This is a genomic window from Polaromonas sp. CF318 (assembly GCF_000282655.1).
Taxonomy (GTDB): domain Bacteria; phylum Pseudomonadota; class Gammaproteobacteria; order Burkholderiales; family Burkholderiaceae_C; genus Polaromonas.
Genome location: NZ_AKIV01000138.1, coordinates 1 through 54,122 on the forward strand (window position 1 = coordinate 1; position 54,122 = coordinate 54,122).

At 65.3% G+C, this 54,122-nt stretch carries 54 protein-coding genes and 1 pseudogene (1 of these 55 running past the window's edge); 24 read left to right on the forward strand and 31 right to left on the reverse strand.

Features of this window, described 5'->3' with window-relative positions; translation table 11 throughout:
• On the reverse strand, positions 1–537 hold a 537-nt coding region (locus tag PMI15_RS20910; RefSeq protein WP_007873934.1), incomplete at its 3' end, for an FAD-binding oxidoreductase.
• 74 nt (positions 538–611) lie between these two features.
• Positions 612–1,310, reverse strand: a complete 699-nt coding sequence (locus PMI15_RS20915) for a GntR family transcriptional regulator (RefSeq protein ID WP_007873935.1) — start codon at positions 1,308–1,310, stop codon at positions 612–614.
• A gap of 115 nt (positions 1,311–1,425) precedes the next feature.
• Between PMI15_RS20915 and PMI15_RS20920 the strand changes: the two genes are divergently transcribed.
• The 3 genes from PMI15_RS20920 (at position 1,426) to PMI15_RS20930 (ending at position 4,914) form a co-directional block, all read left to right on the forward strand.
• Positions 1,426–2,646 carry an alanine--glyoxylate aminotransferase family protein gene (locus PMI15_RS20920; RefSeq protein ID WP_007873936.1) on the forward strand — a complete coding sequence of 407 codons (1,221 nt, stop codon included), beginning with the start codon at positions 1,426–1,428 and terminating at the stop codon, positions 2,644–2,646.
• Positions 2,647–2,723: 77 nt separating this feature from the next.
• The gene (locus PMI15_RS20925; RefSeq protein ID WP_007873937.1) at positions 2,724–3,701 is read left to right on the forward strand and encodes a tripartite tricarboxylate transporter substrate binding protein; all 978 of its coding nucleotides are present in this window, start codon (positions 2,724–2,726) and stop codon (positions 3,699–3,701) included.
• A gap of 91 nt (positions 3,702–3,792) precedes the next feature.
• Positions 3,793–4,914, forward strand: coding sequence for an ABC transporter substrate-binding protein (locus PMI15_RS20930; protein WP_007873938.1), 1,122 nt, complete (start codon positions 3,793–3,795; stop codon positions 4,912–4,914).
• 9 nt (positions 4,915–4,923) lie between these two features.
• On the opposite strand, the gene nth is transcribed toward PMI15_RS20930, so the two are convergent.
• Together nth and PMI15_RS20940 are read right to left on the reverse strand one after the other, a co-directional pair.
• Positions 4,924–5,568, reverse strand: a complete 645-nt coding sequence (nth, locus tag PMI15_RS20935; RefSeq protein WP_036840491.1) for an endonuclease III — start codon at positions 5,566–5,568, stop codon at positions 4,924–4,926.
• 48 nt (positions 5,569–5,616) lie between these two features.
• Positions 5,617–6,636 (reverse strand): BLUF domain-containing protein, encoded by a 1,020-nt coding sequence (locus PMI15_RS20940; RefSeq protein ID WP_007873940.1) that lies wholly within the window; start codon positions 6,634–6,636, stop codon positions 5,617–5,619.
• Positions 6,637–6,871: 235 nt separating this feature from the next.
• Here PMI15_RS20940 and PMI15_RS20945 point away from each other — a divergent pair, with 235 nt between their 5' ends.
• Positions 6,872–8,527 (forward strand): alkaline phosphatase family protein, encoded by a 1,656-nt coding sequence (locus PMI15_RS20945; protein ID WP_007873941.1) that lies wholly within the window; start codon positions 6,872–6,874, stop codon positions 8,525–8,527.
• A gap of 26 nt (positions 8,528–8,553) precedes the next feature.
• Here the strand turns inward: PMI15_RS20945 and PMI15_RS20950 are convergent, their stop codons facing one another.
• Positions 8,554–9,504 (reverse strand): LysR family transcriptional regulator, encoded by a 951-nt coding sequence (locus tag PMI15_RS20950; protein WP_007873942.1) that lies wholly within the window; start codon positions 9,502–9,504, stop codon positions 8,554–8,556.
• Positions 9,505–9,702: 198 nt separating this feature from the next.
• Here PMI15_RS20950 and PMI15_RS20955 point away from each other — a divergent pair, with 198 nt between their 5' ends.
• Both PMI15_RS20955 and PMI15_RS20960 read left to right on the forward strand, forming a co-directional pair.
• Positions 9,703–11,112, forward strand: coding sequence for a M20 family metallopeptidase (locus tag PMI15_RS20955; protein ID WP_007873943.1), 1,410 nt, complete (start codon positions 9,703–9,705; stop codon positions 11,110–11,112).
• A gap of 39 nt (positions 11,113–11,151) precedes the next feature.
• On the forward strand, positions 11,152–12,144 hold the full coding sequence (locus PMI15_RS20960; RefSeq protein WP_007873944.1) for a tripartite tricarboxylate transporter substrate binding protein: 993 nt from the start codon (positions 11,152–11,154) through the stop codon (positions 12,142–12,144).
• A 4-nt stretch (positions 12,145–12,148) separates the two neighbouring features.
• Here the strand turns inward: PMI15_RS20960 and PMI15_RS20965 are convergent, their stop codons facing one another.
• The 7 genes from PMI15_RS20965 to PMI15_RS24140 form a co-directional block, all read right to left on the reverse strand.
• Complete coding sequence (locus PMI15_RS20965; protein ID WP_007873945.1) at positions 12,149–13,540, reverse strand: serine hydrolase; 1,392 nt, start codon at positions 13,538–13,540, stop codon at positions 12,149–12,151.
• Positions 13,541–13,604: 64 nt separating this feature from the next.
• Positions 13,605–14,585 (reverse strand): GyrI-like domain-containing protein, encoded by a 981-nt coding sequence (locus tag PMI15_RS20970; RefSeq protein WP_007873946.1) that lies wholly within the window; start codon positions 14,583–14,585, stop codon positions 13,605–13,607.
• Positions 14,582–15,901 carry a type II toxin-antitoxin system HipA family toxin gene (locus PMI15_RS20975; RefSeq protein ID WP_007873947.1) on the reverse strand — a complete coding sequence of 440 codons (1,320 nt, stop codon included), beginning with the start codon at positions 15,899–15,901 and terminating at the stop codon, positions 14,582–14,584. The genes PMI15_RS20970 and PMI15_RS20975 overlap by 4 nt, the downstream gene beginning before the upstream one ends.
• 51 nt (positions 15,902–15,952) lie before the next feature.
• The gene (locus PMI15_RS20980) at positions 15,953–16,243 is read right to left on the reverse strand and encodes a helix-turn-helix domain-containing protein (RefSeq protein WP_007873948.1); all 291 of its coding nucleotides are present in this window, start codon (positions 16,241–16,243) and stop codon (positions 15,953–15,955) included.
• 141 nt (positions 16,244–16,384) lie between these two features.
• A complete protein-coding gene (locus PMI15_RS20985) occupies positions 16,385–16,795 on the reverse strand; it encodes a PaaI family thioesterase (RefSeq protein ID WP_007873949.1) in 411 nt (136 codons plus the stop codon).
• Positions 16,785–17,312: a hypothetical protein gene (locus tag PMI15_RS20990; RefSeq protein ID WP_007873950.1), complete on the reverse strand. Its 528-nt coding sequence runs from the start codon at positions 17,310–17,312 to the stop codon at positions 16,785–16,787. The genes PMI15_RS20985 and PMI15_RS20990 overlap by 11 nt, the downstream gene beginning before the upstream one ends.
• Positions 17,313–17,357: 45 nt before the next feature.
• Positions 17,358–17,969: a TetR/AcrR family transcriptional regulator gene (locus tag PMI15_RS24140; RefSeq protein WP_007873951.1), complete on the reverse strand. Its 612-nt coding sequence runs from the start codon at positions 17,967–17,969 to the stop codon at positions 17,358–17,360.
• Positions 17,970–18,089: 120 nt separating this feature from the next.
• Here PMI15_RS24140 and PMI15_RS21000 point away from each other — a divergent pair, with 120 nt between their 5' ends.
• Together PMI15_RS21000 and PMI15_RS21005 are read left to right on the forward strand one after the other, a co-directional pair.
• A complete protein-coding gene (locus tag PMI15_RS21000; RefSeq protein WP_036840511.1) occupies positions 18,090–19,280 on the forward strand; it encodes a PLP-dependent aminotransferase family protein in 1,191 nt (396 codons plus the stop codon).
• A gap of 23 nt (positions 19,281–19,303) precedes the next feature.
• Positions 19,304–20,623: a S41 family peptidase gene (locus PMI15_RS21005; protein ID WP_157214701.1), complete on the forward strand. Its 1,320-nt coding sequence runs from the start codon at positions 19,304–19,306 to the stop codon at positions 20,621–20,623.
• A 30-nt stretch (positions 20,624–20,653) separates the two neighbouring features.
• On the opposite strand, the gene PMI15_RS21010 is transcribed toward PMI15_RS21005, so the two are convergent.
• Both PMI15_RS21010 and PMI15_RS21015 read right to left on the reverse strand, forming a co-directional pair.
• Positions 20,654–21,109 carry an SRPBCC family protein gene (locus PMI15_RS21010; RefSeq protein ID WP_007873954.1) on the reverse strand — a complete coding sequence of 152 codons (456 nt, stop codon included), beginning with the start codon at positions 21,107–21,109 and terminating at the stop codon, positions 20,654–20,656.
• 130 nt (positions 21,110–21,239) lie between these two features.
• Positions 21,240–21,785 (reverse strand): GNAT family N-acetyltransferase, encoded by a 546-nt coding sequence (locus PMI15_RS21015; RefSeq protein WP_007873955.1) that lies wholly within the window; start codon positions 21,783–21,785, stop codon positions 21,240–21,242.
• 154 nt (positions 21,786–21,939) lie between these two features.
• Here PMI15_RS21015 and PMI15_RS21020 point away from each other — a divergent pair, with 154 nt between their 5' ends.
• Positions 21,940–23,184: an MFS transporter gene (locus PMI15_RS21020; protein WP_157214702.1), complete on the forward strand. Its 1,245-nt coding sequence runs from the start codon at positions 21,940–21,942 to the stop codon at positions 23,182–23,184.
• 122 nt (positions 23,185–23,306) lie between these two features.
• Here the strand turns inward: PMI15_RS21020 and PMI15_RS24495 are convergent, their stop codons facing one another.
• From PMI15_RS24495 to PMI15_RS21030, 6 genes and pseudogenes are all read right to left on the reverse strand, one after another.
• Positions 23,307–24,290: an HNH endonuclease signature motif containing protein gene (locus PMI15_RS24495; protein ID WP_007873957.1), complete on the reverse strand. Its 984-nt coding sequence runs from the start codon at positions 24,288–24,290 to the stop codon at positions 23,307–23,309.
• A 120-nt stretch (positions 24,291–24,410) separates the two neighbouring features.
• Entirely contained in the window at positions 24,411–25,157 is a 747-nt protein-coding gene (locus PMI15_RS24950; protein ID WP_007873958.1) for a hypothetical protein, read from the reverse strand.
• A gap of 89 nt (positions 25,158–25,246) precedes the next feature.
• Positions 25,247–25,882 (reverse strand): hypothetical protein, encoded by a 636-nt coding sequence (locus PMI15_RS24955; RefSeq protein ID WP_007873959.1) that lies wholly within the window; start codon positions 25,880–25,882, stop codon positions 25,247–25,249.
• A 242-nt stretch (positions 25,883–26,124) separates the two neighbouring features.
• Positions 26,125–27,126 carry a hypothetical protein gene (locus PMI15_RS21025; RefSeq protein ID WP_007873961.1) on the reverse strand — a complete coding sequence of 334 codons (1,002 nt, stop codon included), beginning with the start codon at positions 27,124–27,126 and terminating at the stop codon, positions 26,125–26,127.
• Between the two features lie 111 nt (positions 27,127–27,237).
• Positions 27,238–27,381 (reverse strand): annotated as a pseudogene (locus tag PMI15_RS25390) (lyase); the annotation flags it as partial.
• Between the two features lie 14 nt (positions 27,382–27,395).
• Positions 27,396–28,160 (reverse strand): SDR family NAD(P)-dependent oxidoreductase, encoded by a 765-nt coding sequence (locus tag PMI15_RS21030; protein WP_007873962.1) that lies wholly within the window; start codon positions 28,158–28,160, stop codon positions 27,396–27,398.
• 156 nt (positions 28,161–28,316) lie between these two features.
• Here PMI15_RS21030 and PMI15_RS21035 point away from each other — a divergent pair, with 156 nt between their 5' ends.
• Positions 28,317–29,213, forward strand: coding sequence for an AraC family transcriptional regulator (locus PMI15_RS21035; protein WP_007873963.1), 897 nt, complete (start codon positions 28,317–28,319; stop codon positions 29,211–29,213).
• 58 nt (positions 29,214–29,271) lie between these two features.
• On the opposite strand, the gene PMI15_RS21040 is transcribed toward PMI15_RS21035, so the two are convergent.
• Both PMI15_RS21040 and PMI15_RS21045 read right to left on the reverse strand, forming a co-directional pair.
• On the reverse strand, positions 29,272–30,309 hold the full coding sequence (locus PMI15_RS21040; protein ID WP_007873964.1) for a hypothetical protein: 1,038 nt from the start codon (positions 30,307–30,309) through the stop codon (positions 29,272–29,274).
• 120 nt (positions 30,310–30,429) lie between these two features.
• A complete protein-coding gene (locus PMI15_RS21045; protein ID WP_007873965.1) occupies positions 30,430–30,642 on the reverse strand; it encodes a DUF3606 domain-containing protein in 213 nt (70 codons plus the stop codon).
• Between the two features lie 221 nt (positions 30,643–30,863).
• Here PMI15_RS21045 and PMI15_RS21050 point away from each other — a divergent pair, with 221 nt between their 5' ends.
• Positions 30,864–33,320, forward strand: a complete 2,457-nt coding sequence (locus PMI15_RS21050) for a penicillin-binding protein 1A (RefSeq protein WP_007873966.1) — start codon at positions 30,864–30,866, stop codon at positions 33,318–33,320.
• A 55-nt stretch (positions 33,321–33,375) separates the two neighbouring features.
• On the opposite strand, the gene PMI15_RS21055 is transcribed toward PMI15_RS21050, so the two are convergent.
• The gene (locus tag PMI15_RS21055; protein ID WP_007873967.1) at positions 33,376–34,506 is read right to left on the reverse strand and encodes an ROK family protein; all 1,131 of its coding nucleotides are present in this window, start codon (positions 34,504–34,506) and stop codon (positions 33,376–33,378) included.
• Positions 34,507–34,692: 186 nt separating this feature from the next.
• Entirely contained in the window at positions 34,693–34,911 is a 219-nt protein-coding gene (locus tag PMI15_RS21060; protein WP_007873968.1) for a CsbD family protein, read from the reverse strand.
• Positions 34,912–35,188: 277 nt separating this feature from the next.
• Here PMI15_RS21060 and PMI15_RS21065 point away from each other — a divergent pair, with 277 nt between their 5' ends.
• From PMI15_RS21065 to PMI15_RS21075, 3 genes are all read left to right on the forward strand, one after another.
• Positions 35,189–35,620, forward strand: coding sequence for a surface-adhesin E family protein (locus PMI15_RS21065; RefSeq protein WP_007873969.1), 432 nt, complete (start codon positions 35,189–35,191; stop codon positions 35,618–35,620).
• A gap of 100 nt (positions 35,621–35,720) precedes the next feature.
• Positions 35,721–36,362 (forward strand): FHA domain-containing protein, encoded by a 642-nt coding sequence (locus PMI15_RS21070; RefSeq protein ID WP_007873970.1) that lies wholly within the window; start codon positions 35,721–35,723, stop codon positions 36,360–36,362.
• A 121-nt stretch (positions 36,363–36,483) separates the two neighbouring features.
• The gene (locus PMI15_RS21075) at positions 36,484–37,629 is read left to right on the forward strand and encodes a hypothetical protein (protein WP_007873971.1); all 1,146 of its coding nucleotides are present in this window, start codon (positions 36,484–36,486) and stop codon (positions 37,627–37,629) included.
• On the opposite strand, the gene PMI15_RS21080 is transcribed toward PMI15_RS21075, so the two are convergent.
• Entirely contained in the window at positions 37,622–38,461 is an 840-nt protein-coding gene (locus PMI15_RS21080; RefSeq protein ID WP_007873972.1) for a DUF2726 domain-containing protein, read from the reverse strand. The two genes, PMI15_RS21075 and PMI15_RS21080, sit on opposite strands and share 8 nt — an antisense overlap.
• Positions 38,462–38,570: 109 nt before the next feature.
• Between PMI15_RS21080 and PMI15_RS21085 the strand changes: the two genes are divergently transcribed.
• The 3 genes from PMI15_RS21085 (at position 38,571) to PMI15_RS21095 (ending at position 39,729) form a co-directional block, all read left to right on the forward strand.
• On the forward strand, positions 38,571–38,927 hold the full coding sequence (locus tag PMI15_RS21085) for a translation initiation factor Sui1 (RefSeq protein WP_036840478.1): 357 nt from the start codon (positions 38,571–38,573) through the stop codon (positions 38,925–38,927).
• Between the two features lie 34 nt (positions 38,928–38,961).
• Positions 38,962–39,171: a DUF3820 family protein gene (locus PMI15_RS21090; protein WP_007873974.1), complete on the forward strand. Its 210-nt coding sequence runs from the start codon at positions 38,962–38,964 to the stop codon at positions 39,169–39,171.
• A gap of 144 nt (positions 39,172–39,315) precedes the next feature.
• Entirely contained in the window at positions 39,316–39,729 is a 414-nt protein-coding gene (locus PMI15_RS21095; RefSeq protein WP_007873975.1) for a hypothetical protein, read from the forward strand.
• Between the two features lie 18 nt (positions 39,730–39,747).
• On the opposite strand, the gene PMI15_RS21100 is transcribed toward PMI15_RS21095, so the two are convergent.
• A complete protein-coding gene (locus PMI15_RS21100) occupies positions 39,748–41,805 on the reverse strand; it encodes an NADPH-dependent 2,4-dienoyl-CoA reductase (RefSeq protein WP_036840521.1) in 2,058 nt (685 codons plus the stop codon).
• Positions 41,806–42,218: 413 nt separating this feature from the next.
• Here PMI15_RS21100 and PMI15_RS21105 point away from each other — a divergent pair, with 413 nt between their 5' ends.
• A complete protein-coding gene (locus PMI15_RS21105) occupies positions 42,219–42,464 on the forward strand; it encodes a hypothetical protein (protein WP_007873977.1) in 246 nt (81 codons plus the stop codon).
• A gap of 10 nt (positions 42,465–42,474) precedes the next feature.
• Positions 42,475–43,287: an exodeoxyribonuclease III gene (xth, locus tag PMI15_RS21110; protein WP_007873978.1), complete on the forward strand. Its 813-nt coding sequence runs from the start codon at positions 42,475–42,477 to the stop codon at positions 43,285–43,287.
• On the opposite strand, the gene PMI15_RS21115 is transcribed toward xth, so the two are convergent.
• Positions 43,284–44,336, reverse strand: a complete 1,053-nt coding sequence (locus PMI15_RS21115) for a quinone-dependent dihydroorotate dehydrogenase (protein ID WP_007873979.1) — start codon at positions 44,334–44,336, stop codon at positions 43,284–43,286. The genes xth and PMI15_RS21115 overlap by 4 nt on opposite strands.
• 109 nt (positions 44,337–44,445) lie before the next feature.
• On the opposite strand from PMI15_RS21115, the gene rpiA reads away from it, so the two are divergent.
• Positions 44,446–45,117 (forward strand): ribose-5-phosphate isomerase RpiA, encoded by a 672-nt coding sequence (rpiA, locus tag PMI15_RS21120; RefSeq protein ID WP_007873980.1) that lies wholly within the window; start codon positions 44,446–44,448, stop codon positions 45,115–45,117.
• 72 nt (positions 45,118–45,189) lie between these two features.
• On the opposite strand, the gene PMI15_RS21125 is transcribed toward rpiA, so the two are convergent.
• From PMI15_RS21125 to PMI15_RS21135, 3 genes are all read right to left on the reverse strand, one after another.
• Positions 45,190–45,858 carry a glutaredoxin family protein gene (locus PMI15_RS21125; RefSeq protein WP_007873981.1) on the reverse strand — a complete coding sequence of 223 codons (669 nt, stop codon included), beginning with the start codon at positions 45,856–45,858 and terminating at the stop codon, positions 45,190–45,192.
• Between the two features lie 112 nt (positions 45,859–45,970).
• The gene (locus PMI15_RS21130) at positions 45,971–48,031 is read right to left on the reverse strand and encodes a M3 family metallopeptidase (protein ID WP_007873982.1); all 2,061 of its coding nucleotides are present in this window, start codon (positions 48,029–48,031) and stop codon (positions 45,971–45,973) included.
• A gap of 118 nt (positions 48,032–48,149) precedes the next feature.
• Entirely contained in the window at positions 48,150–48,626 is a 477-nt protein-coding gene (locus PMI15_RS21135; protein WP_007873983.1) for a YhbY family RNA-binding protein, read from the reverse strand.
• 42 nt (positions 48,627–48,668) lie between these two features.
• Between PMI15_RS21135 and PMI15_RS21140 the strand changes: the two genes are divergently transcribed.
• The 4 genes from PMI15_RS21140 to glmM all read left to right on the forward strand — a co-directional run bounded on the left by PMI15_RS21140 (position 48,669) and on the right by glmM (position 53,829).
• Positions 48,669–49,424: an RlmE family RNA methyltransferase gene (locus tag PMI15_RS21140; RefSeq protein ID WP_007873984.1), complete on the forward strand. Its 756-nt coding sequence runs from the start codon at positions 48,669–48,671 to the stop codon at positions 49,422–49,424.
• Between the two features lie 122 nt (positions 49,425–49,546).
• Positions 49,547–51,469, forward strand: coding sequence for an ATP-dependent zinc metalloprotease FtsH (gene ftsH / locus PMI15_RS21145; protein WP_007873985.1), 1,923 nt, complete (start codon positions 49,547–49,549; stop codon positions 51,467–51,469).
• 84 nt (positions 51,470–51,553) lie between these two features.
• A complete protein-coding gene (gene folP, locus PMI15_RS21150; protein ID WP_007873986.1) occupies positions 51,554–52,411 on the forward strand; it encodes a dihydropteroate synthase in 858 nt (285 codons plus the stop codon).
• A gap of 86 nt (positions 52,412–52,497) precedes the next feature.
• Complete coding sequence (gene glmM, locus PMI15_RS21155) at positions 52,498–53,829, forward strand: phosphoglucosamine mutase (RefSeq protein ID WP_007873987.1); 1,332 nt, start codon at positions 52,498–52,500, stop codon at positions 53,827–53,829.
• Between the two features lie 22 nt (positions 53,830–53,851).
• Here glmM and PMI15_RS21160 read toward each other — a convergent pair whose 3' ends face one another.
• Positions 53,852–54,122 carry the 3' portion of a DUF6151 family protein gene (locus PMI15_RS21160; protein ID WP_007873988.1) on the reverse strand. It continues 326 nt past the right edge of the window, so 271 of the gene's 597 nt are visible here — the last part of the coding sequence; its start codon lies beyond the right edge, outside the window — the gene reads right to left on this strand; its stop codon occupies positions 53,852–53,854.

Sequence of the window (54,122 nt, forward strand, 5' to 3'; positions counted from 1 at the left end):
GGCGATGCTGCGGCTGCCGCAGGAGTTGTTGCCGGCCATGCCGCCCAGCGTGGCCTGCGCGCTGGTGGACACATCCACCGGGTACCACAGGCCATGCTGCTTGAGCGAGGCGTTCAGGTGATCCAGCACAATGCCGGGCTGGACTTGCGCCGTGCGCTCGCCCGGGTCCACGGCCAGGATGTTGCGCAGGTGCTTGGCATGGTCTATCACCAGGCCCGCGCCCACCGTCTGCCCGCACTGGCTGGTGCCGCCGCCGCGCGGGACGATGGGCACCTGCAGGTCGCGGCAGATGTCCAGCGCGGTTTTCACGTCGGCATCGGTGCGCGGCACGAACACGCCCACGGGCGTGACCTGGTAGATGGACGCGTCGGTGGCATAGCGTCCGCGATCCGCCGGCGAAAACAGCACCTCACCCCGGGTTTCGGCGGCCAGGCGCGCGGCCAGGCGGCCGGCGACTTCATTGCTCACACGGGCGACGTCGTCATAGGCCTGGTCCGCGGCCTCGCGGCTGATCTTGAGGGGGAGGGGAGCGTTCATCGCGGCTTCTCGCCTTTATGTGGGGGCTGTCTGTTGTCGGGGTTCGAGCCGGGCCGGGCTGCGGCCCGCAAGGCTCAGGCCTTGGCGCCGCTCTTGCTGTTCGTGGCATGGATGGCGCGCAGCTGCTGCACCACCACGTCGCGTTTGCTGATCAGGTGGCGCAGCAATACGTTGCGCATGGCCGCGCCGTCGCGCTTTTGCAGGGCTTCGATCATCAGTTCGTGTTCCTTCACGGCCGCTTTCCATTTGTCCTCGTCCTGGTTGGAGCGAAAGCGCAGTGCCTGCAGCCGCGCATTGACCTGCGCATAGGTACTGGCCAGCACCGGGTTCTTGGCCGCCGCGTTGATGGCGCTGTGGATGGCGGCATTGAGCCTGTAGTAGTTGGGCAGGTCGCGGCGCGTGTAGGCGGCCAGCATTTCGAAATGCATGGCCTTGATTTCCGCCAGCTCGGCCTCGGTGATGCGTTCGGCGGCCAGCTCGCCCGACTGCGCTTCCAACCCCGCCATCACCTCGAAGGTGTTGAGCACGTCGGCTTCGGTCAGTTCCACCGCGATCGCGCCGCGGTTCGGCAGCAGTTCCACCAGTCCTTCGGCGGCCAGCATCTTGATGGCCTCGCGCAGCGGCGTGCGCGAAACGTTGAGCACCTCGCTGAGCTCGCGCTCATTGAGCTTGGCGCCGGGCTGGATGCGGTTTTCCACCAGCATCTGGCGCAGTCGGTGCGCCACCTGTTCATGCAGGGCGGCGCGCGGGATAGGAATGATTTCAGCAGCCATGGGTAAATTTTGTATGCAAAATTTACCCCTGTCAAATCGATATTTAATCCTTTGGTGTATTGACAAATGAATTTTGTATGCAAAAAATAGGGACTTACTTCAGGAGCAGACCGCCATGTTGACGCTTGACTTTCATCCCACGGGACGTCATTTTTTGCAGATTCCCGGCCCTTCGCCGGTGCCGGACCGCATCCTGCGGGCCATGAGCCTGCCCACCATAGACCACCGCGGTCCCGAGTTCGCCGCGCTGGGCCTGAAAGTCCTGGCCGACATTAAAAAGATCTTCCAGACCAAACAACCCGTCATCATTTACCCGGCTTCGGGCACCGGCGCCTGGGAGGCGGCTCTCTCCAACACCCTGAATCCCGGCGACCACGTGCTGATGTACGAAACCGGCCATTTCGCCGCGCTGTGGCAAAAACTCGCCGCGCGCCTGGGCCTGAAGACCGAGGTCATCAGCTATCCCGGTGCCGAGGTCTGGCGCCACGGCGTGCAGGCCGCCCTGATTGAAGAGCGCCTGAAGGCCGACACCCAGCACAGCATCAAGGCCGTCTGCGTGGTGCACAACGAAACTTCCACCGGCGTCACCAGCAACATCGCCGCCGTGCGCAAGGCCATGGACGCGGCCAGACACCCCGCGCTGCTGCTGGTCGACACCATCTCCGGCCTGGCCTCGGCCGACTACCGCCACGACGAGTGGGGCGTGGACGTCACCATCAGCGGCTCGCAAAAAGGCCTGATGCTGCCGCCCGGCATCAGCTTCAACGCCGTCTCCGCCAAGGCCCTCGAAGCCAGCAAGAAGGCCACGCTGCCCAAGGCCTTCTGGGCCTGGGACGAGATCATCGAGATGAACAAGACAGGCTACTGGCCGTCCACCCCCAACACCAACCTGCTGTACGCCCTCAGCGAAGCCTGCGACATGCTGCTCGAGCACGGCCTGGAAGCCGTGTTCGCGCGCCACCAGCGCTGGGCCGTGGGCGTGCGCGCGGCGGTCAAGGCCTGGGGCCTGCAGATCCAGTGCGCCGACCCGGCCGTGTATTCGCCGGTGCTGACCGGCGTGATGACACCCGAAGGCGTGGACGCCGACGCGGTGCGCAAAATCATTTACGAGCGCTTTGACTGTTCGCTGGGCACCGGCCTGGGCAAGGTCAAGGGCCGCATGTTCCGCATAGGCCACCTGGGCGACTGCAACGACCTCACGCTGATGGCCGCGCTGGCCGGCTGCGAGATGGGCTTGAAACTTGCCGGTGTCAAGCTCGCGGGTTCGGGCGTGCAGGCCGCCATGGACCATTTCTCCAGCCACGCGGCCGTGGTGCCGCAGCGCAAGGCGGCCTGAGAGCTGTCGCCGCTATCACCTTATCCGCCTTCAAACTGTCACTTCGCTTCGTTCTACTACTGAATCAGAGGGAAACCATGCAACGCAGAACTTTTATCAGCGCGACAGCGGCCACGGCCGCCCTGGTGGCGTCACCCATGCTCAAGGCGCAAACCCTGCCGTCCGGCCCGGTCCGCATCATCGTGGGTTTTCCGCCCGGCGGCGGCACCGACGCGCTGGCGCGCGTGGTCGGGCAAAAGCTCTCCACCATGTGGAACACCTCGGTGGTGATTGAAAACAAGGGCGGCGCCGCCGGCGTCATCGCGGCCGACTACGTGGCCAAGCAGCCAGCCGACGGCAACACCCTGCTCATGGCCCACATCAACAGCCATGCGCTCGCGCCGGCGCTGGGTCTCAAGCTGGGCTACAACCCCGAGCGCGACTACGTGCCCATCAGCATGGTCGGCGTCACGCCCAATATGCTGATCTGCAACGCCGACCAGCCCGCCAAGACCGTCAAGGACCTGGTCGCGCTGTGCAAGGCCAAGCCGGGCCAGATCAGCTTCGCTTCGGCCGGCGGCGGTTCGGCCCAGCACTTCGCGCTGGAGATGTTCAAGCTGCAGGCGAAGATTTTCGCGCTGCACATTCCCTACCGCGGCTCGGGCCCGGCCCTGGTCGACCTGATAGGCGGGCAGGTGAACTATTGCTTCGAGACCATGACCTCGGCCACGCCGCATGTCAAAAGCGGCAAGGCCATCGCGCTGGCGCAAACGCGGCTCAAGCGTGCCAAGGGCCATCCCAACGTGCCCACCATGGCCGAGTCCGGCTTTCCCGGCTTCGAGGCCACCGTGTGGTACGGCCTCATGGGCCCGTCCAAAATGCCGCACGCCATGGTGCAACGCATGAATGAAGACGTCAACAAGGTGCTGGCCATGCCCGACGTGCAGGAAAAGATGGACCAGTACGGCGCCGAAGATGGCGGCGGCAGCATCGAGAAGTTCGCCACCTTTATCAAGGCCGAGCAAAAGAAATGGGTGCAGGTGGCCGAGCAGGCCAAGGTCAAGGTCGATGCCTGAGACCAGACTACGCACCTGGGTAAACCGGCCTCGGCCGGTTTTTTATTGATAACAAACACGTTTTTCATCAGCAAGAGCTAGGGATCGTTTCATGACAGTTGTGAATTTTTCAAGGGCCGGCCGCGCGCTGGCCGGTTTTTTCCTGTGCGCCGCCAGCGTGGGCGCCTCGGCCGACATCATCCTGGGCCATTCGGGCGACCTTTCGGGCACCAGCGCCGCGCTCACCACCGACTATGTGCGCGGCATGAATGCCTACTTTGACGACATCAACAAAAAAGGCGGCGTACGCGGCGAGAAGATCAAGCTCGTGAGCCTGGACGACGGCTTTAACCCCGACAAGACCGCCGAGAACACCAAGGCGCTGATCGAGCAGAACGCCGTGGCCCTGGTGGGTTTCCGCGGTACGGCCAATATGCTCAAGATCGTGCCCATCGTGCAGGGTGCCGGCATTGCCCAGATCGGCAACACCAGCGGCGCCAAGTCGCTGCGCGACCCTTACGTGCCCAATGTGTTCCATGTGCGCGCCAGCACCACCGACGAGATCGAGGCCGCCGTCAACCACGCCTGGACCATAGGCATCAACAAGATCGCCGTCGCCTACCAGGACGACGCTTTCGGCAAGGAAGGCCTGGACGCGCTCATTGCCGCCATGCAAAAGCGCGGCGCGGCGCCCGCCGCAGTGGCCCCGGTGCCGCGCGGCACGGTGGACGTGGCCAAGGCGGTGGACGTGATCACCGCCGCCCAGCCGCAGGCCGTGATGCTGATCGCCCAGGCCAAGCCCAATGCCGCCTTCATCAGGGCCTACAAGGCCAAAGGCGCGAGCGCGCAGTTCATGGTGCTCAGCGTGTCATCGGGCCTGCACGCCGAACTGAAAGAGCCGGCCGCCGGCACCATCGTCTCGCAGGTCGTGCCTTACCCCTTCACCGAACTCGGCAACGCCGCCGTGAAGGAATACCAGACCGTGATCCTGGGCACCGCCGACAAGAAGTTCAGCTACAACAGCATGGAAGGTTTCCTCAACGCCAAGCTGGTGGTGCGCGCGCTGCAGAAAATCCCGGCGCCCATCACACGCGCCAAACTCATCAGCACGCTGGAGACCTTCACCAATGAAGACCTGGGCGGTTTCGCGCTGACCTACAGCAAGCAGAGCAACCTGGGCTCGCGCTTCGTCAACCTGACGATGATCCGCGCGGACGGAACCTTCGCGCGTTAAGGGCTTTCCTTACGCGGCAGGGGGCGGGGTCTTGGGCTCAAAATCGCACCAGGGCGCCACCGCGCACTGCCAGCACAGCGGCTTGCGCGCGATGCACACATAGCGCCCGTGCAGAATCAGCCAGTGGTGCGCATCCACCAGATAGTCGGTGGGCACGCGCTTGAGCAGGTTCATCTCGACTTCCAGCGGGTTTTTGCCGGGCGCCAGGCCCGTGCGGTTGCTCACGCGAAAGATGTGCGTGTCCACCGCCATCACCGCCTCGCCGAAAGCCGAGTTCAGCACCACATTGGCCGTCTTGCGGCCCACGCCGGGCAGGGCCTCGAGCGCTTCGCGCGTGCGGGGCACCTCGCCGCCGTGCTGCTTGACCAATATCTCGCAGGTCGCCAGCAGGTTTTTGGCCTTGGTGCGGTACAGGCCTATGGTGCGTATGTAGGACTCCAGGCCTTCCAACCCTAAGTCGAGGATGGCCTGCGGCGTGTTGGCCACCGGGTAGAGCTTGCGCGTGGCCTTGTTCACGCTGACATCGGTCGCCTGCGCGCTCAGCAGCACGGCGGCCAGCAGCTCGAACACGCTGGTGTATTCGAGCTCGGTCACCGGCATGGGGTTGGCCGCCTTGAGCGTGGCGAAGAAGGGGGCGATGGCTTCTTTTTTCATGCCCCGCAGTGTATCGGGGCGCATTGGCCGTTGGCCGGGCGAGGGTTCTCAGGCTGCCAGGCGCGGCACGTCCCATACCGAGCTGGGCGGCTCCCCGGCGCGCTGGAGCTGCTGCTGCACGGCCTGCCAGATGAAGGGGCACTCGTCGGGCCTGGCGATGCCGCCCGCGATATAGGCCAGGTGCGCTTCAGCGGCCATGGCCTGCATGCGCTGGTGGGTTTCGGCATTGGGCGCGATGCCCAGCAAGGCCGGCGTCGCCGGCAGGTTTTCGCAGGCGGCCATCATGCGGCCCATCAGCGCATCGTCGAATCTGGGCGCGCCGGAAAACAGCATCACAAAATACGGCCAGTCGGGCAGGAAGGCGCGGCGCAGGCCGTGAGTCAGGCCATTGCGCGCCACGGCGATCATGCGGCAGGGATGGCCGCCTTCCATGAATTCCACGTACTCGCTGCTGCCGTCCATGTCCTGCTCGCCCGCGAAGCGCCGCTTGGCCACCGTCCCGCCGGTGCGCTGCGCCAGCCAGCCGACCATGGCGAAGGCCTCGTTGCCGCCGGCCGAGCAGATGCCGACACGGTGGAAGGCCTCGGGGTCGGCCAGGCCCTGGGCCTGCGGCAGCTGCATGGGCGCCGACAGGCGCCGCAGTACGGAGGAGGGCGCGTACTGCACGCCTTTTTCGAACTGCTCGCGCAGCGCCATCACGCGGCGGCCGAACTGCACGGCCGACTCGGTGGCCTGCGACATCACCATGGACCAGGGCGTGGGCAGTATGCGACGGCCCCGGCTGGTGTGCAGGGTGTGCAGCGAATGATGGCGCGGGTCGCCGGCCATGCGCAGCAGCAGGTTGCGTATTTCCGGGGACGGGCCTTCCGCCCAGTGGACGAACCAGCCGCTCTGGTAGTGCAGGATGGCGTGGATGCCGTCCGCGGCGTTGTGGGGCAGGGAGTGCGCGCGTATGTCCTCCATCTGCGCATAAATGCCTTCCTTGATGTGGCAGATGCTGGCCGTCACCACACGCTCGATTTCCAATTGTCCGGGGGGCGCGGCATAGGGCGCGATGCTGTTCACCATGGAACCATCCTGCCCCATAAGCAAAAACCCCGTCAATCCCCGCCCCCAAAAGCCGCGGGTGAATAGTGGCAAAAATGCCTTCTGAAAAGAATGGCAACACTTTCTTGCAACTCGACGCGGATGATGTGGTGCATGATGCGCGCCGCTGTGAGGCCGTGACCAGGCCAATGCAGGTGCGAGCTGCACGGGTCATTACGGGGGCGCTCCCGGCCCGAACTGCTTTAGCATCGCAGCCATGAAAGCTCACACTCTTTTACGACTGCTGGCCGCCTCTTTGGCCGCCGCATTGCTCGCCAGTTGCGCCGCCGCGCCCGGCACCGTGGCCGGTGCCGCGCCTCGCCCCAAACTGGTGGTCTTCCTGGTCGTCGACGGCCTGCCGCAGCGCCAGGTGCTGGACTACCGCGACCAGCTCGCGCCCGACGGCTTCGCGCGCTTCCTGGACCGCGGCGCCTGGTTCGCCAACGCGCACTACGGCCATGCCTTCACCGTCACCGCGGCCGGCCACGCCACCATGCTGACCGGCGCCTACCCGCACCGTACCGGCATCATCGGCAACGACTGGCGCGACCCCGTCACCGCCGAGCCCGTCTACTGCACAGGCGATACCTCGGCCACCTACATCGGCCACTCCACCAATGCCCTGGACGGCACCAGCCCGAAAAACCTCAAGGCCGAAACCGTGGGCGACGTGCTGCGCCGCGTCGACAGCCGCTCCAAGGTGATTGGCATCTCGGGCAAGGACCGCGGCGCCATCCTGCCGGCCGGCAAGACCGGCATCGCCTATATGTATATGGGCGCCACCGGGCAGTTCGCCTCCAGCACCCACTACATGGCCGCGCACCCGGCCTGGGTTGACCGCTACAACGCCGGCAAGCCGGCCGACCGCTACTTCAAGGCCGAGTGGAAGGCCTTGCTGCCCGAGGCCGCGTACGCGCGCTCGCTGCCCGACCAGCAGCCCTGGTACGGCCCCGCGGGCGGCGGCCTGCCGGCGATGTTCGGCGCCAGGGACGACAGCGCGCCCGGCCCGCGCTTTTACGGTTCGCTGCTGCGCGGCCCCTTTGTCGACGCGATGTCGCTGGAGTTCGCGCGCGCCGCCATTGCCGGCGAGCAACTGGGCCAGGACGACACTCCCGACATCCTGTCGGTGAGCCTTTCGGGCCACGACTACGTGAACCACGCCTTCAGCGCCGAGTCGCGCCTCTCGCACGACCACCTGCTGCAGCTGGACCGTTTGCTGCAGGCCTTCTTCCAGGACCTGGACGCGCGCGTCGGCAAGGACAACTACATCGCCGTGCTCACCGCCGACCACGGCTTCATGCCCGCGCCCGAGTACAACGCCAGCCAGGGCCGCGAGTCCGGCCGCGTCAACAGCAGCCAGGTGCTGGGCCGCGTCAATGCCGGGCTTGAAAAACGCTTCGGCCCGGGCAAATGGGCTGCGGGCTTTTCCGGCTCCAGCGTGCTGTTCGACAAACAGCTCATCGCGCAAAAGCAGGCCAGTGCCGACGCCCTGGCCGAGGAGACCCGCACGCTGCTGATGGCCGAGCCCGGTTTTGTGGCGGCCTACACGCGGCGCGAACTGCAAAGCGGCAGCCGCGCCGGCGCGCCTTTCTATGAGCAGATCCGCAAATCCTGGCATGCCGACGTTTCGGGCGACGTGCAGTACTCGCTCAAACCCGGCTGGATGTTCGGCAACACGGTCGCCACGCACGGCTCCCCCCATCCGTATGACACGCAGGTGCCCATCCTGGTGTACGGCCCGGCCTGGGTCAAAGCCGGCCGCATAGACACGCGAGTGGAGGTAGTGGACATCGCGCCCACGCTGTCGCGCGTGCTGCGCATCGCGCCGCCTTCGTCGGCCGAAGGCAAGCTCCTGCCCTTGCCTGGCCTGTAACAAGCCGGACTGAACGGGCGGGGCGCTCAGCCGCGCTTTTTCGCGGCGCGCTTGCGGGCCGGCACCATGCCGTCGCCCGACTGGCGTATCGCGGCGATCAGCTGCGTGGTGAAGTCCTGCACCAGCGGCGCGGGCGTCTGCCCCTGCAGCGACAGCACCTGCAGCACGCGCTGGTTCAGCTGCGGCTCGGCAAAGGGCACGGCCACCAGTTGGCCCTCGCGTATCAGGTGCGCGGCCGTCAGGTAGCCCGACAGCATGATGTCGTCGCCGTGCACGCCGGGCAGCAGCGCCGACGAAAAATTGCTGACCACCGAGGACTGGTATTGCAGGCCCTGGACGCTGCACGCCATGTCGAAGAGCTGGCGGCCCGTCATGCCCTTGGCGCTGATGCCCAGCGGGTACTTCACCACGTCGGCCGCCGTCACCACGCGGGCCCGCGCCAGCGGGTGCGCGGGCAGCATCAACGCGTAGATGGGCGCGGTGGCCGCATGCCGCACCGTCACGCCTTTTTCGGGCGCCACGATGTACTTCAGCGCCACGTCGGTCTCGCCCTGCAGCAGCAGGCGGCTGACGCTTTCAGGCGAGCCCACGCTGAGTTCGATCAGCGCCTCGGGGTGGCTGCGCCTGAAGCCCGTGACCACCTCCGGCATGAAACCCGTGGCGAAGCCTTCGGTGCAGGCCACGCGCACGCGGCGCGCGCTGTAGCCGGCCAGGCCGCGCACCTGTTCCATCACGCGTTCGGCGTCGTCGCTGCCCGCGCGCGCATAGGCCATCAGGCGCTCGCCTGCGTCCGTCGGCACCATGCCGCGCGCCCGGCGCTCGAACAGCGCGCAGCCCAGCTGGTCTTCCAGCTTGCCGACCTGGCGGCTCACGGCCGAGGCCGCCACATGCAGCTGCGCCGCGGCCTGGCTGACCGAACCGGTGCGCGCCACCTCGAGGAAATAGCGGACCTGCGTGCTGAAAAAAGTGGTTTTCATGCGAAGGCGGGTGGGATGGATGGGCGGGAAGGGCGCTCGAATTTGTAGTTTGCCAAAAAGGCAAGGCCTTGTTGCGATATCTCTCATTGTAGTAAAGGCTGATTCTTCCTACATTTGGTTTCATGACGCGTGCATGACGTACTTATGACGTACTTATGGCGCACTCATGACCGCGCACCCCTTTTAAAACGATGAAACATGCTGAGATCCGACTGCCTTGATGCCGCCACCGCCTGGTTTGACGACGGCCACTTTTTCGATGTCCTGCAAAGGCGCGTTGCCCTGCGCACCGAAAGCGACACCGGCAAGCCCAACCCCGCGCTGGCCGACTACCTGCGCGGCGAGATGGGCGAATCGTTGCGCGCGCTCGGTTTTTCCTGCAGCGTGATGCCCAATCCCGTCGAGGGCGCCGGCCCTTTCCTGGTCGCGCGGCGCGTGGAAGACACGGCGCTGCCCACCGTGCTGACCTATGGCCACGGCGACGTGGTCAGCGGCCAGGAAGGGCGCTGGCGCGAAGGGCTGCAGCCCTGGGCGCTGGTGCGCGAAGGCGAGCGCTGGTACGGCCGCGGCACCGCCGACAACAAGGGCCAGCACACCGTCAACCTCGGCGCGCTGGCTAGCGTGATCAAGGCGCGCGGCGGGCGCCTGGGCTACAACGTCACGCTGCTGCTCGAGATGGGCGAAGAAGCCGCCTCGCCCGGCCTGCATGCTTTTTGTGAAAACCATCGCACCCAGCTCCAGGCCGACCTGCTGATCGCCTGCGACGGCCCGCGCGTGCATGCCGACAAGCCCACGCTGTTCCTGGGCTCGCGCGGCGCGATCAACTTCAGCCTGCGCCTGCGCGCACGCGACAAGGCCTACCACTCGGGCAACTGGGGCGGGGCGCTGCTGAACCCGGCCACCGTGCTGGCCAGTGCCGTGGCTTCGCTGGTCGATGCGCGCGGGCGCATCCTGGTGCCGGCCCTCAAGCCGCGCGCGCTGCCCCCGTCCGTGCGCCGCGCGCTGGCCGATGTGGACATAGGCGGCGGCGAGGACGACCCGCTGCCCGACGCCCACTGGGGCGAACCCGGCCTCAGTACGGCCGAACGCCTGATGGGCTGGAACACCCTTGAAGTGCTGGCGCTGGGCGCCGGCTCGCCGCAGCGCCCCGTCAATGCGATTCCCGGCGAGGCCGTGGCCCATTGCCAGCTGCGTTTTGTGGTCGGCACGCCTTACCAGGACCTCGCCGCCATCCTGCGCAAGCACCTGGACCGCTACGGCTTCAACCGGGTCGAGGTGGAGATCACGCTCACCGGTGCGGCCACGCGCCTGGACCTGGACCATCCCTGGGTGGGTTGGGCGCAGCGCTCCATCGTGCAGAGCAGCGGCAAGCCGGTCGTCACCCTGCCCAACCTGGCCGGCTCACTGCCCAACGATGTGTTCGCCGACCTGCTGGGCCTGCCCACGCTGTGGGTGCCGCACTCCTACCCGGCCTGCGCCCAGCACGCGCCCGACGAACACCTGCTGGCGCCCGTCGCCCGCGAAGGCCTGCGCATCATGGCCGGCCTGTATTGGGACCTGGGCGAGCCCGCGGGGCTGCCCTGGCATGCCGCGCCGGCCGCTGCCTGAGTTGTTGTTGTTCTGATTGCCCCCTCACTGGAGATGCCCATGCCTTCCACTTCACGCCGGCCACTGCTTCAGGCGGCCCTTCTGGTCGCCGCCTGTTCCGCCCTCGCGTTTCCCGGCCTGTCGCACGCACAGGCCTGGCCCGCCAGGCCGATCAAGCTGGTCGTTCCCTTCCCGCCGGGCGGCGGCACCGACGTGGCGGCCCGCATCATCGGCGACCGGCTCAGTGCCCGCCTGGGCCAGCCCGTGATCATCGACAACAAGCCCGGCGCTTCTACCGCCATCGGCGTGGTCATGGTCAGCGCGGCCGAGCCCGACGGCTACACGCTGCTGTTCTCGGGCTCGAGCAGCTACACCGTCAACCCCGCGGTGCGCAGCAAGCTGGGCTACGACCCCTTCAAGCAGCTGTCACCCATCGCCATGGTCGCGCGCACTTCGCTGGTGCTGGTGACCTCGGCCACCGGGCCCTACAAAACCCTCAAGGACATCCTGGCCAAGGCCAAGGCCGAGCCGGGCACGCTGACCTATGCCACCTTCGGCAGCGGCTCGGCGCCGCACCTGGCCGGCGAGCTGCTGGCCGATGCTGCCGGCGTCAAGCTTTCCGCGATTCCCTACAAGGGCAGCGCCGAGGCCGACATCGGCGTGGTGCGCGCCGACGTCGCCCTGGGCATAGACACCATGGCGGCGGTGAATCCGCTGGTGCAGTCCGGCAAGCTGCGCGCGCTTGCGGTCGTCAGCGAAAAGCGTTCCACCTACATGCCCACCGTGCCTGCCTATGGCGAACTGCAGCTCTCCTCGGCCCTGCTGGACGGCTGGTACGCGGTGGCCGCACCCGCGGGCATTGCACCGGCCGTGCGCGACCAGCTACTGCGGGCGCTGACGGCCGTCATGGCCGAGTCCGAGGTGCGCAAGAAGCTGCAGCAGCAGTCCATGGAGCCGGCCATGCTGGGGCCGCAGGCGCTGCGCGACGTGATGGATTCGGAAATCACGCGCTACCGCGCCCTGGTGGCGCGCGCCAACATCCGCCTCGATTGATTTTTCAGGGCGCGGCGACGGCTTCGCGAAGCGCCGAGTCGATGTCGGCCCGCCTCTTGAAGACCAGGGCGCCCTGGTCTTTGATGCCTTGCTCCGCGGCGATGGCCACCGGGTCGACGGCCGTGAGCCAGACGGCGCCGTCTTTTTCCCAGGCGGCGGCACGTAGCGGCAGGGCGATCACCGCGGCCGGGTTGGCTTGCATCAGCGGGGTACCGGCGGCGGGGTTGCCAAAAAGGAGTTCTTCGGTCGGCGCCAGCTGGAGTCCGGCGTCTTGCGCGGCACGGGCGTGGTTGATGTGCGCAATGATGGCGTTGCCCCGTGCGCGCAGGACTTTTTCAAGCCGGCCCATGGTTTCCTTCACCGTGAACGGGCTTTGCTGCACCCGGAGCCTGGCGGTCACCAGCGGCGGGCCCAGGCGCGCGTCGTAAGCGCCGGCGATGCGGCGCGCCAGCTGCGTGAGGTCCACGCCCTCCTTGTTGGCCAGCAGCGTCACGCACAGCAGTTCGGAGGCATCGGTAAAACGGCTCAGCAGCGAAGAAAAACCAGCGCTGTCACCCGTCGTCACCATCAGGCCCTTGTGCCCCGGGAAATACCAGGGCCCCGAAGACACCGCGCCTTCGGGCGCGGAATAAATCCATTTGCGCAGCGCCGGCGACGCGACCAGGATCTCGCCGGCCAGGCCCACATCCCACAGCGACACGTCGAGCGCCGAGGCATAGATGCGCAGGCCCGCGGGCATGGCGACGGCACCGCTTGCGGCATAACCCGTGGCCGGTTCGCCGGGGTTGATCAGCGCTGGGGTTTTAAGAAAGGCGCTGTGGGGCCGCGCGTCCTTTTCCCAGGCCAGCGAGGGAAGGGCGCTGCCGAAAACCGTGTGCTTCAGGCCCAGGCGCTCGATCTGGTTCACGCGGATGTGGTCTTCGGCCGACTGGCCGCTGGCCTGCGCGACCAGGGGCGCCAGCCATTGTGAGCTCGCATTGCCGCCGCGTATGGCCTGGCCGACCGTCAGGCCCGCGGGCGCGCCCGGCACAAAGCGCGAGACCGCATCGTCGAGGCCCAGCTTGTTGGCCTCGACCAGCTGCAGCACCGCCACCGCAAGGTAGGCATTGGCCATCTGGCCGATGTCGAACAGGGTGTTCGACGCCGAGAGCCGGCGCGACGCGACGTCGCCGAGCCCGTAGCCCGTCACCCGCGTGATGTAGGGCGCCTGCACAATCGCCACCGCCATGCCCGAAATCCCCTGTTCGGCCATGAAGGTGGAGATCATCTGGTCTATGGACTGCCCGGCGTAGGCCACGTCGGGATTGCCGCGCTGCGCCCAGGCGCTGGAATGCACGGCCGCCAGCAGCAGGCCGGCGAGAAAGAATTTTTGCAGGGGTAGCAGAAACTTTTGCATGGCGGCGGGCCCGGAGTTTTGCGCGAGTATGGCACGCGCCGCCCTGCAATGCCGCGAAGGCTTTTCAGAGCGCCCGCACCGGCACGCACAGCCAGCAGCTGAAGTTTCCTGTTTTCGGGTCCATCACAAAGTCTTCTTCATACAGCTCCAGCGCCGGCTTGTTGTCCGGCTGGTAGCCGCTTTGCGGCAGCCACTCGGCGAACATGTGCTTCCAGGCTTCGTGCACCTCGTTGCCCGGCTTGCCGGTGAAGCGGCCGCAGGCATAGCGCCCGCCGCCAAAGTTCTGCACGCCGATTTCGCCTTGCGGCTTGAAGCTTTCGTTCACTTCGATGCAGGCGTCGTAGCGGCATTTATCGGCCGGTGTGATCTCTGGGTTGTCCTGGCTGATGCCGTACATCTTGGGGCGCGGGTTCATGTAGCCGTTCTGGCCGCACCAGGCGGCAAAGCGCTGCCACAGCTGCGCCACGGCCTCGCCGTAAGGCCCGGTGTTGCGCATATAGGCCAGGCGCATGGGCGGGAATGTTTTCAGTTCAATATGCATGGCAAGGGTTCTTTCGGATGAAGGTACCGGCCCGGCGGGCCAGAGGGTTCTATCTTTGAACAACGCCATGATGGAGTCTTGATTCGGCTTGTGGTGGCCTTGATGAATCTTGCTAAGTTCAATCTGCCGGCGCGTCGCCCACTCGCGCCAGCCCCCGCGCCGCCACGCTGTGGGCGTCGTGCCGAAGTGGGTGCGAAAGGCACGGCTGAAGACTTCCGCTGAAGCAAAGCCCGTGTCGAGCGCTATCTGCAGCGCGGTCTCCCGCGTAAAAATCAGGCGCTGCGCCGCTGCCTCCAGCCGCAGGCGGCGCACGCAGTCGGCCAGGGTTTCGCCCGTCATCCCCTGGAACACGCGGTGAAAGTGCCAGGGCGAGAAGTGCGCCACGTCGGCCAGCGCCTGCAAGTCCAGCGTGCCGGCCAGGTTGGCGCTGATGTGGTCCACCACCCGGTTGATGCGGGCGATGTAGGCGCCGCGGGCCTCGGGCTGTGACAGCGGCTCCGTCATGGCAGTTCGTCCACGAATTTCCCGGCCTGCGCCAGCATGCCGCGGCGTATGGCCGTAAATACCGGTTCTGGAAAGTCCGGCGGCAACTGCCCGGCTACACGCTCCAGCGCGTCGGGCACCTGCAGCACCAGCGCCACCATCTGGTCGAAGGCGCCCGGCACACCGCTTTGCCGCGCCAGCGCCTCCCAGTGGCGGGTGCGGATTTCGTGCAGGTGGTAGTGCGCATTCTTGTTGCGCAGGGCCATGGCCAGTTTGGCGCGGCGCGGGCTGAGCTGGTTGGGCCCGCTGCCTATGATGGGCCAGGCCGACAGCACGTCATACAGCGGCGTCATGCGAAAGCCGCCGCCGCGCTCCAGGAAAATCGAGAAATTCTTGGCGTGGCCATCTGTCGCGGCCATGATCCAGAAGGCCAGCTGCACCCGCACAAACTGCAGAATGTCGGAGCGGGCATGGCTGCCCCCACCCAGCAAGTCCAGGCCCGCGCGCAGGCCGGGGCCGCCGTCGCTTTCATACTTGAGGTCGCCGGGCGTCCCTGTGGCCTGGCAGAAGTCCTCCTGCGGCAGACGGGCTATCCATGCGCCGTCGTCCATCCAGCGCCTGTCGAAGCGCTCCACGATCAGTACCTTGCGTTCACCGAAGCGGCCCATTTCCGTGGGCGCGACCTCGAAGCCCAACTCGCCCAGCAGGGTTGCGCAGAGCCATTCGTTTTCCACCGAGTCCGTCATGTCGGCCCGCATATTGCCCACCAGGCCCAGCGGCAGCTTGAAGATGTGCGTGGTAGGTGTAGAGCCTGACGGGAGGTGCCAGCGCCGGCCAATGCGCAGCAGTGCAGTTTTTTCCTGCGCGCCGGCAATGGAGATCCGGAAGTCATCCGCCAGCGAGGAGCCTTCCGCGCCGTCCCCGGTTACCTCGCCCAGCAACTTCTCCACCTGGCTGTCGCTCAGCGGCGTGCTGTCGATGCGGTCGTGCGGCGGTGGCTGCAGGCCTTGTGGCATCAGCTGAAGCGCGCCCACGCAATCACGGCCCACGGCGGCCAGCAGGTCGGCCGCGCGAATGGAAGAGGTTCCGAAGCGCCGCCGCAGCCGTTCGCGGATGCGGCCGCTGTCGGGCAGGAGGTTGTCGAAGTAATGCTCGACCTTGGCGCCCGTCACGTCGCCGCCGCCGGCCGGCATGGGGAGCGAGACCGATAGCGGGCGCGACTGGGGCGAGCGCAGCCAGCTCTCGTCGTAACGAAAACCCGGGGTGCCGGTGCGCGTCCAGAACCACAGGCCCACGTGCTGGCCGTTCATCCACACATCAAGATCGGCGAATGCCATGGGCCATCTTTTGAAACTGTCTCGTCATGATTTTCTCAAGCGCTTCCCCGGCTACCAATCGGCCGTGGGGCTGTTCGCGGTGGGGGCGGGTGGTGCGTCAGTCTCGGCGTACCGTCGCAAGTCCGCCAGCAGCACTCGCGCATCCAGCGCGTGCAACACCTGAAGCAGCTGGTCGAGACTCACCGCGCCGGGATTCTTTTCAATATCGGCCATGCGGACCTGCTTGACGCCTATGCGCTGACCCAACGCGGTCTGCGTCAGCCCGCGTGCTTTTCGCAGCGATTTCAAATGCACCGACAGCTGTGCTGATGTCTGAACGGGGAAGGTTTGAAGCGTGCTCATTGATACCGCCTTTGAGTGATATTTGCACAATATCGTTTTTACACAATATTGTCAATATATCGCTCAAGAGCGATTAAGTGGCATGGCCTGTACTGTATCGCCGGTACTGCGTTTGCGAGTCCTTGGGCCTGTTAACGGCCCCTAGGCCGCCTTCCGAATCGTGCCTTGCGCCGCGGCGCATAAGGTGCGCTCTTCCCCGTGCAGCACAAAGATGTCGCAGCGGCACACTGCCTGCGTCTTGCCGCTGCCCACCACCGTGGCCACGGCCAGCAGGCGGTCGGCATCTTTGGCCGGGCGCAGGTAATTGATCTTGAACTCCGACGTGACGGAGTCGCCCAGCACCGAGCCGCCCGCGAACGTGAGCGCGTTATCTGCCAGGTATGAGAGCACACCGCCGTGCACAAAACCGTGCTGCTGCAGCAAGCCGGGCACCACCGGCACCGACAGCTCCGCACTGCCGGGCGCAAAGGCATCGAGCTGCGCATTCAGCATCGCGCTGAAGGGCTGCCGGCCCAGCATCTCGCGCGCCCACATCAACACGTCAGCGGGCATGCTGCCCCCGCGCAAACGGCGGCGCCAGGCGCCGGCCGCCCGAAGCCAGCCAGCGCAGCAGGCGCACGCGCGCCGTCCAGGGCACGGGCCGGGGTTCCAGCCCCAGCGAGAGCTGGGCCTGCGACAGCACGTCTTCCACACAGACGTCATGCAGCGGCCCGATCACCAGCGGCCAGTAGAGCAGGGCGGGGCCGCGCGCCCGCATCTCGATGCGGTGCTCCAGCACGCAATGCGCGGGCGTGGCCTCCAGCACCTCAAAGCCGTGCCAGCCCTCGAAACCCCGGGGCGCCGTGAGGCGAAAGCGCACAGCCTGGCCCGGCGTGTAGGCCTCCACCACATAACGAATCGGCCCATGGCCGCCCGAGGCGCCCACGGCCATGGGGCGGTCCAGCTTCATGCGCGGCCAGGCGCGACCCGGCCACATCGCATCGGCCGGCGAGCCCAGCGCGTCAATCAGCGCGCCCACCCGTTCCGGGCTCGCATGCAGCAGGCGTTGATGAACGTTCACGACTTTCATACGGACACTCCTTGGTTGAATCTTCTTGCGTCTTTCCCCGGGGGCTCAGGCCGCCACGGCCATCCAGGCGCCGTGCTCCAGCGCGGCGCGCAGCTTGGGCGCAACGGCCGGAACGGGCTGGCTGACCCAGCGCTGCGTCAGCGACATCGACGGCGAGAACACCAGCGCCATCCACACATGAAATGGCATGGCCCGTATCTCGCCGGCTTCCACGCGCTGCTCCATCCACAGCTTCAGCGCGGCAAAGGCATGCTCATTGGCCGTGCTGGCCTCGGCGCCGTCCGTCATGCCGCCGCCGCGCCGCAGCGTGTGCAGCAGCCGCGCCTGGTCCGGGTGTTGCAGCACCCACTGGATATAGGCGCGCACCAGGCCCTTGACGCCGGCCTGCGCCGAGGCCTTGCCGGCAATCGGCTGCATCAGCGCCGTGTGGAAGTCGCGCAGCATGTGGGCATAAAGCGCATCGGCCAGCAGCGCCTTGGTCGGGAAGTGGTGGTACAGGCTGCCGTTGCTCACGCCGGCCTCCTGGCGCACCATGTCCATGGAGGCGGCCGTGAAGCCCTGGGCCAGGAACACCTTGGTGGCGGCCTCGAGCAGGCGATCCCGGGTAGAGGGTGGGGTGGAAGGCGTGGTGGAGGATGGGGTAGCACTGGAGTCCATAACTAGAGTATTACTCTAGACCAATACTCTGTCAACCACCCCTCAACCGGCCCGGCGGCGGACAGGCCGCGGCCAAATTGGCGACAATGCAGCCCAGAAAGCGAGAAACCGAACATGCCCCTGCACTTTGCCGACCGCCTCAACAACGTTGAAACCTCCGCCATCCGCGAACTCTTCAAACTGCTGGGCAAGCCCGGCATCGTCAGTTTTGCCGGCGGCTTCCCCGACCCCGCCATGTTCGACGTGGCCGGCATCCAGGAGGCCAGCAACAAGGCCTTGAGCGAAGAACCCGGCGGCGCACTGCAATACGGCGCCACCGAAGGCTACGGCCCGTTGCGCGAACAGCTCAGCGCCTTCATGGCCACCAAGGGCGCCAAAGACGTGGCCCCCGAAAACCTCATCGTCACCACCGGCAGCCAGCAAGCGCTCGACCTGCTCGGCAAGACCATGATCTCGCCCGGCGACAAGGTCATCGTCGAAGGCCCGACCTTCCTGGCCACCATCCAGTGCTTCCGCCTCTACGGCGCCGAACTCATCAGCGCGCCCATCGACGCCCACGGCGTCAAGACCGACGAGCTCGAAAAACTCATCGCCCAGCACAAACCCAAATTTGTCTACCTGATCCCCACCTTCGGCAACCCCAGCGGCGCGCTGCTGAGCCTGGAGCGCCGCAAACAGGTGCTGGCCATGGCCGTCAAGCACCAGACCCTGATCGTCGAGGACGACCCCTACGGTGACCTCTTTTTCGGCGAAGCGCCACCGCCTTCGTTGCTGGCGCTCAGCCCCAGCGTGCCCGGCAGCCGCGAGCTGCTTGCCCACTGCGGCTCCCTCAGCAAGGTGCTGAGCCCCGGCCTGCGCGTGGGCTGGATGGTCGCCCCCGCCGAGCTGCTGGCCAAGGCCACCATGTGCAAGCAGTTCAGCGACGCCCACACCAGCACCTTCGCCCAGGCCACCGCCGCCCAATACCTCAAAGCCGGCCGCATGCCCGACACCCTCCAGCGCGTGCGCAAGGTGTATGGCGAACGCGCCACCGCCATGGGCAATGCCTTGAAACGCGAACTCGGCGACGCGATTGAATTCACCCAGCCGCAAGGCGGCTTGTTCTTCTGGGCCCGCCTCACGGGCGCAAACGGCAAAAGCAGGGACGCCGGCGAGTTCGCCAAAAAGGCCATCGAGCAGCTCGTCGCCTTTGTGCCCGGCGCGCCGTTCTACGCGGCCAACCCTGATCTGGCCACGCTGCGCCTGAGCTTTGCCACGGCCGATGTGGCGAAGATTGAAGAGGGGGTGGGGCGGCTGGGCAAGGCGCTTTGATACGCCGGTTGCAGGCTGCCGGCTTGTTGGCTGCACTGGCCTTGGTGGCCGCCGCACCCGCGCAAGCCCAGGTTGCCAAACGCAATGCGCTGGAGGTGGCTCACCTGATGCTGGCCATGCATCGCGAACCGCTGGCGGTGTACAGCTATGCGCAGCTGTATGAATCCTGCACCGAAAGAACCGCATCGCCGGAATTCGCCGCCGCGCCCAATGCCCAGGATCAGCTCCAGCGTGCCCTGCTGGAACTGGCCGCCGCGTGGCATCGGGTGCCCGAGGCCGAGGCCAACAAGCTGGCCCTGCAATGCAAGCGCCGCATGATGAAGCTCATGGGGCCACGCGGCCGCTATTTCACGCCGGTGGAACTTGAAGCGTGGCGCAAAGGCAGCGGATTCGACCCCGGCCTGCTCCTGACTCGCGCCGAGGGCCAGTGGGTGGTGCGCGAGGCGGTGGCCGGTGGCCCCGCGGCGGCGGCGGGCCTGCAGGCCGGTGAGGTGCTCCTCAGCGTGGACGGCCGCCCGGTCGCCGACCTGGGCGGCAATGAGCTTTCAGAGTTGCTGTTCATCCCCGTGGCGAGCCCGGTGCAACTGGTCTCGCAGCGCCCCGGCGAGCCGCCGCAAACGCGGACCGTCGCGCGGGCACAGACCGCCCCTGAGAAAATCGTGGTGGCCGGGCAGGCGCCGGGCCATTTCTACATCCGCATGGCCGGTTTCTTTGAGGGGATACCCGTCCGCCTGGTGGAAAGCCTGCGCGCACAGCCCGTTGACGGCAGCGGTGTCCGTGTCCTCGACCTGCGCGGTAATCCCGGCGGCAGGTTCGACGAAGCGCAAGCGGTGCTGGCGTTGCTGGGCAGGCATGGCAATGCGGGAACCTGGTATCCCCTGCAGTACCGCCCCGGCAGCGCCGAGGCCAAACCGTTTTCGGCCACCGAAAGCGTGAACCGGATCAAGGGCACGGCAGCCACCGGCATTGTTGAATTGCGCGAATGGCTGGTGCCGGGCAAATGGCTGGTGCTGGTCGACAGCGACACCGCCAGCGCCGCCGCCTGGCTGGCCAGCGCCTTGCGCGAACTCAATGGCGCGGTGTTAGTGGGGCAGCCGTCCGAGGCATCCGACTTTGGTGTCGACGTGCTGCAAACGGTGGAAGAATCCGGCGGTATGGCCGGCGTTCGTTATGAGGTCAGCCTGCTGGGATTGCCATCGGGCAAGGCACTGACAGTTGACAATGCCAGGCCTGACGCCGTGACGCGCCTTGCCCCGGGCAATATCAAGCCTCTTCCCAGGAGTGTTGCCGACTGGTTGCAAGACCCGCTGTACACGCAGATCAAGGACCGCCTGCGGCCCTGAAGCCGGCCCTACGGCGAGCCCGGCGCGCCCTTACTCGTTGATCTCCACCTCCACCAGCTTGCCCAGCAACACCAGCGACTGCTGCCAGCCCACATAACACTGGTCCGCGGGGATCACCGCGGGAATGCCTTCCTGCACCACGTGCATTTCCACGCCGGCGGAGACTTTCGCCAGCGTGATGGTGGTGGTCATCTCGCCCGGCAGGTTGGGGTCGTCGAATTTCGCGGTGTAGCGGATGCGCTCGCCGGGCTTGAGCTCCAGGTAGGTGCCGCCGAAGGAATGGCTGTGGCCGTTGGTGTGGTTGGTGAATGACATCTTGTAGCGGCCGCCCACCTTGGCGTCCATTTCATGAACGGTGCCGGTAAAGCCGTTGGGTGGCAGCCATTTGCTCATGGCGGCGGGGCTGAGGAAGGCGCGGTACACCCGGTCAGGGGTGGATTGCAGGACCCGGTGAAGTTTGACGGTGTTGGTGCCAGAGGTGGTCATGGTGTGTTTCCTTTGGTGAATGTGAATGACAGTGAGAGAAAAGAGAAGGCGGGGGGCCGCCCTCTATCTGTACGACGAACGGGCCACGGCGGGATCGACACGATTTCCTGGGCAAATTTGTAATATTTTTTTATACGGTGCGCCTGCACACCATCAACAAGGCCGTCCCATCCGGCGTTTGCACTTCGCCCACCACGCGAAACCCGGCTTTTTCATAACAGCGTATCGCGCGCGCATTGCGCGGGTCGGGGTCGGTCTGGATGTGGGTGACCTGCGGGTCGGCCAACAGCCGGGCCACAAAGGCCTTCACCATCGCCGTGCCCAGGCCGCGGCCCAGCTGCGCGGCGTCGGCAATCGACTGGTCTATGCCGCGCACGCCGGGGTCGGTTTCGTTTTCCCACCAGCCGTCGCCCGAGCCCATGGCCACATAGGACTGGATGTAGGCAAAAGGCCGGCCGTCCAGCAGCGCGATATGCGGCTGCACCTGGCGGGGGTCATTGATCCATGCGCCGTATTCGGCCTCCACCTCCGCCAGCGTGGGCCCCGGCCCCCACCACTCGGTCCAGTGCGGGCGCGCCAGCCAGCCGTGCAGCATGGGCAGGTCGGCCGCCTGTAAGGGCCTGAAGCCGATATTCACGGCCGCAGCGCTTTGGGGCGCGCGCAGGGCGCTGTCCATGGTGTCTCCTGGGGTGGGTTCTTGATCGACCTGCCATTTTGCACAGGGGGCAGGGCGCCATGCCCCTTGCCCATAGGTTTTGCAGGTGTTTGCCTACAATCCGATACAGCGTGGGTGTGTCGCCCGCTACCTTGACCCGGGCCTGTTCACCTTCATGACTTCCGCCGCCGCGCACAGCGCCACTCGCGCCTCCTCTTCGTCGATCTCCCCCGCCACCCGCCGCTCCATCCTGCTGCTGTCGTGCGCCACTTTCTCGAGCATGGTGGCCCAGCGCATTTGCGACGCCATGCTGCCCGAGCTGTCACGCGTGTTTGCCGTCAGCCTGGCGCAGGCGGCGCAGGTGGTCTCGGTGTTTGCCGTCACCTACGGCATCGCGCAATTGTTTTACGGCCCGCTGGGCGACAGGCTGGGCAAGTTCCGCATCGTGACCTTTGCGGCGCTGGGCTGCAGCGTGGGCAGCGCGCTCGCCGTGTTCGCCACCAGCCTCGACGTGCTGCTGCTCGCCCGCATCATGATGGCCCTGGGCGCCGCCGCGCTGATCCCGCTGGCCATGGCCTGGGTCGGCGACACGGTGCCGGCCCATGAACTGCAGGAAATGCTCACGCGCACCGGCCTGGGCAGCACCCTGGGCATTGTCTGCGGCCAGCTGCTGGGCGGGCTGCTGACCGACGCGCTCGGCTGGCGCTGGGCCTTTGCGTTTCTGGTGCTGCTGTTTGGCGCGGTGGGCTCGCTGCTGTGGGGTGATTTGCGCCGGCAGCAACGGCTTGCGCCCGCGGTAGCGGTGCCTGAGCCGCAAGCGCCGGTGGTGCACCCGCATTTCCTCAAGCAGGCCTGGCGCATCGCCAGCCGCCCCTGGCCGCGCACCATTTTGCTGCTGGCCGTGATTGAAGGCGCCATGGGTTTTGGTGTGTTGGCCATGTGGGCCTCGCACCTGCACCATGCGCTGGGTTTGTCGCTCTCGGTCTCAGGCGCCATCGTGGCGCTCTTCGGCCTGGGCGGCGTGGGGTATATGGCCGCCGGCCGCGCGTTGATTCCCCGCCTGGGCCAGCACGGCCTGGTCTTGCTGGGCGGCGGGCTGGTCGGCATCAGCGCGCTGGCGCTGGCCTACATCCCGCACTGGGGCCCGGCCATCCCGGCCAGCCTGGTCGGCGGTTTTGGTTTCTTCATGTTCCACAACGTCATGCAGGCCAATGCCACGCAAATGGCGCCCGAAGCGCGCGGCACGGCGGTCTCGCTGTTCGCGTCTTTTTTATTCCTGGGCCAGTCTTTGGGCGTGGTGCTGGCCGCGGCCCTGATTGGCTGGATAGGAAGCAGCGCCGTGGTCGCGCTGGGGGGAGGGGTGATGGCGGTGGAGGGGGCTTATTTTGCTTGGGTGTTGAGGAGGAGGGATAAGAACTAACTGAATGCCTAAAGCAGGGTTCTCTTGATCACTCTGGGAAGTCGCCTGCGCAGCTCGGAGCCGACTGAAGTGGCTGCGACCTGGCTTAAGCCGGTGCCACCGCCATAAAAAGTCGTAGCGACTTATGGATGCGTAACTTGTTTTGGCGCGAACTGCCTTGCATACTCAAGTAACTGCTGGTTCAAATGTTCCGAATTTTCGGCGAAATGAGCTTCGCGGTGACAGTTTGGACACAGCGCAACGCAGGTCCATACTCGGTCACTTTTCTCTACGCTAAGTACGTGGTGCACGTCTAAAAAACCGGAGTATGTGCGCGTGTCAGCACATCCGGGCATCTCACATCCATCAACTGCTCGTGCTACAACTTTGCGGCGTACTGCCGGGTCTCTTTTTACTTGTGAGCGACTTGTCGTTTTCCTCGGTGCATTCTCGCCTCCATAGAGACTGTCGTCGGTTTCAGGCAGGTCATCGTATGTGTCGTTAACTCTTGCCATGTTCATCGGCAAATTCACGACGTCGATCACTCCCGGCCAATTCCAGAGAACGTCAGCTACGGTTTTTCCACCCGGTGCTCGGCTATCCATCAACCAGAGAGTAGGGCTGTCTCCGTTCTCTGCATGGTTTTTCTTAACGCGGCCCATTTGCCCGGCCTGGATTACAGCGTTGCTAACGTCTCGCTGTTTCTCCCAGAGCCGTCGCAGTTCGGGTACCGGTATTGAGGCAGCGTAGACGATCTCATTGCCATCCGACTGCACCAATAGAAGGTCAGTGATGTCCGCCTTCAAATTTCGCCGGATTACGTTGTCCAGCGTGGCCTCGAACGAGTCCACATACCTCGCCGTCAACTGTGACGCGGAAATAGTCCAGGGCTCTCGTCCACCGGCTCCCCATCTCCAGCAGGATCGGACCCGAAAATGAACAAGTTCACCGTTAGGGCCTCGAGCTCTGATGGTCTGCGATTCTCCACCACCCATCTTTTTTCTCTTGTCTTCGACATCTGTGTAGCCCCGGCTTTCAAGGAAAGGCTTAACCAGATTTCTCATGAGCTTCTCGGCCTTGTAGCTCTCAGGCTTGCGCCAAGGCCGTTTCCCTTTTGTGTCCACCATGCGTGCTTCTCCTTCCGCCTCCTGTGCGATTGATAAGGTCGAGTCTCTTTGGGCTCCGTCGACCCCGTTGCTGTCAGGTATCCGATCACTGGACCTGGGGCTTGCACACCCTAGGTCTCATCAGTCCCACAGAACCTCCCACGCGTTCCGCCCTACGTGTTCACCCAGCTTGCGCCTGGTATTTTCAGATGCAGCGACAACTGCATTTGCCCGGAGAGCTTGCGCAAATTGATCGATTGCATTTGTACGATGCTGAGAGATCACGACGACAGACGTAACGGCCAGCTCTTCGTCGTGAACGTTTCCGCGTGATAGCCGCACATCATCAATGCCGGGACTTTGCTTCAGAGTTTCAAGGGCCACGCGAACCTCGAGTAATGATGGATGCGGTTCGAGATTAGGCGCGAATGAGTAATCATCATCGACTCGGCGAAAGAAATCTTCGATAGTAAGGAGCTCTTGACCAAGAGGTGCTGAGCTGCCCCAGCGCTCAATCATGCCGTGCAAAAGCTGCGATATACGCCCAGACCAGCCTTTCGCCAATTCATCCAGGCGGATTGCAACAATAGATCCCGTTGTAAGAGTCAAGAGAGATTGCTTCTCCCCGCAACCATGCTTCGTTGAGCATGCGGCAATATCGGCCCAGGCAATGCTCTGGTGGGAAGACGGAGTACCCAGGATCAGAGAAGTGGGAGTGAAAAAGTACTTCTGTTTGTAGATGCCATACACCAACTCAGAAGGCAAAAGCGAAATTCCTGCTGGCCGTGTACCGTTCGGAAAGACTTGGCAGTGTGTGCCACGACCTTCGTTCGATTCCATCTGAAACATACGAAGGATAAATGCTCTCGGATCGTCAGCTATCGCCATTTTTGACCTAAAGAATTGCGTTTAACCTGGAAAGGTAGGTGTCGTCAAACTCTACAACACTCCTCGGCAATTGGTACACGCTGAATAGCCTAGGTTTGCTCTCGAGCTAAGCGGACTATTTCCCGCATTTCTTCGATAGTGCTATTTTCTTGAACTTGACCGAGAAACCACTTCAATGTATTCGCTGACTTACTTCGCCATTCTTCAAATATGGCTGTGATTTCCTGCTTATCGAAACGGGGATCGCTTTCTTCGACATCTGTGCAAAAGTTATTGAGTGCACGTAGATTTTGTTCTGTCAGACCGAGACGAATTGCGGCATACGGGCCGGGTAGATCAAGTATGGGTAGGCTAGCTAGAACAGAACGGGCCTGAGAAACTTCTTCGCCTAGACGCTCCCAAACTTTCGGAGCAGATCGGTTACCTAGTTCGGTAACGGCAATTTGAAAACACGCATCGGTGTGTACAAGAATTCCGCGAATGGCTAAGAATTTGTTGAGTCGATCTCGCCGTTCTTTTTCTCTATCAGCGTTTCGAGTTTGGAGCGTCTGCCACCCGGCGATCACTGCGGCAGCCAGAATGGCAAGTACTGATCCAACGGCCTGAACCCAGGATGCGAATCCGCTGTGCAGATCAGTCCATACAACTATCGTTTCAAATTGAGCCAGCATTGCAATTGCGATAGCTATGCTAATCCACAGTAAAGGAATTTTCCATCCACTCATGCTCCGTTTCTCCTCATTGGTGCTTTGGCCGGCGTACTAGTTGTTCTACTGCGAAAGAAACACCCGAGAATTCCGGGTCGTCGAGTATTGTTCGAAAGCCGTTGGCATCACCCCGTCCTAATCACCGCCACAAGCTCCGTCCCACTCTCAGGCAACCACACCTCCCGGGCCGGCCCAGGATCTGCCGCATCGCGGCATTGGCGTGGGGCAGGGGAATGACGTCAAACTTCTCGCTGGCCGGGTCAAAACGCAGCATCGCGTTGTTGCTCCAGTCGCTCTATCGGCTTAAACCCTGCCGTTGGAGAAAAACTCATTTGGTGAAGAAAATTTTTCATCGCGTCGGAAGGGTCGATGGCGTGATGGTTCAGTTTCTCTATCGTTGATCGGGGGGCCAGGTAGGAAAGAATTGCGGATTGCTTCAGATGTCCAGTCGAGCTATCGACAAGATCATCAACAGCATTGACCTGAACCGCATCGACAGGGATTAGCGCCAATATTTCCCTGGTGACTCGCAAAGAAGCGCTGCACACATAATCCTGATAGAGGCGGTTGTATTCCCCTTTGGGAATAGCTTTGACGCTTGCGCGCCCAGACGCCAGAAGCTTGGGCCGCTCTTTGGGGATTACTTCCTCGCCGTGCACGCTCAGATCTATGATGACCAGGTTCGGGTTTTCTATCTGAATCAGGAGGTTTTCACCAAGGAGACCGACGGCGTGTAGAGGTTCATAGAGTTTGATGGCTTCCAGCATGGCGGCTGGATCTTTGGCCAGTATGCGTTTTGCAAACTCGACTTGGTCCCTGTGGTCGGCAAGGTCCTCCTCAAACTTGGTCGACTCCTGACAAAATCGTTGCTGGTCTTCTAACTTCGCTGCGGATAAGGCATCCGCGAGCTTTTTTAGCTTCTTGTCAGTGTTGCCAAACAGCTTGTCCAGCCAGGATGGCTTGTACTTGTCCAAGCGGGACTGAGCAGCAGTCTCGGACTTTTGGCTCAATTGAGGTTGGACAGGGGCAAGAGCTGCGGCTTGTGATTGCCAATTGATGGATGGTGAGCAAGAGCGATGAAGCGTAATCAGCTTCTCGACATACTCCTCGAAATCCCTGACGGCTTCGGCCGCTTGTTCAAGGGCTTCTAGCTTCTCCGAGAGTGCGATCTCCTTGGCACGCAGCCTGGCTCTGCGATTTGAGTTTCGTTCTGCCTCCCTTGAAATTGCTCCCAAGGTTCGTAGCGTTCCTCGCCAACCCATACCTGTCTCCTTCGCCCCTGGTTGAGGTGTAAGAAGATGTTAGTCGCCTAGGTTGTTAAGAGCATCCTCTACTTGGAGGGCGGCGCAAGCTTTTTTGAAGATACCTGCCCCTCACCCCGTCCCACTCTCAGGCAACCAGACCTCCCCAGGCCGGCCCAGTATCTGCCGCACCGCGGCATTGGTGCGTGGCAGGGGGGGCTTCAAACTTTCCGTCACGGGGTCAAAGCGCCTCTTCGCGTTGCTGCTCCACTCCGAAGCTCGGGTTCCCCTCAAATCCCCTGGCCCCCAGACACCTCAATCCGCTGCGCATTCACCCAGCGGTTGTCTTGGGTGAGCAGGCTCGCGATCATGGGCCCTATGTCGTCGGGCAGGCCGGCGCGGCCCAGGGCAGTGATTCCCGCAAAGATTTTGTTGATCTCGGGGTTGTCGCGCACGGCTCCCCCGCCGAAGTCGGTTTCTATCGCGCCCGGCGCTACGGTGTTGACCGCGATGCCGCGTGCGCCCAGTTCCTTGGCCATGTAGCGGGTCAGCACTTCGACCGCGCCTTTGACCGCCGCGTACGCGGCATAGCCGGGGTAGGAGGTGCGGGTCAGGCCCGAGGAGAGGTTGACGATGCGGCCGCCGTCGGCGATCAGGGGCAGCAGGGCTTGCGTGAGAAAGTAGACGCCCTTGAAGTGCACGTTGACCAGACCGTCGAATTGCGCTTCAGTGGTCTGGCCTATCAGGGCGTAGTCGCCGTGGCCGGCGTTGTTGACGAGGTGGTCGAAGGTGTCGCGTTGCCAGGTGCCTTGCAGCACTGCGCGCAGGCGGTCGGCGAAGGGGGCGAAGCTGGCGATGTTGCCGGTGTCCAGCTGCAGGGCGACGGTTTTGCGGCCCATGGCCTGGATTTCGGCGACCACGGCTTGGGCGTCTTCAGCCCGGCTCTGGTAGGTGATGATGACGTCGCCGCCGCGTCGGGCGATGCTGAGGGCGGTGTTGCGGCCCAGGCCGCGGCTGGCGCCGGTGATGAGGGTGATTCGGGTGCTGCTGCGCATGGTCGGGTTCCTTGTCTGGAGGCTTGGTGGATGAGGATTTCAGTGTCCGGCGGGCGGGCCGGGGCTGGTTGCCGGAAGCTCGGTGCTTCTTGCCTGATCCTCCAAATTTCAGCGCCGGGCTGGCCGCAACCGGCCGCCAGCGGTTAGGCTTGCGGCATGAGCACGCTTCCTTTTCTTCTGGATGTTGTCGGCCGTTATGCTGAAGCCCATGCCGACAAGGCGGGCCTGGCGCAGACGGCCATCCCGGGCCTCAGCCTGGTGCGCGCGACTTCGCCCAGCGGCCTGGTGCATGCGATCTCGCAGCCGCTGGTCTGCCTCCTGTTGCAGGGCAGCAAGCAAGTCACCTTGGGCACGCAAACCTTTGTCTTCTCCGCCGGTGATTCGCTGTTGATCACGGCGGACGTGCCGACGGTCAACCAGATCACGCGCGCAAGTCTGGCCAAGCCTTACCTCTCACTGGTGCTGGAGCTGGACCTCGCGGTGATCGCCGACCTGGTGCTGCAGATGGAAGACGGGCCCGCGCCCGACGCAGCGGCTGTGCGGGTGGGGGCGACGGAGTCCGAGGTGGCCGATGCGGCGCAGCGGTTGATGCAACTGCTGGATCGCCCGGCGGCGCTGCCGGTGCTGCAGGCGCAACGGGTGCGCGAGATGCATTACTGGCTGCTGGCGGGCCGGCTGGGGGCCGCGATACGGCGCCTGGGCTGGCCTGACGGCCACGCGCAGCGTGTGGCGCGCGCGGTGTCTGTGCTGCGGGCGGATTTTGCGCGGCCTTTGCCGGTGGAGCGACTCGCGGGCGTGGCGGGCATGAGTCCGTCTTCATTTCACCAGCACTTTCGCAGCGTGACCTCGCTGTCGCCGCTGCAGTTCCAGAAACAGTTGCGGCTGATCGAGGCGCGGCGTTTGATGCTGTCGGAAGGGTTGAGCGCGAGCAGCGCGGCGTTTGCGGTGGGCTATGAAAGCGTGCCGCAGTTCACGAGGGAGTACGGCCGCATGTTCGGCCTGCCGCCGGTGCGGGAAACGGGTGTGACGCGAAGCAGGACGGCGACAGCCTGAACATCGTCGTCATGCGCAGCGCGCTGGGGGCTTGCCATTGCCGGGTGTTGCCGGATACTCACCCCGTCCTGATCACCGTCACAAACTCCGTCCCACTCTCAGGCAACCAGACCTCGCCAGGCCGCCCCAGGATCTGCCGCACCGCGGCATTGGCGCGCGGCAGGGGGATGGCTTCAAACTTCTCGCTGCCCGGGTCAAAACGCAGCATGGCATTGTTGCTCCACTCCGAGGCCCAGACCATGTCCTTGTTGTCGACATAGACCGCATACACATGCGGGTCGGCGCCTGGGGCCTTGTACGTTTTCCAGCTATTGGCGCCTGTGCCGAGTGCCGGGTCGTGCACCGAGAGGTTGCCGCTGCTCCATTCCGAGACCCAGATGCGGCCCTTGCTGTCTGACCACACCCGTCTTGCACCCTGGCGCGGCGTGGGCGGCTCGACGATGCGGGATTCGCCGGTCTTGGTATCCATATGCGCGATAAAGGAGCCGGCCAGGGAGCACCACCAGATCTCGCCTTTGGGTGTGGCGCAGATGCCGTAGGGGCCGCGGCCGCGCGGGGAGTCTTTTACCGTCACGGTGCCGCTGCGCACGTCGACCTTGCCGACATAACCGCTCTGGCCGGTGAACCACAGGTTGCCCTCGCCGTCGAAAGCGCAGGTGTTGAGGTTGGCATACGGTGTGCCGGCGGGCAGGGGGAAAACTTTGACCTGGCGCGAAGGCCAGGCCACGCGGGCAATCGCGTTTTGCCCGCCGTCGGTGAGCCAGGCCGCGCCGTCGGGGCCGGCAATCACGCCGTGGGGCGATGAGCCGCCGCCCAAGACAATCAATTCGGTCTTGCCGCTGCGCGGGTCAAACCAGCCGAGGTGGCCGCTGCGCTGGGCCGAGAACCATACGCCGCCTTCGGGTGCGGGCGCGATGTCGTGGATGCCGGTGGCGGAGCGGGTGTTAAGCGGCCAGGATTGCAATCGCGGTGCCGCCGGTGTTTGCGCCCGCGCGCCGCGGGGTGCGAGCAGGGCGGCGCCCAGGGCGGGCAGGGCCGCGAGTGTGGTGCGGCGCTTGAGGTCGAAACTAAAGGCGAGTTGCTGCTGCAAGGCCATGGCAATACCTCCTGCTGCGCAGGGCGGCGTTTGGCCGCTGCGCGGGACACGGTGGACAGGTTGGGGCCGGGCTAAGCCGGGCGGGTGCTCAGCCCATTGTGGCGGCAACCGCGGCGGCCATCAATGGGGCTTGTCCCTGTCCCCTGCGGAGGCGCTGTCTTTGCCCTGGAGGTATTTTTCGACGTTGCAGGCCTTGTCGCCGACGGTGGCGATGGCGCGCCTCAGTTGCTCGCGGTCGGCGTGCAGCTTTTGTTCCCATGCGGCGGCGGCCTGGGGGTTATGGAGATTGATGCGGTCGGGTTGCACGACGGGGCGGTGCGAGAGAAAGCTCATGGATGGAGGTCTCCTTGGCGTTTGTATGTCTATATAACTACCTTAGCGCCAAGCCGGCCCGGCTTTTGTAGGTCGCCGCCGACATTTGGGAGCGGCAAGTGCTCCTGGTGGTGCCGGAAAACAGGTGTTTTCTCCGGCTTTGCCGGCCCTTTGCCTGTCTTGTTCCACCGCGCCGCCGTCCTACAAAAGGGGTTTACAGCGCCCCAGTAAACTTGCAGGCAATGAAGAACCCCTTCCAGACCTTTTTCCAGGCACCCCTGGGCCCGCGCCTGCGCGCATTCGCGGCTTCGATTCCCGGTCGGTTGCGCAAGCTGACCAAGCGTGATGTGGCCCTGGCGCTGGCCGCGATCCCGGCCATGCTGCTGCTGTACACGGTGCTGCTGCTGCCTTTCACGCCCAGCATCAGCGATTTGCTCAAGGCCAAGACGGCCAAGCCTTCGGTGCTGATGTCAGTGGACGGCCAGGAGCTGGCGAGCTTCCAGCGCGCGAACCGCGGCTGGGTCAAGCTCGATGCGATTTCGCCGAATGTGGTGGCCGCGCTGATCGCGACCGAGGACCACCGCTTTTACGAGCACCACGGCATGGACTTCCGGCGCACGGTGTCCTCGGTGCTGCTGACGCTGACGGGCCGCAAGCAGGGCGGCTCGACGCTGACGCAGCAGCTGGCGCGCAATATGTACCCCGAGGAAATCGGCCGCTCGGCCACGCTGACGCGCAAGCTCAAGGAGGCGATCACGGCCTTCAAGATAGAGGCGGTGTACAGCAAGGACGAGATCCTCGAGAGCTACTTGAACACCGTGCCTTTCCTCTACAACGCCTATGGCATCGAGATGGCGGCGCGCACCTATTTCGACAAATCGGCCAGCGAGCTGGACGTGCTGCAAAGCGCGACGCTGGTGGGCATGCTCAAGGGCGCGAGTTATTACAACCCGGTGGTCAACCCCGACCGCGCGCTGCAGCGCCGCAACATCGTGCTGATGCAGATGGTCAAGCACGGGAAGCTGCCCGAAGCAAAACTCGCGGCGCTCAAGAAAAAGCCGCTGAAGATCGACTTTGAGCGCCTGGACCCGGAACTGGGCGAAATGCCGCACCTGGCGCAGCAGCTGCGCCGCTGGCTGATCGAATGGGCGGACCGCAACGACTACAACATTTACGCCGACGGCCTGGTGGTGCGCACCACCATCGATTCGCGCCTGCAGGCCATGGCCAACAAGGCGCTGGTGGCGCAAGGCGACCGTTTGCAGAAAGTCGTCGCGGGCGACTGGCGCTTCAATTCGGGCTGGAAGGCCAAAAGCGGCGCGCAGCGTGAACTGGCCCTGGCCTTTGTGCGCGACACCGCCGAATACAAGGCCGCGCGCGCGGCGGGCCAGCCGGACGAGCAGGCGCTCAAGACCCTGCTGGCCAATGCCGCTTTCATGCAAACCCTGAAGGACGAGAAGACGCGGCTGCAGGCCGGCTTCATGGCGCTGGACCCCACAAACGGCCAGGTGCGGGCCTGGGTGGGCAGCCGGGATTTTTCGGACGACCAGTTCGACCATGTGCAGCAGGCGCGCCGCCAGCCGGGCTCGACCTTCAAGCCTTTTGTGTACGGCGCGGCCTTTGAGGAGGGCGCCCGGCAGAGCGACGGTTTTGTGGACGGCGTGGTGGAAATCCCGCTGGGCAACGGTGCCTTCTGGCGGCCCACCGACGGCGGCGGGCCCAGCGGCGAGTTCATGAGCCTGCGCCAGGGTTTGATGTTCTCCAAGAACACCATCACCGCGCAGGTGATGCAGGTGGTGGGCCCGGCGCATGTGGCCAAGCTGGCCAGGGCCATGGGCGTGCGGCAGAGCAAGCTCGAGGAGGTGCCTTCGCTCGCGCTGGGCACCAGCCCGGTGACGCTCAAGGAAATGGTCACGGCCTACGGCACGCTGGCCAATGACGGCCGCTATATCGAGCCCATCATCGTCACGCGCGTGGAAGACCGCAACGGCAAGGTGCTGGAGCAGTTTGAAGCCAAGGCGCCGGAGACGGTGATGTCGGCCACGGTGGCGCAGACGCTGCTGGACGTGATGCGCGGCGTGATCGACCAGGGCACGGGCGCGGCGATACGCAGCCGCTACGGCCTGCGCGCCGATCTGGCCGGCAAGACCGGCACCACGCAGGGCAACACCGACGGCTGGTTTGTGATGATGCACCCGCAGCTGGTGGCGGGCGCCTGGGTGGGCTTTAACGACAACCGCGTGACCATGGGTGACAGCTGGGGCCAGGGCGCGCGCAGCGCGCTGCCCATCGTGGGCGAGTTTTTCCAGCAGGCGATCAAGGCCAAGGTGGTGGACGCCGAGCAGCGCTTCCCGGCGCCGCAGGGCGGCGGCGTGACGGACCAGGAGCAGCAGCGCGTGGAAGCCTTGCTCAACGGCGCCGAGCCGCCGCAGGAAGGCCAGCCGGGCGAACTGCCGGCCGGCGTGGGCATGGCGGGGGCGTCAACGGGCGGGCAGGGCGGCGCACCGCGCTGGCAGCCCGCGCCTGTGATCAAGTACGTGACCATCCAGGCTCCGGCCGAAAACCAGGTGCCGGCCGTGCAGGGTGGGGATTCGGGCGGCATGCCCGGTGTGGTGCTGCAGCCAGTCACGCCGGTGCCGGTGGAAAAGCTGCCGGTGTTTCCGGGCGTGGTGGTGGGCCCGCCCATCGCGCCGCGCTAGATCTTCTCCCTCCCAAAGTGAGAGGGGACGAGGCAAGCCGGAAAGGGGCTGAAACTCAGCGTCGTTTGCCGACGGCCGGTGTGCCGGTGTTGATAAAACTCGCATTCCCCAAACCCGTGCCCACGGTCAGCACGGCCCAGCGTTTCACGCCCTGCATAAAGGGCAGCTCCGACAGACCCTGTACCACCGCGTCGTTGTGCAGCCGCACCTGGATGTCGCGGCCGGCCAGCGGCGGCAGGTGTTCGGCCAGGTGCTGCGCGAGGTTGAAGCGCGGGCTCTCCCAATTGCCGGGCAGGTTTTGCGCGCCGGCGGCGATGGAGCCGTCTTCGCTGATCATGCCGGGGCAGGCCACACCCACAAAGGGCGCGAGCCTGAGCTTTCTGGCGCCGGCCTGCTGGATGAGTTTTTTGAGCATGGCGGCAATGCCCTGCACCAGGTCTTCGCGTCGGGTCGCGTCGCTGTCGCCGGCATGGCCCCATTTGCGCAGGCCGCTGACTTTCACTTCGGTGAGGTCCGGTGCCTTGCGCGCGCGCGGGCGCACGATGCCGCAGCGCACATTGGTGCCGCCGATGTCGACGGCCAGGAAGCCGTCGTAGCCGGACAGCACCTCGGGCGGCGCCAGGTGCACCCAGCCTATCAGCCCGCCTTCGTCGGGATGGTGGCGCAAGGTCATGAGGTGCACGCGGCTGCCGCGCTGGTAGAGCAGCTCGGCCGTGCGGTCTATGGCGAGTTCGCCGACCAGGCTTTGCCGGAAGCCGCCGCCGACCACGATGCGCCGCACGCCCTGCCAGGAAGGATGGGCGAGGAAGCGCCGCACCACGCGGGCCAGCTGCCAGGCATAGTCTTCCGACGCGGCGGCGATGATGGCCGCGGCCTTGCCGTTGCGCCTGAGCAATTCGTCAAGCCGCTTCTTGCTGATCTTTGCCGTGGGCTTGCGGCCCAGCGGGTCCAGGCCGCTGATGCGGCGGTACAGCGTGCGCCAGGCGTCCAGCATCTCGCTGTAGGCGGTGCGGCTCACGCTGTCACCCACAAAACCCTCGCCGTCGTGCAGCTGCAGGCTGTAGCCCTGGATGGCGACGGTGGGTTGCCGCAAGCCGCCGTGCCTCAGATCCTCGGGCAGGGACGGGGCGCCGGTTTGGCGGGGGTCTTTTTTGCGCGGGCTCACGAGGCCATGATGGCGCGGCATGGGGCGGCGCGGCCGGCGGCGAAGGCGCTTGTGGCCGTCAGCCAAAATCCCGACACGCCTTTGGCCGCGCGGATGGCGCTGAGGCTCAAGTGGCGCGCACGGAAAATCGGCCGGATAAACCGGCCGATCTGCGGGGCGCGCGAAAGCGCGAGGGTGTGAAAACCTGGTTAAGGTTTGAGGTTCAAATCAAGGCTTGAGCGGGTCGCGCTCCAGGTCCTTCTTCACTTCCTTGGCGGTGTCCTTGACGTCTTCCTTCATGTCGCCGTAAGCCTTCTGGGCCTTGCCTTCAAACTCGCGGGCATGGCCCTTGGCCTGCTGCTCGGCGTTGCCGACCATCTTGCCGGTGTGCTCCTGCACTTCGCCGGCGACTTCCTTGATCTTGCCTTTGACCTGGTCTTTGTTCATGGGGATTACCTTTCGGGTGGTTGGGGGGACATGGAAAAACTCCATGCCTTCAAGTTAAGGGTTGGCCGGGGCGGCGCACGCAGGGAGGGGGCGCGGCCGGATGTCGGCTGCGGACTACAACAAGGTGTTGCTGCCATGCCAACGCGCGTACGGCGCTATGTCATTTCATGTGACAAGCCAGGCCGCCGCCCGTTAGACTGGATCGAGTGCGACATTGTGCAAATGCTGCAAGAGGGCGAAACATTCTTAGGCCCCGTAGCATCATCAAAGAGCTGCCATGAGAAAGACCATGCTGTTTTGGGGCTTGCTGGGAGGCGCCTCCGTGCTGCACGCGCAGGCCGCGTGGTTCACCGTGCTCGGCGACCCGCAGGACCCGGCGCTCAACACCATAGAGGTCGATCCGGTGCCGGTGGGCGTGCAGGGCGAGCTGCGCACCATGAAGATACGCGTGAGCCGCTCCCAGCCGCGCACCAGCTGGGACGGCGTGCCTTACCGCTCCTACACCTCCACCGTGCAGTTCGACTGCGCGAACAAAAACGCGCGCTACCTCTCGCTGGATTTCTACAAGGAGCCGCTGTGGAAGGGCGAGCCGCACCAGACCTCGACCTATCCCGAGGGCGTGGTGCGGCACATGGCGTTTCGCGACGTGACGCCCAACCCGACGCAGCGGCTGATACGCGCGGCCTGCCGTCCGGTGGAGAAAAATTAGCCGCGCAGCCGCCCTTGTGCCTTCGCGGGGCCGGCGCTACGATGGGGAAGCCGCCATGTTGGGAGTGGTGGCGACACCTCCAGAAGAAAGGCTTCTCCTCATGCCGCAACTCATTGCATCGGTCGAAGGCGTCGAAATCAAGCATGTCTACCTGAAGAACGACCGCACGACGCTGGGCCGCCGGCCGTACAACGACATCGTGTTCGACAACCTGGTGGTCAGCGGCGAGCACTGCGTGTTTGAACTCAAGGGCATCGCCGACGTCTACCTGCGCGACCTGGGCAGCACCAACGGCACCTACCTGAACGGCCATATGGTCAAGGCGCGCGAGCTGCTGCACGACAACGACATCATCAACATCGGCCATTTCAGGATCCAGTACCTGGCGACCTCCGCGCACGAGGAGCCCGCCGAGAGCCAGGAAACCACGGCGATGTCGCTGGACGCGATAGGGTTGCCCGGCACCCCGGGGGCGCGGCAGGCCAGCCTGAAAGTGCTGTCGGGCTCGTCGGCGGGGCTTGAAGTGCCGGTGGTCAAGGCGGTCACCACCTTCGGCCAGCCGGGCGTGGCGGTGGTGTCGATCTCGCACCGGCGCGACGGCTATTACGTGGCCCATATGGATGGGGAGACGCCGTCCACCCTCAACGGCAAGGCCATAGGCCCCAAGGCCACACCGCTGTCACACCATGATGTGCTGAACCTGGCGGGGACCGAGATGGAGTTTTTGCTGAAGGGGGCCTGACTCCCTCACCCCAACCCTCTCCCGGAGGGCGCGGGGACTGAGAAGATGCGCCCCGCTTGGGGCGCTCGGGGCACACCAGGGCCCCATCAATAACAACATCAGCGGCGAGGGCCCACCCATCATGACGAAACGCGAATGGCAATTGGCCATCCCCATCCTGATCGGCCTTGCGCTGTGCGTGGCGGCCTTTGTGCATGGCCAGAACAGGGTCAACCCGGATGCGGGCATGGTGGCGCTGCGGGTGTTCAAGGCGCCGCAGGGTGAGCGGGTCGCCGTCGTCGCCAACCACGCCTTGCATGTGCTTGACGCCCAGGGGCAGCGCATCGCGCGCCAGGACCTGAAGGCGCTGGGCTTGAGCGAAAGCCCCAGCGACATGGACTGGACAGTGGATGCCCGGCAGCGGGTCGAGGCCTGGTTCTTTGACGGCGCCGCCGTGCCCCGTGTGCTGCGTTGCGCCTGGAGCGATGCGCAGGCGCAACTGGCGGATTGCCGCACGGCAATGGAAGGCCCGCAGCTCAAGAACAACGACCGTTCCCTGACCGTGCACCTGGCCGTGGATCGCGCTGGTGAGCGCGTCTTCATCGCCGATGCCAAGGGCAACCGCGTACAGTCGTTTGACTTGAGCGGCAAAGCCCTGGACAGCACCGACCCCCAGGTGGCGCCGCTGCTGTTCCCCAACCGCCTGCGCTATCTGGGCAATGACACCCTGGTGGTGGCCGACAACGACCACCGCCGGCTGGTCTGGCTGCGCGTCGCCCCCGGCCAACCCACCGGGCTGTTGCGCAGCCTGGGCTCGGCCGTGCACGGCCAGGCCCGCCAGGGCCGCGGCAAGGTCACCGACGTGGCCTTGGGCCCGGACGGCACGCTGTGGATGCTGGCCGTGAAGCAGGGCCAGAAGGATGGGGACGTGCTGGTGTTTGACGCCCAGCGGCGGCCCGTGGCGCGCGCGGCATTGGCCGATGATTCCGACCCCTTGCTGATCGACGCGCTGGGCAACACCGCGCTGGTCGGCGATTACAGCTTCATCAGGCTGAACCGTGTCGACGCGCAAGGCCGCGACCTCGGTGAGTTTGGTGACGCGGCTTTTCGTGGGGAGCTACAAGCCCTGAAGCAGCGGGTGCGGTCCGGCGCGCTATGGAAAACCGGCGCCATGGCCGCGGGCGGCGTGCTCATCGCGGTCGGTCTGGTGCTGGGCCTGCTGTTTGGCCAGAAACCCAAACGGCCTGAGCCGTTTGATGACCCCCCAAGCCCGCAAGACCCTAGATGATGGAACTGCTCGGGTTGGTACTCGAGTAATTGATAGGCCTGCGCGGCGGGCCTTCGCCGGCCAGGCGCAGCGCGAAGGCGCGGGCCAGGGCCTGCAGCTTGAGGGTGGACTTCAGGTGCAGCGGCGTCATGCCGGCCTTGGTGAGGTCCGAGGCATTGCTGGACACGCGCGAGAGCTGCGGTTGCTCGAGCTTGGTGCGAGCGGGGCGGCCGGCGCGTTCGCTGGAGGCGAGTTTGGCGGCTTCGCTGGTGGCGGTGCCGAGGAATTTTTCGCGCAGCAGCGCGGCGCTGGGCCGGCGCTGGCTTTCAACAATCCAGTAGGGCAGGCCGGCGCGGGCCAGCAGCTCGCGCTTGAAGCCGTGGTTGCGGCCGGTGACCTCGCCGCGGCCCAGCACATCGATGCAGCCCAGCACCGTGCCTTTCTGGTCGGCCAGCGCGCAGGAAAAGTTCACCGTGCTCAGCAGCGCCTGCCAATGGGCGTCGCCGCCGCGCTGGTTGGGTTCGATAAAACCGGTGAAGGGGACTTTGGGCAGGATGCGGTGCTCGGGGAACACCTCCTCCAGCCAGCGCCAGACCTGGAGCTCGTCGCGGCTGGCCAGGGGTTTGGCGCGCAGGGTGTGGTTGCGCGCCACTTTTTTGCGGGTGGCCACCACATGGGACAACCAGCGTTCATAAGCCAAGGCACCCAGGGCCACACTGCCGACAAAAAGGAAAAAACCGATCAGAAAACTGCTGCCCGTCATGTTCGCGCCCTGAAATCGCCCGGAGGTCATGCTGAAGAAGAAGGGCGTAGCGCCTATCCCGGCCCTGTTTATAAGGGATATCAGGTACATTTTTGGTTTTCTGTGAACTAGTTCACAATTTTTTACGAACGACCGTTCTAAAACCTAGCACGCAGCCTGGCGGCCACTTCCTCTTCTTCTTCTTCTTCATTCCTCCTTGATGAAACAAACTCCCGCAGGCGGCCTGGTGTATTCCACCGAGGCCGGAAGAATGTGCCCCAATTGCCGCCGGCCGGTAGCGGCCTGCAGCTGCAAGCAGGCGGCGGCGCCCGCGGCGGGCGGCCCGGTGCGTGTGAGCCGCGAGAGCAAGGGCCGGGGCGGCAAGACGGTCACCGTGGTCAAGGGCCTGCCGCTGGACGCCATGGCCCTGGCGCTGCTGGGCAAGCAGTTGCGCACGGCCTGCGGTTCGGGCGGCACGGCCAAGGACGGCGTGATCGAGGTGCAGGGCGACCATTGCGACACCGTGATGGCGGCGCTGCAGAAACAGGGCTATGCCCCCAAACGGGCCGGCGGCTAGGCACGCTTTCCTCTGCTTTCCTCTAGATATATATATGAATCCCGAAGACCTGCTACTGCTGGTGACCCGCGAAATGCCTTTCGGCAAGCACAAGGGCACGCTGATCGCCGACCTGCCGGGCAATTACCTGAACTGGTTTGCGCGCGAGGGATTCCCCAAGGGTGAAATCGGCCGCCTGCTGGCGCTGATGCAGGAAATCGACCACAACGGCCTGAAGCCGCTGCTGGACCCCTTGCGTCGTTAAGCGCCGTTAAGCACCACAGCACCGCCGCGCGTCGCCTCCTCCATTTGCAGTATTGCCCCGGCGGGCATTCCTGAGCAGAATCCCTGCACCGCGCAGGCCGGCCCCAGGTCGTGTATCGCGCAACGTCCACACAAGGTAACCCGCATGAGCTACGAACTGTCCCTGGAAGCCAGGGTCAGGCAAATGATGGCGAAGTTTCGCACCCAGGAATGGCTGGGCCTCGCCGCGGGCTTCCTGATTTTTGCCGCCGCCGACCTGTTGCGCGCCTGGTGGGCGCCGCAGCTTCCGGTGTGGATGGTGCACGGCTGGTTTTTCCCCATCATCGTGCTGGCCTCGGTGGCCGCGCTCTACCTGTCGGCGTCCATGCACAAGGCGCTCAAGCAGCACAGCGCGGTGGACCCGCAGCGGCGGCGCGAGATGTGCCTGCTGTTCCTGCTGGGCTCGCAGGACCAGCAGGGCCTGAGGCTCATGAAACGCATCGCCATGGCGGCCAATGTGCATGCGCTGAGTTTCGGGATGGCGCTGGGGCTGCTGGTGTTCAGCCTGGTGCGCGTCTAGAGAGGGGATAAAGAGAGCCTAAAGCGCAGCCGCCACCCTTGTCCCCTGGTTGATCGCCCGCTTGGCATCGAGTTCGCCGGCTTCGTGGGCACCGCCTATCAAATGGGTCTTGACGCCGGCCGCGCGCAGCGGCTCCAGCAGTTCGCGCAGCGGCTCCTGGCCGGCGCACAGCACGATGTTGTCGACGGCGAGCACGGTGCCGTCCGTGCGCTTTTCGCCGAAGGTGATGAACAGGCCCAGGTCTGAGCCCTGCTCGCCTATGCGTTCGTAGTTGACGCCCGAGAGCATCTCGACGTTTTTCATTTTGAGCGCGGCGCGGTGTATCCAGCCGGTGGTCTTGCCCAGGCCGGCGCCCAGCTTGCCGGGCTTGCGCTGCAGCAGCGTGACCTGGCGCGCCGGCGGCGCCACCTGCGGGCGCACCACGCCGCCGCGCACCTCGGCGGGATCGGCCACGCCCCATTCGGCCAGCCACGCCGGCAGATCGAGCGCGGTGGAATGGCCGGCGGGCGTGACCAGGAATTCGGCCACGTCAAAACCGATGCCGCCCGCGCCTATCAGGGCCACGCGCTGACCCACGGGCTGGCGGCCCAGCAGCACGTCGATGTAGCTGAGCACCCTGGGATGCTCCTGGCCCGGGATGCGCGGGTTGCGCGGCGTGACGCCGGTGGCGAGTATGACCTCGTCGAATTTCTGCGCGATCAGGTCCTGGGCGCTGACGCGGGTGTTCAGGTGCAGGCGCACACCGGTGCCGCTGATGCGCTGGCCGAAGTAGCGCAGGGTTTCCTCGAACTCTTCCTTGCCGGGCACGCGTTTGGCGAGGTTGAACTGGCCGCCGATCTTGTCGGCCGCGTCGTAGAGGTCCACGCTGTGGCCGCGCAGGGCCAGCGTGGTGGCGGCGGCCAGTCCCGCCGGGCCCGCGCCTATGACGGCGACGCGCTTTTGCGCGGGGGCGATGCGGATGACGAGCTCGGTCTCATGGCCGGCGCGCGGGTTGACGAGGCAGCTGGCCAGCTGGGCCTTGAAGGCGTGGTCCAGGCAGGCCTGGTTGCAGGCGATGCAGGTGTTGATTTCATCGCGCCGGCCCTGGGCGGCCTTGTTGACGAATTCCGGGTCGGCCAGGAAGGGGCGGGCCATGCTGACCATGTCGGCGCAGCCCTCGGCCAGCACCTGCTCGGCGACTTCCGGCATGTTCAGGCGGTTGCTGGTGACCAGCGGGATGGTGAGGCCGGCGGCGCGCAGGTCGGTGCGCAGCTTTTTGGTAACCCAGGTGAAAGCGCCGCGCGGCACCGAAGTGGCAATCGTCGGCACGCGGGCTTCGTGCCAGCCTATGCCGCTGTTGATGATCGTGGCGCCGGCGGCCTCCACGGCCTTGGCCAGCAGCACGACTTCCTCCCAGCTGCTGCCGCCGGGGATCAGGTCGATCATGGAGAGGCGGTAGATGATGATGAAGTCGCGGCCCACGGCTTCGCGGGTGCGGCGCACGATCTCCACGGCCAGGCGCATGCGGTTTTCGTAGCTGCCGCCCCAGTCGTCGGTGCGCTGGTTGGTGTGGGTGACGAGGAACTGGTTGATGAAATAGCCTTCGCTGCCCATGATCTCGACGCCGTCGTAGCCGGCCTCGCGCGCCAGCATGGCGCAGCGTATGAAGGCGCGTATCTGCCGTTCTATGCCGCCGGCGCTGAGTTCGCGCGGGGCAAAGGGCGAGATCGGGCTCTGGATGCGCGAGGGCGCGACACACAGCGGGTGGTAGCCATAGCGGCCGGTGTGCAGGATTTGCAGCGCGATCTTGCCGCCCTCGGCATGCACAGCGTCGGTGACCTGTTTGTGGCGGCGCGCCGCGCCTGAGCTGGCCAGCATGCCGGCGAAGGGTTTGGTCCAGCCGGCGATGTTGGGCGCGAAGCCGCCGGTGACCATCAGGCCCACACCGCCGCGCGCGCGTTCGGCGAAGTAGGCGGCCATGGCGGGGAAATGCTTGCGCCCGTCTTCCAGGCCGGTGTGCATGCTGCCCATGAGCACGCGGTTTTTCAGCGTGGTGAAGCCCAGGTCCAGCGGGGCGAGCAGGTGGGGGTAGGGCAGGGAGGCGGAGGAAGCGGGGAAAGTGGGGGAAGATGGGGTCGCGGCCAAAAGCAGGTCTCCTGTCAAAACTGCCTGCATCGTAGTCGCAAGCCGCGGCCGCAGAAAGCCCGCCGGGTACTCTAGGGGACAGGCTCTACAGAGACGGCGCCCCCACGGTCGCTCACTTCGTGTGGCTTCCTGCCCCCCCGAGGGGGCCGCCCGCCTGCGGCCCGGCAAAGCCGGTTCCGCGGCTCATGCTGGGTTAAAGAGTTCTTTGGGCGCTACCAGTGGGGGCCGCGGGACTGGCTTTGCCAGACCGCAGGCGCCGCCCCCTTGAGGGGGGAACAAGCTACACGCAGTGAGCATGGACGGGGGTGGGTTTGAAGGGGTGTTGTCCGACATGCGGTGCGCCGCGGGACTGCTACCTTGGAACCATGCCCAAAAACACCACCAGCCCGACACGCGCCAAGACCGGCGAAGGCGCGCCCGTGCCGCACCCGCCGCACAGCGAGCCGGACGACGCGGCCGACGGCAACGATGCCAGCACCCTGATCGCAAGGCCCATGAAGCCCGGGGAGGGTGGCAAGCTTCAACAGCACAGCTTTCCCGACGGCGGCGGCAGCGGCGGGGCCGAGGCTTTCCGGCGTGCGCCGAGGGGAAAACCTTCACCCGGCGTTTGACCGGCGTCTGATGAAGCTCGCGACCTTCAACGTCAACGGCATCAAGACGCGCCTGCCGCAGCTGCTGGCATGGCTGGAGAAAGACGCGCCCGACGTGGTCTGCCTGCAGGAACTCAAGGCGCTGGATGGGGTGTTTCCGCACCAGGCGCTGCGTGAGACGGGCTACGAGGCCCTGTGGAAAGGCCAGCGTTCGTGGAACGGCGTGGCCATCCTTGCCAAGGGCCAGGCACCGGTGGAAATACGCCGCGAACTGCCCGGCGACCCGGCCGACGACCAGAGCCGCTACCTGGAGGCCGCGGTGGACGGCATGGTCGTGGCCTGCCTTTACCTGCCCAATGGCAACCCGCAGCCCGGACCGAAATTTGATTACAAGCTGGCCTGGTTCAGCCGTCTGCATGCGCACGCCAAGGCGCTTTACGCTTCGGGCCATCCGGTGGCGCTGATGGGCGACTTCAATGTGATTCCGACGGACCTGGATGTGTACAACCCCAAGTCATGGCAGCGCGACGCGCTGATGCAGCCCGAAAGCCGCGCGGCTTACGAAAAACTGCTGGCGCAGGGCTGGGTGGACAGCCTGCGCGCGCTGCACCCGGGCGAGCGCCTCTACACCTTCTGGGATTATTTCCGCCAGCACTGGCAGCGTAACGCGGGGCTGCGCATAGACCATATCCTGCTGAACGCCGAACTCGCGCCGCGCCTGAAGGCGGCCGGCGTGGACCGCTGGGTTCGCGGGCAGGAGCACGCCAGCGACCATGCGCCCGTGTGGGTGGAACTGGGGGCGGCTAAAAAGAAGGCCGCGCCGAAAAAGCGCGCCAAGCCTTAACGGCTTTTTTTGATCGCCTGCGCGGCCTGGGTGACCAGTTCCGGGCCTTTGTAAATGAGCCCGGTGTAGATCTGCACCACGTCGGCGCCGGCCTTGATCTTGGAGACGGCGTCGGCGCCGCTCAAAATGCCACCCACACCGATGATGGGAAAGCCCTTGCCGAGCGCGGCGCGCAGCTGGCTGATGACGCGGTTGCTGGCTTCGAGCACGGGCGCGCCGCTCAGGCCGCCGGCTTCTTCCGCATGGCGCATGCCCTTGACGGCCTCACGGTTGAGCGTGGTGTTGGTGGCGACCACGCCGTCCATGGCGTGGCTCTTGAGCGTGGCCGCGATCACCGCGACCTGGGCCTCGTCGAGGTCGGGCGCGATTTTCACGAAGATGGGCACACGTTTGCCGTGCTGTTTGGCGAGTGTTTCGCGGCGCTCGGCGATGCGGCCCAGCAGGGCGTCCAGCGCCTCGTCGCTTTGCAGCGCGCGCAGGTTTTTGGTGTTGGGGCTGGAGATGTTGACGGTGACGTAGTCGGCATGCGGGTAGACGCCGTCCAGGCAGGCCAGGTAGTCGTCGACCGCGTTCTCGATCGGCGTGGCGGCGTTTTTGCCGATGTTCAGGCCCAGCAGCAGGCCGCCCTGCGCGCCGGGCTTGCGCACGCTGGAGCGCTGGACGTTGGCCAAAAAGGCGTCCAGGCCTTCGTTGTTAAAGCCCAGGCGGTTGATCAGCGCGTTGGCCTCGGGCAGGCGGAACATGCGCGGCTTGGGGTTGCCGGGCTGGCCCTTGGGGGTGACGGTGCCGACCTCGACAAAACCGAAACCCATGGCGGCCAGGCCGTCGATGCAGCGCGCGTTTTTGTCCAGCCCGGCGGCCAGGCCGACGCGGTTCGGAAATTTCAGCCCGGCCAGTTCGATCGGGTCGCTGACGCGGCTGGACAGGTAGGCCAGGGCCAGCGGCGTGCCCTGGGTGCGCGCCAGCGAGGCCATGGTCAGCTCGTGGGCGGTTTCGGGGTCCAGCCCAAATAAAAAGGGGCGGGCCAGGGCGTAGGGGAGCAGGGACATTGGATAATTCGGGGCTAGTGGCTGTGAATGGCCCGGTGCGCCCGGGCAAGAGCCCCGATTGTCGCAAAACCCGTTTCACCCTCCCGATTCCATCCCTCCCAACACTCCCATGACCCAAGACGAACTCAAAACCCTGGTCGGCCAGGCGGCCCTGCACTACGTGGAAGAAGGCAGCATTGTCGGCGTCGGCACCGGCTCCACGGTCAACAAATTCATCGACGCGCTGGCCACCATGAAGGACCGCATCGCGGGCGCGGTGTCCAGCTCGGTCGCCTCCACCGAGCGCCTGCAGGCGCTGGGCATCAAGGTCTTTGACGCGACCGAGGTCGATGAACTGGGCGTCTACATCGACGGCGCCGATGAAATCGACCACGCAGGCTATATGGTCAAGGGCGGCGGCGCGGCGCTCACACGCGAAAAAATCGTGGCGGCGCAGTCGCGCAAGTTTGTCTGCATCGCCGACGAGTCCAAGCTGGTGGCAGCCCTGGGCAGCTTCCCGTTGCCGGTCGAGGTGATTCCCATGGCCGCCAAACGCATCGCGCGGCAGTTCGCGGCGCTGGGCGGCACGGCGACGCTGCGCCTGAAGGACGGCAAGCCGCTGGTGACCGACAACGGCCAGCACATCCTGGACGTGACAGGCCTGAAGATCACCGACCCGCTGGCCTTTGAATCCGAGGTCAGCCAGTGGCCGGGCGTGGTGACAGTGGGGGTGTTCGCCTTCCAGAAAGCCCATGTGTGCCTGCTGGGCACGCCCGGCGGCGTCAAGACGCTGGTGTTCTGAACTTCCGGCTCCGCCCGGAAAGCAAAACGCCGGGTGGGAACCCGGCGTTTTGCATTGGAGGAACGGAACTGCTTAAAACTTGATGCCGGCCGGGTTGTCGGCTGCCGGCGGCGGCGGGGCGACCGGCGCGGCTGCGGGTGCCGCGGCGGTGCGGGCTGGGCCGCTACCCGTGGCCGATGGCGCGATGACGGCCACCAGGGGCGTGGCAGCCGGCGGGCGGTAGCTGGCCGGCAGCACCGAGGCGGGAGGATAGCCGGCGGCGTTCAGGAACTGGGTCCACTCCACGTCGGAAAAGCCCTTGAGCTGCTGGCTGCCTATGGTGGCGAAGGGCAGCGAGGTGTCGCCGCTGAGCCGCTGCAGCGCCTTGAAATCCTCGCTGGTGATGACCGTGCGCTCGGAAAACGGAATGCCGCGGTTGGTCAGCATGGACTTGGCGGTGGCGCAGGGGCCGCAGTCGTTGCCGGAATACAGGGTCACCGGGTATTTGCTGGCGATTTGCCGCAGTTCGAAAGGAAGGCCGGTGGGCGCCGCGCCGCCGGCGCCCGCGCCGGGGGTGGCCGCGCTGACCTTGGCGCCGGCGGCCGCGGGCGGCGGCTGGTCGGAGAAGGTCACCTTGCCGTCGGGCCCGACGATGCGGTAGACCTGCTGGGCTTGCGCCAGGGTCGAAAAAAGACCGCCCGCGGCGATTGCCAGGGCCAGCAAAGCATGGGGCGCGAGGGATTTCACGGCATTGGTGTTCATGGGTGTTCCAGTCGTCTCAGGTACGGGGTGGCGGAAAGAGCAAGCTCAAATCAAAAGGCAAGCTTAACGCAGGCCCTGGAAGTCTCACAACGTTTTAGGTGTTTTGACGGTGTCAGGCCATACCCTGATGACGCAGCAAAGCATCAATCGAGGGTTCGCGGCCCCGGAAGGCCTTGAAAGACTCCATGGCCGGCCGGCTCCCGCCCGCCTCCAGGATGGCTTGGCGGTATTTCCGGCCGGTTTCCACCGTGACCGTGGTCTTGCCGCCATCGTCGCCCGACGGCGAGGGCGCGGCTGTAGCCGCTTCCTCGAAGGCGGCGTAGGCGTCGGCCGACAGGACTTCCGCCCATTTGTAGCTGTAATACCCGGCGGCGTAACCACCCGAAAATATGTGGCTGAAAGTATGCGCGGTGCGGCTGTAGGGCGGCGAGGGGATCACGGCGACTTCGCGGCGCACCTCGTTCAGCAGGCCCATGAGGTCGTCGGCCGGCTTGTGCGAGGTGTGCAGCAGCATGTCGAACAGCGAGAACTCGACCTGGCGCAGCGTCTGCATGCCGCTCTGGAAGTTCTTGGCCGCCAGCATCTTGTCGAACAGCGCGCGCGGCAGCGGCGCGCCGGTCTCGACATGCGCCGTCATGTGCTTGAGCACGTCCCATTCCCAGCAGAAGTTCTCCATGAACTGGCTGGGCAGCTCGACCGCGTCCCACTCGACACCGCTGATGCCGGAGACGTCGCGCTCGTTGACCTGGGTCAGCATGTGGTGCAGGCCGTGGCCGAATTCGTGGAACAGCGTGGTCACGTCGTCATGTGTGAGCAGTGCGGGCTTGCCGCCCACGCCCTCGGCGAAGTTGCAGACCAGGTGGGCGACCGGGGTTTGCAGCCGGCCGGTGTCGGGGCGCAGCCAGCGCGCGCGCACGTCGTCCATCCAGGCGCCGCCGCGTTTGCCGGTGCGGGCCGGCTGGTCGAGGTAGAACTGGCCGACGAGTTCGCCATTGCGTTCAATGCGGTAGAACTCCACGCCGGGCTTCCACACCGGGGCCGAATCCTTGCGGATGGCGACTTCAAACAGGGTCTCGACGATCTTGAAGAGGCCCGCCAGCACCTTGGGCGCGGTGAAGTACTGCTTGACCTCCTGTTCGCTGAAGGCGTAGCGCGCTTCCTTGAGTTTTTCACCGACGTAGGCATAGTCCCAGGGCTGGAGTTCGGCCATGCCGAGCTGGCCGGCGGCGAAGGCGCGCAGGTCGGCCACGTCTTTTTCGGCGTAGGGGCGGGCGCGGCGCGCCAGGTCGCGCAAAAAAGTGATCACTTCGTCGGGCGACTGGGCCATCTTGGCGACTACCGACACCTCACCGAAATTGCGGTAGCCCAGCAGCTGGGCTTCTTCCAGGCGCAGCGCGAGGATCTCTTTCATGATGGCGCTGTTGTCGAACTTGCTGAACTCGGGCGCGGCCTGGTCGCTGGCGCGTGTGGTGTAGGCCCTGTACAGGGTCTCGCGCAGCTTGCCGCTGGCGGCGAACTGCATGACGGGCAGGTAGCTCGGCATCTTCAGGCTCAGGCGGTAGCCGGCCTTGCCTTCAGCCTCGGCCTGGGCGCGCGCCGTCTGCAGCACGTCGGCCGGGATGCCGGCGATTTCGGCTTCGGTGGCGTAGTAGGCGAAGGCGTCGGTCGCGTCCAGCGCGTTTTCGCTGAACTTCTGGCTCAGCTCGGCCTGGCGTTCCTGGATTTGCGCGAATCGCTCGCGGTCAGCGCCCTGCAGTTCGGCGCCCGAGAGCACAAAGTTGCGGATCGCATTCTTGTGGGCCTGGCGCTGCTCGGCGTTCAGGCTGGCGACGTCGATGGCCTTGTACTTGGCGTAGAGGCGCTCGTCGGCGCCCAGCCGGGTCCAGAACTCGGTCACGCGCGGCAGGGCGGCGTTGTAGGCGGCGCGCAGCTCGGGCGAGTCGGCCACGCTGTTGAGGTGGCTCACGGCGCCCCAGGCGCGGCCCAGGTTCTCGGTGGCGACGTCCAGCACGCGGGCGATGCCGGTCCAGGTGGCCGGGAAATCCGGGGCGGTGACGGTTTCCAGGGCCGTATCCGCCTTGGCCATCAGGTCGTCGACGGCGGGGCCCACATGTTCGGGCTGGATACGGTCAAACAGGGGGAGGTCGGAAAAGTCGAGAAGGGGATTGGTCATGGCGTGTAGCTGTGGGCGGAAGCCTCAAATCTAAAGGCGGTTCCGTGCGGCCGGCAAGAAGAATGTCGCTATCGGGGTGATTGGCCCGGGGCCGTCGGCCGGCAGCCCGCAGTGGGTCTCAGCCCTGGGCGCTTTTCTTGACGCTTTTGAGCTGGGGTTTTTTGGCCCGCTTGACGGTGCCGCCCGGCGTGAGGCGCTGGTTGCCCAGCACGCGCAGGGTTTTGACCTCTGGCCGCTGGCCGTGGCGCGAGCTGTTCTTCAGCACCTTGACGTCGCGCGGGCCGGGCATGCGGTCTTCGTTGACCTTTTTTTCCTTGGGCGGCATGGGGCGCCAAAGCACCAGCAGCTTGCCGATGTGCTGGATGGGCGCGGCATTGAGTTCGTCGGCCAGGGTCTGGAAGATCTCCTCGCGGCCGGCGCGGTCGTCCGACAGCACCCGCACCTTGATGAGCCCGTGGGCCTTGAGCGCCGCGTCGGTTTCCTTCTTGACGGCGGGTGTCAGCCCGTCGGAACCTATCATCACGACTGCATTCAGGTGGTGGGCATCGGCGCGGTGGTCCTTGCGCTGGGCGGGGGTAAGTTGTATTTGAGCCATGGCCCAATTATCGGGTGAGTCCGGGAGAGGACAATAGGCCCCATGAAAGTAAATGCCAAGACCGGTTTCAAGCCCGGCGTCCAGACCGATGCCAAGGCCGCCGCCAAGGCGGCCGGCAAAACCGCCGTGAAGGCCGGCGGCAAGGGAAAAGTCAACAAGGCCTGGCTGCACGAGCACATCAACGATCCCTATGTGAAGCTCGCCCAGAAAGAGGGCTACCGGGCCCGCGCCGCTTACAAATTGAAGGAAATCGACGAAACCTTTGGCTTGGTCAAGCCGGGCGACTGCGTGGTCGACCTGGGCAGCACGCCCGGCGCCTGGAGCCAGTACGTGCGGCGCAAGCTGTCTCCCGCGGGCGCGGCGGCGGGCACGCTCAACGGCCGCATCATCGGGCTGGACCTGCTGCCCATGGAGCCGATTGAGGGCGTGACCTTTATCCAGGGCGATTTCCGCGAGGCCGAGGTGCTGCAGCAGCTGGAGGACACCCTGGCCGGCCCCGACGGCCAGGTCCAGGTGGACCTGGTGATTTCGGACATGGCGCCCAATCTCTCGGGCATCGAGTCGGCCGACGCGGCCCGTATCGCCCATTTGATAGAACTGGCCGTGGAATTCGCCCAAAACCGCATGAAACCGGACGGCACGCTGGTGGTCAAGCTGTTCCACGGCAGCGGCTACGACCAGCTGGTCAAGCTGTTCCGCGATACCTTCAAGGTCGTCAAGCCGCTCAAGCCCAAGGCTTCGCGACCGGGCTCATCGGAAACCTTTCTGATAGGCCGGGGGCTGAAAAAGCGTGCCTAAAGCCACGGACTTTCCCTTAATCCCGCTTTAAACCAGGGGCCGGGACCGGGTTAAGCTGTTTTGGCCCTTGAAAGGCCTAAAATCAGGCGCATGTGACTTTTGTTCTTACACCGGAGTAGTCCTTGAACAATCAGTGGTTTTCCAAAATTGCAATCTGGCTGGTGATCGCCATGGTGCTGTTCACCGTATTCAAGCAATTTGATACACGTGGCGGCGCCGGTTCCAACTACCTGGGTTACTCCGAGTTCCTGGAAGAAGTGCGCGGCAAGCGCATCAAGCAGGCGACCATCGCCGAAGGCCAGGGCGGCACCGAGATCTCGGCCACCACCGTGGACGACCGCAAGGTCCGCACCACAGCCACCTACCTGGACCGCGGCCTGGTCGGCGACCTGATCGCCAACGACGTCAAGTTCGACGTCAAGCCCCGCGAAGAAACCTCCCTCCTCACCTCGCTGCTGATCAGCTGGGGCCCGATGCTGCTGCTGATAGGCGTGTGGATCTACTTCATGCGGCAGATGCAGGGCGGCGGCAAGGGCGGGGCCTTCAGCTTCGGCAAGTCCAAGGCGCGCATGCTGGACGAGTCCACCAACCCGGTCACCTTCGCCGACGTCGCGGGTTGCGACGAGGCCAAGGAAGAAGTCAAGGAAGTCGTCGATTTCCTCAAAGATCCGCAGAAATTCCAGAAGCTGGGCGGCCGCATTCCGCGTGGCCTGTTGCTGGTCGGCCCCCCGGGCACCGGCAAGACCCTGCTGGCCAAGGGCATCGCCGGCGAGGCCAAAGTGCCTTTCTTCTCGATTTCCGGCTCCGACTTCGTTGAAATGTTCGTCGGCGTGGGCGCGGCCCGCGTGCGCGACATGTTCGAGAACGCCAAGAAAAACGCCCCCTGCATCATCTTCATCGATGAAATCGACGCGGTCGGCCGCCAGCGCGGCGCCGGCCTGGGCGGCGGTAACGACGAACGCGAGCAGACCTTGAACCAGATGCTGGTCGAGATGGACGGCTTTGAAACCAATGTCGGCGTGATCGTGGTGGCCGCCACCAACCGCCCGGACATTCTGGACGCCGCCTTGCTGCGTCCCGGCCGCTTCGACCGCCAGGTCTATGTGACGCTGCCCGACATCCGCGGCCGCGAGCAGATCCTCAATGTGCACATGCGCAAGGTGCCGCTCGGCCAGGACGTGAACGCCAGCGTGATCGCACGCGGCACGCCCGGCATGTCCGGCGCCGACCTCGCCAACCTCTGCAACGAAGCCGCCCTGATGGCCGCGCGCCGCAACGCGCGCACCGTCGAGATGCAGGACTTCGAAAAAGCCAAGGACAAGATCCTCATGGGCCCAGAACGCAAGAGCATGGTCATGCCCGAGGAAGAGCGCCGCAACACGGCCTACCACGAGTCCGGCCACGCGCTGCTCGGCAAGATGCTGCCCAAGTGCGACCCGGTCCACAAGGTCACCATCATCCCGCGCGGCCGCGCGCTGGGTGTGACCATGAGCCTGCCCGCGCAGGACCGTTACAGCTACGACCGCGAGTACATGCTGAGCCAGATCAGCATGCTGTTCGGCGGCCGCATCGCCGAGGAAGTCTTCATGAACCAGATGACGACCGGCGCCAGCAACGACTTTGAGCGCGCCACCGCGCTGGCCCGCGACATGGTCACGCGTTACGGCATGACCGAGGCCCTGGGCCCCATGGTTTACGCCGAGAACGAAGGCGAGGTCTTCCTGGGCCGCTCGGTCACCAAGACCAACAACATGAGCGAGTCGACCCTGCAAAAAGTCGACGGCGAAGTGCGCCGCATCATCGACCAGCAATACGCCCTGGCGCGCAGGCTGATCGAGGAGAACCAGGACAAGATGCACGCCATGGCCAAGGCCTTGCTCGAATGGGAAACCATAGACGGCGACCAGCTTGACGACATCATGGCCGGCAAGGAGCCGCGCCCGCCCAAGGACTGGACGCCGCGCAACTCTTCCGTCGGCGGTGGCGGCGGCCCCTCGGGCGGCACGCCGGCCGTCAGCGCCGACCCGGCACCCACGGTGGCCTGAAGCCGGGTGATGAACACAATGTGACTGCCGGGCAGTCACTACAACCGGGGCCAGTCCCCGGTTTTTTATTTCCGAGGACAAACCATGATCTGGCAAACCTCCCGCTTCCAAATCGACCTCGCCAGGCCCCGCGTCATGGGCATCGTCAACGTCACGCCCGATTCTTTTTCGGACGGCGGCAAGTATTTCAGTGACGGCAGCGGCTTTGCCGGCGTGTTCGCCCATTGCGAAAAACTGCTCAAGGACGGCGCCGACATGCTGGACATAGGCGGCGAGTCCACGCGCCCCGGTGCGCCGCCGGTGCCGCTGGAGGAAGAGCTCGCGCGCGTGCTGCCCGTGGTGCGCCATGCGGCCACGCTGGGCGTGCCGCTGTCCGTGGACACCTACAAGCCCGAGGTCATGCAGGCCGTGCTGGACCTGGGCGCCGACGTCATCAACGACATCTGGGCCCTGCGCAAACCCGGCGCGATGGAAGCCGTCGCCAAACACCCGAATTGCGGCGTCTGCCTCATGCACATGCACCGTGAGCCGCAGACCATGCAGGTCGCGCCCATGGAGGGCGACGTGGTGCCGCAGGTGCGCGACTTCCTCGAAGCCGCCGCGGCCGGCCTGCTGGCCGCCGGCGTCGCCAGGTCGCGCATCGTGCTTGACGTGGGCATAGGCTTTGGCAAGACCGTGGCGCAGAACTTCGCGCTGCTGGCGCGCCAGCGGGAGTTTCTCGCCGCCGGCTACCCGCTGCTGGCCGCCTGGTCGCGCAAGTCGTCCCTGGCCGCCGTCACCAGCACCTCGCTGGCCGCCGTGGCCCAGCTCGACGTGGCCGACCGCATGGTGCCCAGCGTCGCGGCGGCCCTGCTGGCCGTGGACCGCGGTGCGCGCATTGTGCGTGTGCATGACGTCAAGGAAACGGTACAAGCTCTTAAGGTGTGGTCGGCCGCGCGTTGAGGTTTTGGCTGACAGCCGGGCAGGGCGGCGCGCCCTAAAATAGCCCCACATTTGCAGAACAACAAGCTCCACAGGGACAAAACCCCATGACCAGAAAATACTTCGGCACCGACGGCATTCGCGGCACGGTGGGCCAGCCGCCCATCACCCCCGACTTTGTGCTGCGCCTGGCCCATGCCGTGGGCCGCGTGCTGCGCAAGACCGAATCCCGCCCCACGGTGCTGATAGGCAAGGACACGCGCATCTCGGGCTACATGCTCGAAAGCGCGCTCGAATCGGGCTTTAACTCCGCCGGCGTCGACGTCGTGCTGCTGGGCCCCCTGCCCACGCCGGGCGTGGCCTACCTCACGCGGGCGCAGCGCGCCAGCCTGGGCGTGGTCATCAGCGCCAGCCACAACGCCTACCCCGACAACGGCATCAAGTTCTTCAGCGCCCAGGGCACCAAGCTCGACGACGCCTGGGAGCTCGCCGTCGAAGCCGCCCTTGAAGAGCCGCCCGTCTGGGCCGACTCGGCCACCTTGGGCAAGGCACGCCGCCTGGACGACGCGGCCGGCCGCTACACCGAATTCTGCAAAAGCACGTTTGCCAACGACCTCACGCTCAAGGGCCTGAAGATCGTCGTCGACGGCGCCCACGGTGCGGCCTACCATATCGCGCCCATGGTGTTCCATGAACTGGGGGCCGAGGTCATCGCCATAGGTTGCGCACCCGACGGCCTGAACATCAACCACGAAGTCGGCGCCACGCATCCCGAGGCGCTGATCAAGGCCGTCAAGGCCAACAAGGCCCACTACGGCATCGCGCTGGACGGCGACGCCGACCGCCTGCAGATGGTGGACGCCGACGGCCGCCTCTTCAACGGCGACGAAGTGCTTTTCCTCATGGTCAACGAACGCCTGGCGCGCGGCGAAAAAGTGCCGGGCACCGTCGGCACGCTGATGACCAATATGGCCGTGGAGGTCGCGCTCAAGAAGAAGGGCGTGGAGTTCGTGCGCGCCAAGGTCGGCGACCGCTACGTGCTCGAAGAACTCGACAAGCGCGGCTGGCTGCTGGGCGGCGAGGGATCCGGCCATCTGCTGGCGCTCGACAAGCACACCACCGGCGACGGCCTGATCAGCGCGCTGCAGGTGCTGCAGGCCTGCGTGCGCAGCGGCAAGACCATTGCCCAGCTGCTCAGCGAGGTCGTGCTGTTTCCGCAGACCTTGATCAACGTGCGCCTCAAGCCCGGCCAGGACTGGAAAAGCAGCAAACCCCTGGCCGACATGAGCAAAACCGTGGAAGCCGAACTCGGCGACACCGGTCGCCTGCTGATACGCGCCAGCGGCACCGAGCCGCTGCTGCGCGTGATGGTCGAGGCCCGCGACGCGGCCCAGGCCAAACGCTGCGCCGAGCGTGTGGCGGACACGGTGCGGTCCTGAGCGTGGCTCAGCGATTGAAGATCTAAACCGCCTGCATCAGGCGGGCCCGCTCGTCCGGCGTAAGCACCTTGGGCGAGACCCGTGGCGCCCCCGTCTCCGGGTCAAAAAAGGGCGTCTTCCTGTAGCTGCCATCCAGCCTGGCGCGCACCAGCCTGCCCATGAACTGGAGGATGGCCATCGTGGTGCTGAACGCCATGGCCTTGGGCGTGCCCTTGGCGCTTTTCATGCCGACCCGCATGCGCACCGGGCCGAAAGCGCTGTCCAGGCTGGTCGATGGATCTTGCAGGCAGTTA

Excerpts from the sequence above, each read along its gene's own strand:
- PMI15_RS20915 (WP_007873935.1), bottom strand. The coding sequence starts at position 1,310 with ATGGCTGCTGAAATCATTCCTATCCCGCGCGCCGCCCTGCATGAACAG.
- PMI15_RS20920 (WP_007873936.1), top strand. The coding sequence starts at position 1,426 with ATGTTGACGCTTGACTTTCATCCCACGGGACGTCATTTTTTGCAGATT.
- PMI15_RS20925 (WP_007873937.1), top strand. The coding sequence starts at position 2,724 with ATGCAACGCAGAACTTTTATCAGCGCGACAGCGGCCACGGCCGCCCTG.
- PMI15_RS20930 (WP_007873938.1), top strand. The coding sequence starts at position 3,793 with ATGACAGTTGTGAATTTTTCAAGGGCCGGCCGCGCGCTGGCCGGTTTT.
- nth (WP_036840491.1), bottom strand. The coding sequence starts at position 5,568 with ATGAAAAAAGAAGCCATCGCCCCCTTCTTCGCCACGCTCAAGGCGGCC.
- PMI15_RS20940 (WP_007873940.1), bottom strand. The coding sequence starts at position 6,636 with ATGGTGAACAGCATCGCGCCCTATGCCGCGCCCCCCGGACAATTGGAA.
- PMI15_RS20945 (WP_007873941.1), top strand. The coding sequence starts at position 6,872 with ATGAAAGCTCACACTCTTTTACGACTGCTGGCCGCCTCTTTGGCCGCC.
- PMI15_RS20950 (WP_007873942.1), bottom strand. The coding sequence starts at position 9,504 with ATGAAAACCACTTTTTTCAGCACGCAGGTCCGCTATTTCCTCGAGGTG.
- PMI15_RS20955 (WP_007873943.1), top strand. The coding sequence starts at position 9,703 with ATGCTGAGATCCGACTGCCTTGATGCCGCCACCGCCTGGTTTGACGAC.
- PMI15_RS20960 (WP_007873944.1), top strand. The coding sequence starts at position 11,152 with ATGCCTTCCACTTCACGCCGGCCACTGCTTCAGGCGGCCCTTCTGGTC.
- PMI15_RS20965 (WP_007873945.1), bottom strand. The coding sequence starts at position 13,540 with ATGCAAAAGTTTCTGCTACCCCTGCAAAAATTCTTTCTCGCCGGCCTG.
- PMI15_RS20970 (WP_007873946.1), bottom strand. The coding sequence starts at position 14,585 with ATGACGGAGCCGCTGTCACAGCCCGAGGCCCGCGGCGCCTACATCGCC.
- PMI15_RS20975 (WP_007873947.1), bottom strand. The coding sequence starts at position 15,901 with ATGGCATTCGCCGATCTTGATGTGTGGATGAACGGCCAGCACGTGGGC.
- PMI15_RS20980 (WP_007873948.1), bottom strand. The coding sequence starts at position 16,243 with ATGAGCACGCTTCAAACCTTCCCCGTTCAGACATCAGCACAGCTGTCG.
- PMI15_RS20985 (WP_007873949.1), bottom strand. The coding sequence starts at position 16,795 with ATGCCCGCTGACGTGTTGATGTGGGCGCGCGAGATGCTGGGCCGGCAG.
- PMI15_RS20990 (WP_007873950.1), bottom strand. The coding sequence starts at position 17,312 with ATGAAAGTCGTGAACGTTCATCAACGCCTGCTGCATGCGAGCCCGGAA.
- PMI15_RS24140 (WP_007873951.1), bottom strand. The coding sequence starts at position 17,969 with ATGGACTCCAGTGCTACCCCATCCTCCACCACGCCTTCCACCCCACCC.
- PMI15_RS21010 (WP_007873954.1), bottom strand. The coding sequence starts at position 21,109 with ATGACCACCTCTGGCACCAACACCGTCAAACTTCACCGGGTCCTGCAA.
- PMI15_RS21015 (WP_007873955.1), bottom strand. The coding sequence starts at position 21,785 with ATGGACAGCGCCCTGCGCGCGCCCCAAAGCGCTGCGGCCGTGAATATC.
- PMI15_RS21020 (WP_157214702.1), top strand. The coding sequence starts at position 21,940 with ATGACTTCCGCCGCCGCGCACAGCGCCACTCGCGCCTCCTCTTCGTCG.
- PMI15_RS24495 (WP_007873957.1), bottom strand. The coding sequence starts at position 24,290 with ATGGTGGACACAAAAGGGAAACGGCCTTGGCGCAAGCCTGAGAGCTAC.
- PMI15_RS24950 (WP_007873958.1), bottom strand. The coding sequence starts at position 25,157 with ATGGCGATAGCTGACGATCCGAGAGCATTTATCCTTCGTATGTTTCAG.
- PMI15_RS24955 (WP_007873959.1), bottom strand. The coding sequence starts at position 25,882 with ATGAGTGGATGGAAAATTCCTTTACTGTGGATTAGCATAGCTATCGCA.
- PMI15_RS21025 (WP_007873961.1), bottom strand. The coding sequence starts at position 27,126 with ATGGGTTGGCGAGGAACGCTACGAACCTTGGGAGCAATTTCAAGGGAG.
- PMI15_RS21030 (WP_007873962.1), bottom strand. The coding sequence starts at position 28,160 with ATGCGCAGCAGCACCCGAATCACCCTCATCACCGGCGCCAGCCGCGGC.
- PMI15_RS21035 (WP_007873963.1), top strand. The coding sequence starts at position 28,317 with ATGAGCACGCTTCCTTTTCTTCTGGATGTTGTCGGCCGTTATGCTGAA.
- PMI15_RS21040 (WP_007873964.1), bottom strand. The coding sequence starts at position 30,309 with ATGGCCTTGCAGCAGCAACTCGCCTTTAGTTTCGACCTCAAGCGCCGC.
- PMI15_RS21045 (WP_007873965.1), bottom strand. The coding sequence starts at position 30,642 with ATGAGCTTTCTCTCGCACCGCCCCGTCGTGCAACCCGACCGCATCAAT.
- PMI15_RS21050 (WP_007873966.1), top strand. The coding sequence starts at position 30,864 with ATGAAGAACCCCTTCCAGACCTTTTTCCAGGCACCCCTGGGCCCGCGC.
- PMI15_RS21055 (WP_007873967.1), bottom strand. The coding sequence starts at position 34,506 with ATGCCGCGCCATCATGGCCTCGTGAGCCCGCGCAAAAAAGACCCCCGC.
- PMI15_RS21060 (WP_007873968.1), bottom strand. The coding sequence starts at position 34,911 with ATGAACAAAGACCAGGTCAAAGGCAAGATCAAGGAAGTCGCCGGCGAA.
- PMI15_RS21065 (WP_007873969.1), top strand. The coding sequence starts at position 35,189 with ATGAGAAAGACCATGCTGTTTTGGGGCTTGCTGGGAGGCGCCTCCGTG.
- PMI15_RS21070 (WP_007873970.1), top strand. The coding sequence starts at position 35,721 with ATGCCGCAACTCATTGCATCGGTCGAAGGCGTCGAAATCAAGCATGTC.
- PMI15_RS21075 (WP_007873971.1), top strand. The coding sequence starts at position 36,484 with ATGACGAAACGCGAATGGCAATTGGCCATCCCCATCCTGATCGGCCTT.
- PMI15_RS21080 (WP_007873972.1), bottom strand. The coding sequence starts at position 38,461 with ATGTACCTGATATCCCTTATAAACAGGGCCGGGATAGGCGCTACGCCC.
- PMI15_RS21085 (WP_036840478.1), top strand. The coding sequence starts at position 38,571 with ATGAAACAAACTCCCGCAGGCGGCCTGGTGTATTCCACCGAGGCCGGA.
- PMI15_RS21090 (WP_007873974.1), top strand. The coding sequence starts at position 38,962 with ATGAATCCCGAAGACCTGCTACTGCTGGTGACCCGCGAAATGCCTTTC.
- PMI15_RS21095 (WP_007873975.1), top strand. The coding sequence starts at position 39,316 with ATGAGCTACGAACTGTCCCTGGAAGCCAGGGTCAGGCAAATGATGGCG.
- PMI15_RS21105 (WP_007873977.1), top strand. The coding sequence starts at position 42,219 with ATGCCCAAAAACACCACCAGCCCGACACGCGCCAAGACCGGCGAAGGC.
- xth (WP_007873978.1), top strand. The coding sequence starts at position 42,475 with ATGAAGCTCGCGACCTTCAACGTCAACGGCATCAAGACGCGCCTGCCG.
- PMI15_RS21115 (WP_007873979.1), bottom strand. The coding sequence starts at position 44,336 with ATGTCCCTGCTCCCCTACGCCCTGGCCCGCCCCTTTTTATTTGGGCTG.
- rpiA (WP_007873980.1), top strand. The coding sequence starts at position 44,446 with ATGACCCAAGACGAACTCAAAACCCTGGTCGGCCAGGCGGCCCTGCAC.
- PMI15_RS21125 (WP_007873981.1), bottom strand. The coding sequence starts at position 45,858 with ATGAACACCAATGCCGTGAAATCCCTCGCGCCCCATGCTTTGCTGGCC.
- PMI15_RS21130 (WP_007873982.1), bottom strand. The coding sequence starts at position 48,031 with ATGACCAATCCCCTTCTCGACTTTTCCGACCTCCCCCTGTTTGACCGT.
- PMI15_RS21135 (WP_007873983.1), bottom strand. The coding sequence starts at position 48,626 with ATGGCTCAAATACAACTTACCCCCGCCCAGCGCAAGGACCACCGCGCC.
- PMI15_RS21140 (WP_007873984.1), top strand. The coding sequence starts at position 48,669 with ATGAAAGTAAATGCCAAGACCGGTTTCAAGCCCGGCGTCCAGACCGAT.
- folP (WP_007873986.1), top strand. The coding sequence starts at position 51,554 with ATGATCTGGCAAACCTCCCGCTTCCAAATCGACCTCGCCAGGCCCCGC.
- glmM (WP_007873987.1), top strand. The coding sequence starts at position 52,498 with ATGACCAGAAAATACTTCGGCACCGACGGCATTCGCGGCACGGTGGGC.